This window comes from Paenibacillus sp. Soil787 (assembly GCF_001429545.1).
GTDB lineage: Bacteria > Bacillota > Bacilli > Paenibacillales > NBRC-103111 > Paenibacillus_E.
Genome location: NZ_LMSP01000026.1, coordinates 1 through 46,027, shown reverse-complemented (window position 1 = coordinate 46,027; position 46,027 = coordinate 1). Strand labels below are relative to the sequence as shown.

At 43.0% G+C, this 46,027-nt stretch carries 41 protein-coding genes, 1 pseudogene and 1 riboswitch; of the genes and pseudogenes, 19 read left to right on the top strand and 23 right to left on the bottom strand.

The annotated features are described in order from the left end of the window. Positions 1-421 precede the first annotated feature (421 nt). The 3 genes from ASG93_RS22445 (at position 422) to ASG93_RS36970 (ending at position 1,894) form a co-directional block, all read left to right on the top strand. On the top strand, positions 422-721 hold the full coding sequence (locus tag ASG93_RS22445) for a hypothetical protein (RefSeq protein WP_056835486.1): 300 nt from the start codon (positions 422-424) through the stop codon (positions 719-721). A gap of 760 nt (positions 722-1,481) precedes the next feature. Continuing rightward, on the top strand, positions 1,482-1,766 hold the full coding sequence (locus tag ASG93_RS22435) for a hypothetical protein (RefSeq protein ID WP_321166703.1): 285 nt from the start codon (positions 1,482-1,484) through the stop codon (positions 1,764-1,766). Continuing rightward, complete coding sequence (locus tag ASG93_RS36970) at positions 1,748-1,894, top strand: hypothetical protein (RefSeq protein ID WP_321166702.1); 147 nt, start codon at positions 1,748-1,750, stop codon at positions 1,892-1,894. Before ASG93_RS22435 ends, ASG93_RS36970 begins: the two co-directional genes overlap by 19 nt. Positions 1,895-1,971: 77 nt before the next feature. Here ASG93_RS36970 and ASG93_RS22430 read toward each other — a convergent pair whose 3' ends face one another. Together ASG93_RS22430 and ASG93_RS22425 are read right to left on the bottom strand one after the other, a co-directional pair. Next, a complete protein-coding gene (locus ASG93_RS22430) occupies positions 1,972-2,844 on the bottom strand; it encodes a carbohydrate ABC transporter permease (RefSeq protein WP_056835482.1) in 873 nt (290 codons plus the stop codon). A 163-nt stretch (positions 2,845-3,007) separates the two neighbouring features. Beyond that, a complete protein-coding gene (locus ASG93_RS22425) occupies positions 3,008-3,958 on the bottom strand; it encodes an ABC transporter permease (RefSeq protein WP_056835480.1) in 951 nt (316 codons plus the stop codon). Positions 3,959-4,104: 146 nt separating this feature from the next. Between ASG93_RS22425 and ASG93_RS22420 the strand changes: the two genes are divergently transcribed. The 3 genes from ASG93_RS22420 (at position 4,105) to ASG93_RS22410 (ending at position 9,318) form a co-directional block, all read left to right on the top strand. Next, positions 4,105-5,919, top strand: coding sequence for a sensor histidine kinase (locus ASG93_RS22420; protein ID WP_056835478.1), 1,815 nt, complete (start codon positions 4,105-4,107; stop codon positions 5,917-5,919). Between the two features lies 1 nt (position 5,920). After that, entirely contained in the window at positions 5,921-7,528 is a 1,608-nt protein-coding gene (locus tag ASG93_RS22415; RefSeq protein ID WP_056835476.1) for a response regulator transcription factor, read from the top strand. Between the two features lie 107 nt (positions 7,529-7,635). Continuing rightward, the gene (locus tag ASG93_RS22410) at positions 7,636-9,318 is read left to right on the top strand and encodes an extracellular solute-binding protein (protein WP_056835474.1); all 1,683 of its coding nucleotides are present in this window, start codon (positions 7,636-7,638) and stop codon (positions 9,316-9,318) included. A gap of 771 nt (positions 9,319-10,089) precedes the next feature. Here the strand turns inward: ASG93_RS22410 and ASG93_RS22400 are convergent. Beyond that, the gene (locus ASG93_RS22400) at positions 10,090-10,605 is read right to left on the bottom strand and encodes a hypothetical protein (protein WP_056835470.1); all 516 of its coding nucleotides are present in this window, start codon (positions 10,603-10,605) and stop codon (positions 10,090-10,092) included. A gap of 36 nt (positions 10,606-10,641) precedes the next feature. Continuing rightward, entirely contained in the window at positions 10,642-11,019 is a 378-nt protein-coding gene (locus ASG93_RS22395) for a response regulator (RefSeq protein WP_056835468.1), read from the bottom strand. A 433-nt stretch (positions 11,020-11,452) separates the two neighbouring features. Here ASG93_RS22395 and ASG93_RS36525 point away from each other — a divergent pair. Both ASG93_RS36525 and ASG93_RS36520 read left to right on the top strand, forming a co-directional pair. Beyond that, a pseudogene (locus ASG93_RS36525) lies at positions 11,453-11,968 on the top strand (TerD family protein); the annotation flags it as partial. A 69-nt stretch (positions 11,969-12,037) separates the two neighbouring features. Beyond that, on the top strand, positions 12,038-12,712 hold the full coding sequence (locus ASG93_RS36520; RefSeq protein ID WP_056835491.1) for a vWA domain-containing protein: 675 nt from the start codon (positions 12,038-12,040) through the stop codon (positions 12,710-12,712). Positions 12,713-12,763: 51 nt separating this feature from the next. Here ASG93_RS36520 and ASG93_RS35330 read toward each other — a convergent pair whose 3' ends face one another. Together ASG93_RS35330 and ASG93_RS22385 are read right to left on the bottom strand one after the other, a co-directional pair. Then, on the bottom strand, positions 12,764-12,931 hold the full coding sequence (locus ASG93_RS35330) for a hypothetical protein (RefSeq protein ID WP_156411006.1): 168 nt from the start codon (positions 12,929-12,931) through the stop codon (positions 12,764-12,766). Positions 12,932-13,002: 71 nt separating this feature from the next. Then, complete coding sequence (locus ASG93_RS22385) at positions 13,003-14,172, bottom strand: MFS transporter (protein ID WP_056835466.1); 1,170 nt, start codon at positions 14,170-14,172, stop codon at positions 13,003-13,005. A 139-nt stretch (positions 14,173-14,311) separates the two neighbouring features. Here ASG93_RS22385 and ASG93_RS22380 point away from each other — a divergent pair, with 139 nt between their 5' ends. Together ASG93_RS22380 and ASG93_RS22375 are read left to right on the top strand one after the other, a co-directional pair. Further along, entirely contained in the window at positions 14,312-14,644 is a 333-nt protein-coding gene (locus tag ASG93_RS22380; protein WP_056835465.1) for a winged helix-turn-helix transcriptional regulator, read from the top strand. 38 nt (positions 14,645-14,682) lie between these two features. Then, positions 14,683-15,342, top strand: a complete 660-nt coding sequence (locus ASG93_RS22375; RefSeq protein ID WP_056835463.1) for an NAD-dependent epimerase/dehydratase family protein — start codon at positions 14,683-14,685, stop codon at positions 15,340-15,342. Between the two features lie 417 nt (positions 15,343-15,759). On the opposite strand, the gene ASG93_RS37230 is transcribed toward ASG93_RS22375, so the two are convergent. From ASG93_RS37230 to ASG93_RS22360, 3 genes are all read right to left on the bottom strand, one after another. Further along, positions 15,760-16,218 carry a DNA cytosine methyltransferase gene (locus ASG93_RS37230; protein WP_414858882.1) on the bottom strand — a complete coding sequence of 153 codons (459 nt, stop codon included), beginning with the start codon at positions 16,216-16,218 and terminating at the stop codon, positions 15,760-15,762. Continuing rightward, positions 16,190-16,987, bottom strand: coding sequence for a DNA cytosine methyltransferase (locus ASG93_RS36835; protein ID WP_056835459.1), 798 nt, complete (start codon positions 16,985-16,987; stop codon positions 16,190-16,192). The genes ASG93_RS37230 and ASG93_RS36835 overlap by 29 nt, the downstream gene beginning before the upstream one ends. Before the next feature lie 1,027 nt (positions 16,988-18,014). Continuing rightward, on the bottom strand, positions 18,015-18,404 hold the full coding sequence (locus ASG93_RS22360; RefSeq protein WP_056835457.1) for a hypothetical protein: 390 nt from the start codon (positions 18,402-18,404) through the stop codon (positions 18,015-18,017). A 241-nt stretch (positions 18,405-18,645) separates the two neighbouring features. Between ASG93_RS22360 and ASG93_RS22355 the strand changes: the two genes are divergently transcribed. Further along, complete coding sequence (locus tag ASG93_RS22355) at positions 18,646-19,482, top strand: hypothetical protein (RefSeq protein WP_056835454.1); 837 nt, start codon at positions 18,646-18,648, stop codon at positions 19,480-19,482. A 1,038-nt stretch (positions 19,483-20,520) separates the two neighbouring features. Here ASG93_RS22355 and ASG93_RS22350 read toward each other — a convergent pair. Then, positions 20,521-20,886 carry a hypothetical protein gene (locus ASG93_RS22350; protein WP_056835452.1) on the bottom strand — a complete coding sequence of 122 codons (366 nt, stop codon included), beginning with the start codon at positions 20,884-20,886 and terminating at the stop codon, positions 20,521-20,523. Positions 20,887-21,142: 256 nt separating this feature from the next. Between ASG93_RS22350 and ASG93_RS22345 the strand changes: the two genes are divergently transcribed. The 4 genes from ASG93_RS22345 (at position 21,143) to ASG93_RS22330 (ending at position 25,535) form a co-directional block, all read left to right on the top strand. Next, a complete protein-coding gene (locus ASG93_RS22345; RefSeq protein WP_056835451.1) occupies positions 21,143-22,219 on the top strand; it encodes an alpha/beta fold hydrolase in 1,077 nt (358 codons plus the stop codon). A gap of 45 nt (positions 22,220-22,264) precedes the next feature. Continuing rightward, on the top strand, positions 22,265-22,855 hold the full coding sequence (locus tag ASG93_RS22340; RefSeq protein WP_056835449.1) for a TetR/AcrR family transcriptional regulator: 591 nt from the start codon (positions 22,265-22,267) through the stop codon (positions 22,853-22,855). Between the two features lie 161 nt (positions 22,856-23,016). Beyond that, complete coding sequence (gene htpG, locus ASG93_RS22335; protein ID WP_056835447.1) at positions 23,017-24,897, top strand: molecular chaperone HtpG; 1,881 nt, start codon at positions 23,017-23,019, stop codon at positions 24,895-24,897. A 309-nt stretch (positions 24,898-25,206) separates the two neighbouring features. Then, positions 25,207-25,303: riboswitch (cyclic di-GMP riboswitch) on the top strand. Between the two features lie 43 nt (positions 25,304-25,346). Next, positions 25,347-25,535, top strand: a complete 189-nt coding sequence (locus tag ASG93_RS22330; protein ID WP_056835443.1) for a hypothetical protein — start codon at positions 25,347-25,349, stop codon at positions 25,533-25,535. A gap of 184 nt (positions 25,536-25,719) precedes the next feature. On the opposite strand, the gene nrdR is transcribed toward ASG93_RS22330, so the two are convergent. Then, positions 25,720-26,199, bottom strand: a complete 480-nt coding sequence (gene nrdR, locus ASG93_RS22325; protein WP_056835442.1) for a transcriptional regulator NrdR — start codon at positions 26,197-26,199, stop codon at positions 25,720-25,722. A 108-nt stretch (positions 26,200-26,307) separates the two neighbouring features. On the opposite strand from nrdR, the gene ASG93_RS22320 reads away from it, so the two are divergent. Then, positions 26,308-26,532: an alpha/beta-type small acid-soluble spore protein gene (locus tag ASG93_RS22320; protein WP_056835439.1), complete on the top strand. Its 225-nt coding sequence runs from the start codon at positions 26,308-26,310 to the stop codon at positions 26,530-26,532. 102 nt (positions 26,533-26,634) lie between these two features. On the opposite strand, the gene ASG93_RS22315 is transcribed toward ASG93_RS22320, so the two are convergent. From ASG93_RS22315 to polA, 5 genes are all read right to left on the bottom strand, one after another. Further along, complete coding sequence (locus ASG93_RS22315) at positions 26,635-27,213, bottom strand: lytic transglycosylase domain-containing protein (protein ID WP_056835438.1); 579 nt, start codon at positions 27,211-27,213, stop codon at positions 26,635-26,637. Next, a complete protein-coding gene (coaE, locus tag ASG93_RS22310) occupies positions 27,210-27,806 on the bottom strand; it encodes a dephospho-CoA kinase (protein WP_056835437.1) in 597 nt (198 codons plus the stop codon). Before coaE ends, ASG93_RS22315 begins: the two co-directional genes overlap by 4 nt. 91 nt (positions 27,807-27,897) lie before the next feature. Then, positions 27,898-28,641: an MntP/YtaF family protein gene (locus tag ASG93_RS22305; RefSeq protein WP_056835436.1), complete on the bottom strand. Its 744-nt coding sequence runs from the start codon at positions 28,639-28,641 to the stop codon at positions 27,898-27,900. A 97-nt stretch (positions 28,642-28,738) separates the two neighbouring features. After that, positions 28,739-29,599 carry a DNA-formamidopyrimidine glycosylase gene (gene mutM / locus ASG93_RS22300; protein ID WP_056835435.1) on the bottom strand — a complete coding sequence of 287 codons (861 nt, stop codon included), beginning with the start codon at positions 29,597-29,599 and terminating at the stop codon, positions 28,739-28,741. A gap of 265 nt (positions 29,600-29,864) precedes the next feature. Next, positions 29,865-32,525 carry a DNA polymerase I gene (polA, locus tag ASG93_RS22295; protein WP_056835490.1) on the bottom strand — a complete coding sequence of 887 codons (2,661 nt, stop codon included), beginning with the start codon at positions 32,523-32,525 and terminating at the stop codon, positions 29,865-29,867. Positions 32,526-32,658: 133 nt separating this feature from the next. On the opposite strand from polA, the gene ASG93_RS22290 reads away from it, so the two are divergent. After that, positions 32,659-33,408 (top strand): HAD family hydrolase, encoded by a 750-nt coding sequence (locus tag ASG93_RS22290; RefSeq protein WP_056835431.1) that lies wholly within the window; start codon positions 32,659-32,661, stop codon positions 33,406-33,408. On the opposite strand, the gene ASG93_RS22285 is transcribed toward ASG93_RS22290, so the two are convergent. Continuing rightward, positions 33,394-35,163, bottom strand: a complete 1,770-nt coding sequence (locus tag ASG93_RS22285; RefSeq protein WP_056835430.1) for a GGDEF domain-containing protein — start codon at positions 35,161-35,163, stop codon at positions 33,394-33,396. The genes ASG93_RS22290 and ASG93_RS22285 overlap by 15 nt on opposite strands. Positions 35,164-35,354: 191 nt before the next feature. Between ASG93_RS22285 and ASG93_RS22280 the strand changes: the two genes are divergently transcribed. After that, complete coding sequence (locus ASG93_RS22280; RefSeq protein ID WP_056835488.1) at positions 35,355-36,932, top strand: ATP-binding protein; 1,578 nt, start codon at positions 35,355-35,357, stop codon at positions 36,930-36,932. Between the two features lie 1,190 nt (positions 36,933-38,122). On the opposite strand, the gene phoU is transcribed toward ASG93_RS22280, so the two are convergent. The 5 genes from phoU to ASG93_RS22255 form a co-directional block, all read right to left on the bottom strand. Continuing rightward, positions 38,123-38,782, bottom strand: a complete 660-nt coding sequence (gene phoU / locus ASG93_RS22275; protein ID WP_056835428.1) for a phosphate signaling complex protein PhoU — start codon at positions 38,780-38,782, stop codon at positions 38,123-38,125. A gap of 26 nt (positions 38,783-38,808) precedes the next feature. Continuing rightward, positions 38,809-39,570 carry a phosphate ABC transporter ATP-binding protein PstB gene (gene pstB, locus ASG93_RS22270; RefSeq protein ID WP_056835426.1) on the bottom strand — a complete coding sequence of 254 codons (762 nt, stop codon included), beginning with the start codon at positions 39,568-39,570 and terminating at the stop codon, positions 38,809-38,811. A gap of 3 nt (positions 39,571-39,573) precedes the next feature. Beyond that, positions 39,574-40,431, bottom strand: a complete 858-nt coding sequence (gene pstA, locus ASG93_RS22265; protein WP_056835423.1) for a phosphate ABC transporter permease PstA — start codon at positions 40,429-40,431, stop codon at positions 39,574-39,576. Then, entirely contained in the window at positions 40,428-41,363 is a 936-nt protein-coding gene (pstC, locus tag ASG93_RS22260; protein ID WP_056835421.1) for a phosphate ABC transporter permease subunit PstC, read from the bottom strand. Before pstC ends, pstA begins: the two co-directional genes overlap by 4 nt. A 160-nt stretch (positions 41,364-41,523) precedes the next feature. Beyond that, a complete protein-coding gene (locus ASG93_RS22255) occupies positions 41,524-42,429 on the bottom strand; it encodes a phosphate ABC transporter substrate-binding protein (RefSeq protein WP_056835419.1) in 906 nt (301 codons plus the stop codon). Between the two features lie 297 nt (positions 42,430-42,726). Here ASG93_RS22255 and ASG93_RS22250 point away from each other — a divergent pair, with 297 nt between their 5' ends. Continuing rightward, the gene (locus tag ASG93_RS22250) at positions 42,727-44,748 is read left to right on the top strand and encodes a methyl-accepting chemotaxis protein (RefSeq protein ID WP_056835417.1); all 2,022 of its coding nucleotides are present in this window, start codon (positions 42,727-42,729) and stop codon (positions 44,746-44,748) included. Positions 44,749-44,805: 57 nt separating this feature from the next. Here ASG93_RS22250 and ASG93_RS22245 read toward each other — a convergent pair whose 3' ends face one another. Next, complete coding sequence (locus ASG93_RS22245) at positions 44,806-45,654, bottom strand: MBL fold metallo-hydrolase (RefSeq protein ID WP_056835416.1); 849 nt, start codon at positions 45,652-45,654, stop codon at positions 44,806-44,808. Positions 45,655-46,027: the final 373 nt, after the last annotated feature.

Below are 46,027 nucleotides of genomic sequence, written 5' to 3'. Positions count from 1 at the left end.
GGGCTATTAAGGGCATTGACCCGTTGCAACCCCATCGTACAGGAGACGCTCCTTTTATTTCAAAGGCCAAATATTAGCGTCTACAGGAATGTTCTTATCTATCACCATTAGCTACTTTCCCTCAAAATAGAAGCTGAAAATATTGAACAATCGAAAAATTAATGGGCTTACCGCTGCTACGATTTCGATAACGGTACTAATCCAGATTTACATCCCCCTTGTTTCAATACTAGTAAAACGGAATCCTTCCTTTTGCCTCAACTCACTATCAAAGAACATGGTATCTCCCATGCTAGAATACTCTTGCAACGTTGTTGTTTAACCTGAGCAGCCATAAGCAAGCCCAAATCGATATAGTCAAGCATCCAGTTATTACCTTTCCACATAGGTTGGTGTATTATAATTTGGAGGAGATTAAACAATGAGTTACAACCAAAGTCATTATGTTAATCCACATCATCCACATCATCCACATCATCCACATCACCCATATCACCCTCATCACTTCTATCATCCACATATGCATCATCATCCAGTGATCATTTATCCAATTCCATATCCGCATCATCATCCACATCATCATCCACAATACTATCCAATGCCTTATCATGGCATGCATCGTGAACAGTGGACCGGCCAACAGGTTGGGTGGCAAGGGCAGCATCAAGAGCATCAAGGTAATTGGCAAGGTGGGCACAGAGAAGAACAAACTAATAAATAAATTTGTAACAGAGCCGGTCGAATTTCTCGTGCGGCTCTGTTCTACTTCCTTCTATTTATTGGAGCTTTTGACTCTACTGATATTCATTAAACGGAAAAGTTCGATCAAAGCACAAGTAAGTTTTTTATTCATGCAAATTCCCAGTTGGTTATTTGGTGCTTCACTCTATTAATTTCATACGGTTACTATCTGTGGTTTTTCAAAAAAATGAAGAAATGGTAATCCAAAAATATAAAAAAACTCCTATTCACCTTTAACCAATTGTGATAGATTGATTTTATAACCAGTTGGAGGTATATCATTTTGAATCCTGTCACCGAGAATTTCGTTAAGAAACATCAAACATATCTGTCCGATAACTCCAACGAACTAGAGAATTTCGGCTCCATTTATGATCATATGCTATTTTACTTAACCAGTATTCTGGGTATTGATGAGAAACAAGCTTTGCAATGTATCCTTGATCTGAAAGCGGATATATCTTGCGATCTTCTTCCTTACATAGTTAAAAGTGAAATAATTTGAAAGCGGTTTAATCGAACCCATACATTAGCAAGCAGAAAGAATGGGAATTTGAAACGAAACTTTAGTGTATGACAACTGTTCCAATCAAAAGAGAGGCGCGAAGTGCGTCTCTTTTTTGTTCATTTTGACTAGTCGTCACTACTTTGTTTGCAGTAGGATGCACGATCATTTTTTATGCTAAAATTAACCATAAGGGCTCAGTACTAGACACTTCAAATATAAAGGAGAATTGATTATGACAAAAGAATTTTGGCTCAATCTGCCGGTAAAAGACCTCAAAAAATCAAAAGAGTTTTTCACCACGCTTGGATTTTCTTTTCATCCGCGACATCATAATAGTGACGATGCAGCTGGCTTACTAATCGGAAATAGCAATGTTATCGTGATGCTTTTTCCAGAGTCCACTTTCAAAAATTTCACAAAAAATGATATTGCAGACACCAAGCTAGGCACCGAAGTATTGCTTTCCTTTGATGCCGAGAGTAAGGAAGAAGTAATGAAGTGTTGGAGAAAGCGGTAAAGGCAGGAGGCACAATTTACGGTGAGCCCCATGATCAGGGCTGGATGTATGGCGCCGGATTCACAGATCTAGATGGTCATCGGTGGAATGTATTGTACATGGAAATGAGTAAGATGCCGAAGGAGTAAGAATGTAAGCATAAAAGAAGAACACTGCAGCCATGTAGGTTACAGTGTTCTTCTTTTATACATCCTAAACCGACAAGTCATTCCTTAACGGCACCGATAGAGATCCCTTTTACAAAGAAACGTTGCAGGAAAACGTAGACCATTAATACAGGCAGTGCACCGATAAATATCTGAGATGCTCGAATCGTTCGTTGAGATTGATTGGCAACTGCTGACAGATCAATCTTCGACATATCCGCTTGAACAATGATGGTTTGCATGAAACTTGCAAGCGGGAGATGTTCAGCATCTTTCATATAGATCAGGCCGTCAAAATAAGCGTTCCAATGTCCAACCATCGTAAACAATGCAATTGTCGCTATGGCTGGTAATGAGATCGGCAAGTAAATCATGAAGAAGGTTCGGAAATGACCGGCTCCGTCAATAAAGGCAGCTTCCTCAAGATCTTTAGGAACGTTACGGAAGAAATTAAGAAGTAGAATGAGGTTATAGACCGTTACCATTCCTGGCAGGATAAGCGCCATCATCGTGTTCATCAAACCGAGCTTATAGATAAGGATATAGTTTGGAATCAGGCCCCCGTTGAACAACATGGTTATGACTAAATACCAGAGATAACCCGTGCGAGCGCGAAAGACGCGAGCATCTTTGGAGAGAGCGTAAGCAGCAATTGCATTAACGAACATCCCAAGCGCCGTTCCAAGGATAGTCCGTTTGATGGATACCCCAAGTGATGTAAGAAACTGGTCATTGTTAAACGTTTTTTCGTAGGCTTCAAGTGTAAAGCCGATCGGCCAAAATGTAACCAACCCGGCGTTGGCAGGGGCATTTGAGCTAAAAGACACCATCAGTAAGTGGAACAACGGCAGAAGGCAAAGAATAGAGATTATGATCAATAACACATTGTTAAACACGGAAAATATGCGATATGATAACGTTTTGTGGTACATATGTTGCCCTCCTTAGAGTTTTCGTCAGAAAACTGGCTTCGTAAGCGTTACTGAGTTTTCGTCAGAAAACTGGCTTCGTAAGCGTTACTGAGTTTTCGTCAGAAAACCGGCTTCGTAAGCGTTACTGAGTTTTCGTCAGAAAACCGGCTTCTTAAGCAGTTACTCAGAAAATTCGATATCCAGCGAATCTATAAGCAAGACGATAGGATATGATGATTAAAATTAAGCTAATAAATGATTTAAATAGACCAACTGCCGTTGCGAAGCTGAATTGCCCACTAAGAAGACCTTCCCGGTACACAAACGTGTCGATAATATCCCCCTGCTGGTAGATCAAAGGACTATACAAGTTAAACACTTGGTCGAAGTTCGCGTTCAGTACATTGCCTAGAGCCAAAGTTGCAACTACGATTGCGATCGGTATAAGTGATGGTATGGTAATATGCATCGCTTGCTTGAAGCGGCTCGCTCCGTCAACTTCTGCTGCTTCGTACAGCGCTGGATTAATGGCCGTAAGCGCTGCTAGGAAGAAAATCGTATTGAACCCAAATTCTTTCCAGACATCACTGAAAATAATGGTAAATCGGAACCAACTACCGTCGCCTAGAAAGAAAATTGGCTTAATGCCGAACACACTGGAAAGGAACTGGTTGACAAGTCCCGTCTGGGCGAGCATATCAATCAGAATTCCCGCGAGTGTGACCCATGAAAGAAAGTGGGGAAAGTAGACCAGTGTTTGGATGGACCTTTTGAGTCCCATGTTCCTTACTTCATTCAATAACAAGGCGAAAATAAATGGAATGATTAAGTTCATCACGATCTTGGTACACGCAAAAAACAGGGTATTCCACGTAATTTTCAAAAAATAATCATTCTCAAACATATAACGAAAATGCTTCAAGCCGACCCAGGGGGAGCCGGTTATTCCCAATCCTGATTTATAATCCTGAAACGCCATAACGATCCCCGACATTGGAAGATAAGAAAAAATGAAAACCAATATGATAGCAGGCAGCACCATGAGATGAAGCATCCATGGTTGTTTGTAGCTGCTTTTCTTTTTCATGCCTTCAGTGCCCTTGTGGGTCACTTGATGTCCTGTATTTGCGTCCATAGCTCTCTACCCCGTTCCCTAAAAACTCATTTGTGTATTTTGAGAAACCCTGATATATATAGTATCAACAAACGCTACCCATAAACTATAAGACAATGTTAGGATGGATAGGGTTTTGTTAGGGATATCTTCTGGGGGGATCGGTTATGGAGCTGCAAAGAGGTATTGCGTTTGTCAAAAAAAGGGTCGGTACCAGGTTTAGTCTGTTTGCCAAAATGAACGGTCTTATTATCATTTTGTTCATCCCAATCATTATCGTATTTACATATTCCAATAGAATCGCATTCAATGTTATAGGCAAAGAGCTGCAGGTATCTAATATCAAACAGCTCTCTTTTCTATCCAGCCAAATTGACTCGAGAATCAATCAGATGATGGACTTTGTCATGACCTTTTCGAAAGATCCGAATGTTCAGAAATTCAATGGATTAAACATCTGGGAAGATCGCTATGATCGGATGCAAACTAGATATGTGGTTCAGGAGAAGATGGTGCTGCAGTCCGGCATTATGAACATATGGCCAGTTAAATACACGGTGTATTCCCAACAGAACAAAGAAGCCATTACTAATGCCATCAAAACGTCGGAGTATGATGAGAATTATTTGAAAAGGAATATGACCGGAAAATGGACTTATGGAGATGGCGAAAGCGTGCCGCAAGGTGAACCTAAGGCCTTTTATTGGTTCTATACGGATTCTTTCGGCCAACAGGATACGCTGAGTGGAAGTAATTTGGTGGTTGAAGCCAGCTTTGGTCATGAAAATATTCAAAATATGCTGGACACTTATAAGGCAGGCGGTCAAGGAGATCCTTTCTTTTACCATAAGGGAGAGACTCCGATCCTGAATCGCAGTGCATCCACACAGCTATCCAGTGATCTCATTCATTATTTGGATGGACAATCACTGGAAGCTACCATGCAGCAGGTCGTGAGATTAGAAAATAAAAATTATTTGGTAAGTAGCGTGAAATCCCCCCTATTGGACTGGCATCTAGTTGACATTGTTCCACTGGATCAAATCTTAGGACCCATATCGTTCAGCCGCAATCTATTCTATTTATCAATGGTCCTGCTTTTTGTGGTCGGTATTTCTTCCTCCGTGCTGCTTTACCGGAACGTTCAGCGTCCGATTAGAAAGCTGATTCGCGGATTGCAGAGCGTACAGCGGGGAGATTTTTCGGTAAGGATTAACGCCAATGCGCACAATGAATTTTCTTTTCTGTTTCATCGATTTAATGATATGTCTCAGCAAATTCAAGGTTTAATTGAAAACGTGCTCAATGAGAAACTCAGGGCCAGGGATGCGACTTTGAAGCAATTGCAGGCCCAAATTAATCCGCATTTTCTTTACAATTGCCTAGGCTACATTGCTAACATGGCCCAGATGAAGAACGAAGAGGCTGTCGTTTCCATGGCGTATAATCTGAGCGCATACTACCGTTACACGACCCGAATGGAGCGGGAAACGGCTAGTCTGGACGAAGAAATTCGACTGATCGGGAGCTATCTCGACATTCAGAAGCTGCGTAACGGCAGAATTGATTATCATATCGATATACCCGAAGAACTGCTGAACCAACAAGTTCCGCGCTTGCTGCTGCAGCCGATTGTAGAAAATGCCGTCATCCATGGGGTTGGGAAATCGTATTCGTCGGGTGAAATTCGAATCAGCGGTGAGATGTCAAACGGCTTCTGCCGGATTTATATCGATGACGACGGTCCCGGGTTGACGGAGGATCAGCAAAAAGCGTTAAATCATAAAATGCGGGAGCCCTTACAAGAGAAGATGGGCTGCGGCCTTTGGAATACCAACCAGCGGATCATTCACCAATTTGGTGATAATTCTTATCTCTATTTCACGAAATCGCATCTAGGAGGATTTAGAACAGAGATTATTTGGGAAATAACCTCTGGAGAAGAACATCGCCATCATCCCTTCATACAAGGAGACACATAACATGCAAATGATCATAGTAGACGATGAAGCTCACTGGGTAGACAACCTATCCATGCACAAACCTTGGCATACGCTCGGCATCGAACAGGTTCATAAAGCTTATTCTGCCCATGAGGCGCTTCAAATCCTCGAGACGCATCCTATCGATATTGTCATATCCGATGTTCTCATGCCCGAAATGACCGGTATAGAGCTGATAGAGCGAATTCGCATGTTTGATAAAAAAATAAAATGCATTATTTTATCCGGTCATTCCGACTTTGAGTTTACGAAAGAGGCCGTCCGGCACCAGGCGGTGGACTACCTGCTTAAACCGCCGACCGACAACGAATTGTTTGACGCAGTCAAGGCCGCGATCGATCAATTGAATACGGAATGGGAAAGTATTAGCTCCTATGAACGCACCCAATACACCCTTCGGGAAAACTTACCGCTTCTTCGTGGCCAATTGCTTCTTGACGCCTTTCGAGGTCATCGCATGTCCTCCGACGAATGGAGTCGGAAGCTGGAGAATTACGGATTACCTTTCCGTTATGGGGACTGTGCCCTCCTGCTCGTCCGAATGGAGGAAGAATTCGGGCAATATAAAAACAATGGGCAGCAGTTGTTGGAATATGCAATCATCAATATGGCCGAAGAGATTATCGGAGAATTTACAGAGGTCTGGGGTGTTAAGGAAGAGCATGGGTATCTTGCCTTTCTGCTTCAGCTCAAGGAAGATCATTCTGACGTTGGGAAAGAAACGGTTTTGGAAAAACTTGCCATGCAGCTTCAGTATAAAGTGAAACAGTTCTTGAAAGGATCTCTGTCCATCGTGATTACGGAGTGGTTCCAATTCCCGAGCCAGTTATCAGACCATTATAGGCAGGCCTCGGGCTATTTCCGGCAAATTGTTGGGGATGAACGGGAGTTCGTCATGAGCGTTGGTGATCACGAGCAAAACGTTTCGAAGGGAACCTTGGACGCTATCCATATGCCTCCGACATTGATTAACCTGCTCGAGGTCGGGCGTTGGGATGCGGCGGAAGATAAACTATTGACCGTGTTCGCGGAACTTGATGATAGATGGTCCGAATCCTGGGAGCACTGTATGGAAGCTGGATTCTCAATCGCTTCTTCCTTCACGCATATAGCGCATCGGAACGGCAACTCATTAGCTAACTTAATAGGACCAGAGATTGAATCCTTGCAGAGCGGAGAGGCCTTCTCCTCCATTAGCAAGCTTAGAAAGTGGTCTCTGGGTGTACTTGGCAAGCTAAAAGAGAATGCATCGAATGAAATCAAAGATATACGATCCACGTATGTGAAAAAAGTTCAGGATTTTGCGGAGAAAAACCTTCATCTCGATGTTTCACTGCGTGCGCTTGCAGACCACGTGAATTTGCACCCGACACATTTGTCCAAAATTTATAAGATTGAAACCGGTGAAGGAATAAGCGATTACATGTCCTCTCTCCGAATGGAGCGGGCTTGTCATTTGCTAAAGACAACCGACAAAAAGGTGTATCAAATCAGCATGGAAGTCGGTTATTTGGATCCAGCTTACTTTATCAAAGTGTTTAAACGCCAGTTCGGTGTAACGCCACAAGAATTTAGAGACGGCATTTAATTGCCTAACAAAGTCTTACGGAAACTAAAATAATCATATAGATACCTTCCCCAATAAGTTGGTAGAGTTAGCATGTAGTAATCTTACAACGTAGGGGGAAAACAAAAATGAGTACATTCAAAAAGTCATGGCTGCTGATCGCGGCCACTTCACTCATCGTGGTCTCAGCTTGCAGCTCAAAGACCGGTGAGACAGGAAAATCAGACAATACCGGTTCGAAAGACATTGCTGCATCCGATGCCGGATTCACCAAAGGCAAATACGATCCGCCAATTGAGATTAGCACCGTTGTCATGTTTGCCCCGCCAAAGAAGTACGTCAAAGGCGACACCAAAGAAAACAATGTCCACGATCGTTGGATGCTGGAGACCTTAGGAATCAAGCACAAAGATACCTGGTACCCTGCCGGCGGGGATCAATATAAGCAAAAACTGCAGCTTGCTATTGCTTCCGGCGAGAAGCTGCCAGATTTCGTATTCGTACCAACTGACCCCGTACTAACCAACCAATTGATCGATTCCGGCCAGTTTGTTGCCATTGACACGTTGTTTGATAAGTACGCTAACCAAACTTGGAAAGACCATGCCGCTCAACATCCAGAACTATGGTACCCTTTCACAAGGAATGGCAAGAAGTACAACCTGCCAATTCTGGAATATACCGACAATGACGATACGATGTTATGGCTCCGGGAAGATTGGATGGAAAAGCTGAATCTTACGGCTCCTAAGACGATCGCAGATTTAGAGAATGTGATGGACAAATTCAAGAATCAGAACCCGGACGGGCTTGCACCTAAAGACGTCTATCCTCTCGCGATTTCCTTGAAAAACAATACGAACACATGGATGGGCGGGCTTGATTGGCTGTTCGGGGCGTATGGCTCTGTAGAGGAGCAATGGAATAAAGATGCAAATGGCAAGCTTGAATATGGTTCTATCAACCCGGGTGCTAAGAAAGCGCTAGCGAAGCTTCAAGAATGGATGAACAAAGGCTATATCCATCCTGATGCAGCTTTGTGGGACGAAGGTAAATCTGCCGAGATCTGGACAAAAGGAAATGCAGGTGTATTGCCTGGAGCAAACTGGGTTCCTGATTGGCCGGCTCCGGATTTAATCAAGAACGTAAAAAATTCGAAATATAAAGCCTATCCGGTTCCTGCGGGTCCAGATGGACTGGCCGGCACGAAATGGCAAAACTCCGGCGTGAACAGCAGCTTTATGATTAATAAAGATGCTAAGCATCCAGAAGCCATCTTCCTGTATTACAACTACATGCTTGACAACTTGGCCAATCCACCTATTGGCAGTAAATTCGAAAACGGCTTTGCTCAAGGCTATGATTGGGACATCGTAGATGGAAAACCAACCAGTGATAAAGACAAGATCAAGGACTTCAGCAATGACTTCACATTCATAACCGGACCAGCGCGGATTCCGGACCTATATATGAAGACGCTGGTTAAGCTTGCAGACGGCAAAAAGCCGGAAACTCCTTATGAAAAACAGATTGCGGATTTCCGCAAACCTGAAAACTGGTATGCTGCGAAAGTCGTCATGTCACAAATGGACATTCGTAAGCAAAACTATTTTACCGGTGCGGCGACGCCGACCATGATTTCGAAATGGAACCTTCTGCGCCAGTCTGAAATGGAAACATTCAACAAAATCATTTATGGGAAATTGCCGGTGAATGCGTTTGACGAATTCGTCGCCAGTTGGAAGGCGAATGGCGGTGACCAGACAACGAAGGAAGTCAACGAGTGGTACACGTCAGTAACCAAAAAATAAATACTGTTGTAAGGATAAACGACTCCGTCGTCCTTCAGGTAGATGCGAAGCAAAAGTATAAAACTTATACTTTCTTATCTACTAAGAAAATTACTACTTCAAAACGGGCGAAAGCCCGTTTTTTTACGTGAATGGATCCGACTTAGCAAGAAGCCGGAAGCGAGCTGCTGACAGATATTAAGTACAATCCTCACATATGCTGATGATAGCGACAAGTGGGTGGATGATGTTTTGAACATGATCAAGATCCCCTCAACGAAGCTGCCTGACAAGGGAAAAGTGAAGAGAAAAAGCCAAGAGTTCGGAAGAATGCGAGCAATCATTACTTAATGTGGTAAAAATTACTAATAAGGAAAAGCGCCCTAGACGCGATCCCAATTCTCTTTTTTAATATACAAGTCAATTTTAAATTCTACAACATCATTCAAATAGAGAATATGGATTCATTCATCCAATCCTCAAGAGAGCGTATGAGGATGAACGGTCTCCTAACTATTGGTTTTTTTAAATTCCGTCGGCGTAAACCCGGTATAGGCTTTGAGTAGCACGCAAGATCGGAAATTTGGATGTTCTCTGCATGTTTTTTCTTGAATAAAGCGGCACATGCTTTGAACTTCCATGCGGTAGGACATCCTCACATGCTCCCCGAATGCCCGCTCCAGCTCGTTAACCGTTTGATCCCACCAGCAGCCAAATTCCTCCCAGGTCTCGACCGATGCAAGATCGGTCATTCGCTCCGTAACGGAAGCTGGAGTTTCCGACAAAGCCGGATCAGGCAGCTTGTGCGAGACATGAATCAGCTCCGCAGGACGTAAGGGCGGAACTCCCTCTTGCAGCAGTGGTGTGAATCGCCTCGCGGAACGAGATGGCCGAACGCTGCTGCAGTGCATTTTGAACCGTAGCCGCCCATTCCCGATACTGCGAAGGGGGAATCATCGTGAACCACTCAGACGTCACGTCGGAGATCATCGGTGTCGGATGATAAAAGAAAGCGTCCAGAGCATCCGACACCGTACGGACCAACTCTGCCCAAGCCACTTCGCCTGTCTGTCTAAGTAGGACATGCGTATGCCCCCGAACGCCAGTTACGGCACGCACTTCATCCAGAACAGCCCCTGCTTCCTCGCGAAGAAAGCTGAGCCTAGCGGCATCGCTATGGATATTCGGCATCCTCATAAACACAAACAGCCTGTCGTTTCTCCGAGGCACAGCGACAGCGACGACCTTGCCATCACCTACGGTCTCTCCGTACCGACGCTCGGTAACTTGTCCGGCTTCCGCCTGCAAAAGTACTGCCTGCTCGCCCTGCTGACTCGCTATTCCTTATAACTCACGCCCGCTCCAACCTACGGACAGTAAAGCGACGAAGCCCGACTGCCTTTCGATTGTATCAAGTCCCGGCGGCAGTGGGTGTGTACCCAAGGAAGCCGGAGCAGATAACATCCGCTCCAGCCATTGTCGTCTTTCTTGCCAGTCGTTTTGCCGCTGCTGAAGTCCTTGAAGCTGCAGCTGGTGAGCCACGTCCATGTCACGGTAGATCACTTCGGCGACCTTGCGGCAAGCCGTCAGAAGCTGATCAGCCACCTGCACCTGCTTGATCATATAGCCTGACACGCCAATCGATATGGCACGCTTGGCGAAATCGAATTCCCCATACGTGGTCAAAATCATGATATGAACCTGCGGATATCTTTCCCGCACATAGCCTGCTAACCCCTTCACCCTTTACCCGGAAAACTTCAGGGCCATCCGGCTCAGGCAGTCTAACGCAAATTAGCAAACCCTCCTCTGATTCCTCGGGAAAGCTTAGACCGTACGACTCGCCGAAGTGATGCCGGATTCGCTCGTGAATGTTGCGCAACTATTCTCGACGAGCGTAATCAGCGTGAGCTTTGGTATCGGAGTGACGAGCGACTCGTCGCGTACAACGAGATCGAGCCTTTCATCAGATTGTAGTCCTTGAAAGCGATAACCAAGCCGACCATCGGCTGCAAGTTTGCATCGACTGGTATTTGTCGCCAACGCTGAGTTAGAGCAAGGGATCAAGAGGTATACGGCAGTAAATTGTCGAAAATATGATATTACGCTTTGAATGATAGCTTATCTAAAGGTCATGATTTGAGGAGATGAACACATGTTACTGTTAAAAGGACAAAAATTGGATATCACAAAAGGAACTAATCTGTCTAACCTTAGCCTACAATTCGGGTGGTCATCTTCCGTTGTCGCAATGAACATTGACGCTGCCTGTTTTATGTTATCGGATAATAACCGATGCGAGCGGGATGAGGATTTCATCTTTTACGGCAATTCCTCTGCGCAGAGCGGAGCAGTGAATCATAAACAATTAGATGGCATAGACAAGGAAGCAATCAGCATTTCTTTATCCAAGCTACCGAATAGCGTTGCCAAAATAGCTTTTACCCTAACAATTCACGAGGGCGAGAAGCATGGACATAGGATGAAGGATATATCGAATTCATACTTACGACTCGTTAATGCCGATAATGGTGAAGAAATATTCCGCTTTGAATATGGTTCGGATCTATCCAAGGAAACTGCCATTGTAGTTGGCGAGTTATACAGGCACAATGGGGATTGGAAATTCAACGCAATTGGCAGCGGATTTTATGGAGGATTAGAGGCATTATGCACGAATTTCGGACTTGAGATCGCAGAGGAAGCCGAACAAGAAATAGCTGCAACAGCGGGGAAAACGATCTTAACATCTATCGATTTACGTAAGAAAATCGTTCAGATCACATTGGAAAAGAAAAAGTTGACCAACTTTACCGCCAGAGTAGGTTTAGTTCTCGATATTTCAGGATCCATGCAGACGTTGTACAAGAACGGAACGGTACAGGAAGTGGTTGAGCGCATTCTGGCTGTCGCTTGTAGGTTTGATGATAATGCGACACTGGACGTCTGGATCTACGATAATGAATTCAGCAGGTTGCCTTCCGCTACGGAGGCAGATTTCGAACACTATGTGCAGAAGCATATTATGAATAACAAAATGATACACAAGTTTGGCCGAAATAATGAGCCGCCCGTCATGCAGGACGTGATTCGTAAATATACCGTTGAAGAAGACTCCTCTATACCCGTATTTATGGTATTCATCAATGACGGCGGAGTCGTAAAACCCATCAAGAAAGTCATCACCGAATCAGCTGTACAACCGATTTTCTGGCAATTCATAGGCATTGGCGATTCCGATTTTGATGTGCTGAAGCAATTAGACACGATGGAAGGACGAATCGTAGACAACGCTAATTTTATTCACATTGAGGATATTGCTTCGATTTCTGATGAAACGCTGTATAACCTTCTTTTGAATGAATTTCCATTATGGCTTAAAGAGGCAGCGGCCAAAAGAATTATTCGAATTTAAACGAAATAATAAGGACAACCCTTCAAGGTTGTCCTTATGTCATAAATCGTATTAAGTTTTAAATTTTTCATTTATCTCTTGTAGCTCAATAGCCATCCTAGATAATGACTCTGAGGAAGCCGCGATTTCTTCCATTAATGCCAACTGCTCCTGTGCTGCTGCGGAAACATTCTGAGTAGCCGATGCGCTTTTCTCCATAACATTGAAAATGGTATCCATAGCTATAATCGTTTTGCTGCGACTCGGTTTGAATAATCTGAATCATATCGATGATTTGATGAGGGTACGGATCATTTTAGACTATAACTGGGAACCTTCTTCCCCATAGAAAAACTGACTAAGGCAGCCGCTAACCCGAGCGTTATAACGATGCTTGCCATCCATGGATGATAGAAAACAGTCGAAGTAGCGTTCGCCATCACTCCCCCCGCTCCAGCTCCTACCGCTAATCCCAAATGAATGATGGATGTATTCAAACTGAGAACGAGATTGGATGACTGCGGCGCTTGTTGAATAAAATACGTTTGGATAGCTGGGCCGGTCACGAACATAGAGAATACCATAAGGGCGATTAACACTAAACTCGTGATTAATGATTCGGATAAAAAAGGCAGTAGAGCGAGAGCTGCTACATGAACGATAATACTCAGCATAATGACGCGAGCCGCTCCCCATTTATCAATGCCATAACCGCCAACACGAGAACCGATGGCTCCGAAAATACCGAAAACAAGCATAATGATGCTTACGTTGGAAGCTTTCAAATGAAGGACGTCTTGTATAAATGGCGTCAGATACGTAAATAAAATCGAATTACCCGATTCCCTAAAAAAGGTGAGGAACAAACCGCTTACGATGACCAGACTTCCCAACACTTTAAATTGCTGCCTGAATGGAACCGGAGTGTCCCCCTCAATCTCTGGAAGAAGGCGGAAGATTACGAATGTAATTAACAGGCTGAATATCCCTAAAATAATGAAAATGGCTTGCCAACTCCACAAGTTCGTAATGGCAATTCCAATCGGAACCCCTAAGATCATAGCGCTGCTAAACCCAAGTACGATCGTGCCGATCGCACTTCCTAGTTTCTCAGCAGGCACTAATTTGGCAACCGCACCAAACACTACGACAAGATAAACGCCTGAGCTTACCCCAAGAATAATACGAGAAACCATTAAGACCGAAATCTCTGAACTCCCAAAAGAAGCCAAGCAGCCCAAGATAAATACAAACATGGAACCAAGCAAAACTTTCCTGCGCCCCATCCGGGAAGTAAGTGACACCACAATGGGGGTTCCAATCGCAAACGCAAGCGAATAGGCTGTGATTAGCTGCCCTGCAGCAGCGATAGAAATGTTTAAGTCTTCAGCGATGACTTTAAGAATTCCGGCAACAACCAACTCGAAGGTCGCCGTTAGAAATACCCCTAGGGCAAGGATGTAGATAGATAGTCGATTCATTCGATACATTCCTTTCTGCTATTCCGTTATCGTTTTATTGAAGTATAATAAGGTTACGATAATAATGTAAGAAGGCAAAGTATTTGGACATTATCCAAGTATTTTGACTAACTAACTATAAGTAAGAAGGTGAAGCCATATGGAACCTCTACAAGAAGAAGTACATGACTTCTCTAACATCTGTTCCGTTTTGACAATACTTGGTGCAAAATGGGCATTCCTAGTGATCGCGGAGCTATCTAAAGGCCCGAAACGATTTAAACAGCTTCATCGAGATTTAGTGATCGTCAAGACACAATCCTTAACGGATGTGCTGCGGCATTTAGAGCAGAACGGGATTGTTCTACGTGAAGTAACTCCAACTGTACCCATCATGGTCGAATACTCATTGACAGAAAAAGGAATTGATTTTCAGACCGCTCTCAAAGAAATGGATAAATGGGCCAAGAGATGGGAAAGCATTAACCATTAACGCAAATTCGATACCTTAGAAGTGAAAGGTGTGATAGATTGAACGTCCTTCTTTTCGGAGCTACGGGCATGGTCGGACAGAGCGTGCTGCGCGAATGCCTCCTCGACCCTCAAGTTCAAAGCGTGCTAACTGTAGGTAGAAACACCACCGGTCAGAATCATCCCAAATTACACGAACAGGTTCAAACTAATCTTCTGGATCTATCTGACATTGAGCATAAACTGTCGGGCTTCGACGCATGTTTTTTCTGCCTTGGTGTCTCTTCCGCGGGTATGACCGAAGAGCGCTATCGGGCAATAACCTATGATATTACCATGCATGTTGCTGAGACATTAGTGAGATTGAACCCTAACATGTCGTTCTTCTATGTAACAGGAATGGGAACAGATAGTTCGGAAAAGGGTCGCAGTATGTGGGCACGAGTGAAGGGAAAAACGGAGAATGATTTGCTTAAGCTTCCTTTTAAGGCGGCTTACATGTTCCGTCCAGGAGGTATTCTTCCATTGCACGGCGTCAAGTCCAAGACTAGACTGTACCAGAGCATTTACACCATAACGAAGCCTCTCTACCCTTTGTTAGAAAAATGGTTTCCGAATTCGATTACGACTTCAGAAAAGATCGGACGCGCAATGATCAAAATTGCCAAACAAGGGTATCCAAAATCAATCATTGAGGGCCGGGATATCAATCTCATTTGAGAATTCACTAAATTTACTCAAGGCAGCCGATAATCAATCATTATCTATGAAAAAATAGTCTTCGAACACGTCTGTGTTGTCCCGAAAAGGAACGTCAGTGCACTATTTGGAAAAAATATACCCGAAATCACCCTGAAGAGGAACGACGATGCGTTATTTCGCTGTTTTTTACCTCATGAGTGATCCTATGATCAAATAACGCCCTCACGTTCCTCTCATTCTATTTCTATCGTAGATTTCCTAAAATAAAGAATCGACGTTCCGCTAATTAGTAGTCGGTTGACTTTCGAGCACGAGAGGAGAAGCTCATGGTTACTGCTGATGAAATTAGAAGCATCGCGCTGTCATTACCGGAAACGGAAGAACATGACCATTGGGAAAAGCCTTCCTTTCGTGTACGCAGTAAAATTTATGCGGTTATCCAACCAGATGGTGTTGTACATATTTCATTTTTTCAAGCGTTTCTTCTTTTGATTTTGAAACATCAAGCTGATTTGGAACGTCATTATGAAGACCCTCAAAAGACTGACGAACCGTGCGATATTCATGTGGCTGCAGGACTGATTTAGGTAAATCGATCTTACCCAGCTTGCTGCCAATGATAATCGCCCGATCACGCATTTGAGCACTCCCAAAATCAGCAGCACATAATACACCTGAGGTTATTTCAAAATCGGAAAGAGCCTCATAGATCTCATCTTTGAATTGTCCATTCCCAGCTGTGAGGATGCGAGGAACATTTTCGAGACAAAATATTTTGCAATTTTCATTGGCTTTAATTGACTCAATGTAATGCTTCACAAGGAAATTGTTCGGATTGTCCAAAAAATTGGTATATCGATTTGAATTAGAGAAACCTTGGCAATGGACTTCCACCAATCATCATCGGAGCCTTTCTAATAGTGTTTTTATCGAATTTTGTGATATCTCCATTGAAGATATGTGACCCAATATTGTGCCGATAGGTTTTAACTGCTTCTTCATCAAGCTCGAGAGCAAATACTACATCAAAACCAGATTCAAGGAATCCAAGGTCCATAATGCCTGCTCCGCTAAATAAACTTGCTACTTGAAGCGGCATCTCCAGATTAGCCAGTGCAGGTTGTATATACGATTTTGACGAATCGGATATGCCTGAATTTTCGCTAAAGAAGAGATCCAGTTCGATTTGCTCATAGCCAAGTAATCCAGCTGCTTTTTGGAGCCCTTTTCGTGAAAGGACAATCTCTGCCCTTTTCTTTACAGATAGAATATCGCTAATATCAACGATTTTGCACTTTTGGCCAAATAATTTACTTGCGGTTCGGGCTACCTTTTGGAACGTAGTTGCCTTTTCAGTAACATATCCCTGGACAACTACCTGATCACCGAATATCTCTACCTGGAGATAATCACAGCCTTCAAAGGCAGCTAGTGCAGCCTTGTCGCGAATGTCAATTACTGGCTTAACGCTTTCCTTTAATCGTCGATGAGATACTGTGTTATTTGTTTCCATGTCCGAAGATAATATAATCATCTTCTTCGATCGTTGATCAATAACGTATTTATAATGAGAACCTGGTTGAAATACTATTTCTTGGAGAATTCTGTCTTGAAGATATACTCCTCTTTGTGATACCTTAGCTTGGCGTTTTTTTAGTAGCATAATTTCATCAACCCTTCTCAATTAGTTTTAATGGTTTTTAGTTTTTGAAAACAAAAAAAGCCGAACAGTGTCGATAAATCGACATCATTCAGCTTTCGTTTTTAACATGAATATGAAGACGCAAAAATTACACGTCTTTTTTACGGCTAGACCGTTTGCTCTTGCCAGTTTCATCACCATAAATAAGTGAAGTAGGGCTTTGGCAAATTACCGGAACGCGCGTTAGTCGTTTCCGTTTATGTGCAATCCATTTTCCTGCTCGCGTAATGCGGGAAAATCCTTGTACGGGCTTCAGTCTGAATCATTAATTATTTACAAAAAAATAATGAAGCAGCCTACACGAAAAATACAATTTCATTCTACTTCAATCATGTCTATCTGACAAGGAGCTCAAAGCTTTCTTTCTCCCCTATTAATTTTCTCTATATTGTTCAGCCCGCAATCTTCCTTCTGCCGTGAAATCGACTTTATAATGGCATGTACCTGTATTCGCTGATGGACTGCTGTTCAATGAAAATAAAGTATTAGCTCATTGTAAATAAAGTATTAGACTACGTGGCGTTTTGGCATTTACTCACTAAAGCAAATACAGACATCAAGAAGCTCAAACCCTGTAATTAATTATGCAACACATTTACAGGGTATTTTTTATATTTTGGAGCTGATATAACTTAAGAGTTTGCGGATCAAATCAGTGTGTCACAAGGAACTCTAAGTGATATTGAGTGTGGAATTTGTTCTCCTTCATGAGAACGATTATGCCACTAAGGTTGGACTTTTCAAATAATGGGACACTAGTACTTGAAATTTGAGTTTTTTCGACAAGGATAGGCTAAATATTTTCAATGGGTTTTCATGTTAAGATACCATTTTTTCATAAATATAGTATTTAAGAACCATTTATTTTGAAGTATATTCCTTTTATATATTAAAAATGGTATATTTAGTATATGGAAAAATTACCCATTTAACTCGGACCATTATGACTTGATAGTTCTTCGCCTGCCTATTGTGTAATAGATCTTTATTACTTCTTTATTGGTGCTTTAGTTGAAAGAGTTGAATTTTCATTTGGTTCCTTTACCTCCGCTGGTTGCTTGATTACAAGTAAAACTGATTTCTTTGTTTTTAGGTTTGTCTCATATGTTGCAAGATACGTGTTCCCAACATCTAAAAGATTTTTCGTATTATAACTATCGAGACTTAGTTTAAATGGAACTGCTTTGGAATCATATGGATTTTTGACAATTGTCCAAGGATCTCTATCGTCGCTTCCTATTTCAAGTATTTCAATGTATGAGGTAGTGTTTGAAGTAGGCGGTCGGTAATTTTTTTGATTATAGATAACAATAGCGATGATCAGGATGGCAATAGCAATTGCAATAAGTTGGAAGGGGTGCTTTTTAAAATACTTCATAGCGTTCTCTCCTTTTAACTTTTTGTAAATAACCAAAATTCGGGGGGTGTTGCGAAAAAGTATTTATCGATTTTTCACATAATATTTTACAAAAATTGTATCACAAGTAAGAAATTTATGGTACCCCACACCTAAGAAACAACGCTGTTGATTCATAAAAGTCCCTTGACTTAAAGCTAGAGTCTTCAAGGGAAAGTTAATTCCGAATGGCTTAAATAAATTTAAGAAAGGGTTGAAATTAATGAAAAAAACTATTATTGCTCTTTTAGTTCTTGTTCTCGCCTTGTCTGTTGTTAGTTCTAGTGTGTTTGCAAAAGAGACTCGAAAAGTTTACACCGAAGATCAGGTAAACACCTTATTAACCCAAGCAGGAGTTCCACAGGATGTGCTTAATGGAATGGATGTCGATACAAAGAAATTTATCATCGAAAATTCTGGTGATAATAAATTGAAATTCGTTAACTCAAGTACTGAGAATTTTGTTAGAGATCCTCAAACAGGCAGGTTAGTGAAACAATCTGATTCAAGTTCCATTAAGAATTTCAGTCCGTTGGATTACATTCCTAGTAGTGATTTAAAACTTAATTTGTACCACTTTGTAACAAACTATAGTGGAACAAATATGGATGACATCTATAGTTCATTTGAATGGCTTACAACACCTAGTGCTTCCCCTGAAGGGATTGTTAAAGATAATTTCGGTATAGCAGTTCCAGATGGATGGCAGATTCAATCCGGTAAGTATGCGTGTGCGGTACAAGCTTGGGTGACAAATTCGTGGGGTAATCCAAATAGTTCTCTTTGTAATAATGGTCAACCTGTAGATTATAGTCTATATGGTGCTTCGTGGCAGTTTGGCGGCGGAGCGATCTATACAACATATTATAAGGGGACTAGCAAACTTACTATGGTGAAGACAAATCCTAATGCAGTAAATCGTGTAGTTACAAAATATAGCGAGTCAATAGAAAATAGTTCTGGTAACTATAATGTAACAGTCGCATTTGGTCCAGTCGAAATTCAATATACTCCTTCTACCGGGTCTAATAACGTCGCGTCGTTGGATCTTTCTTGGTAAAACATGGTTCTATTAACGGTGTTAGGTAAACTGATAAAAGATGATTCCTGTGCTAAGTGCAAAACAGGTCTCATCTTTTTTAATCTCTTTTTATATTTGAGTTTGTTGGATTAGTTGGATATAGTGATCTATTTCACATTCCAGTTGCCTATTTAAGATGAGTGTAAGAACGTGATACGAATATATACTAAGGAAAGGATCAGCTTGAAAAGGCGAAAAAAGGCGAATTAAGTCTGTAAGAAGACAATCCCCAAGTGTTGGCAGTCTAATACTTTATTTTTCTGAATCCCAGAATTTTTATATTCTACAGATAATCAGTCTAACACTTATTTATCATAAGCTGACGATTTTCCAACTTAGAAACCGCGTCAAATCAACAACTCCAGTCTAATACTTTATTTTCATCTAACAACTGCATAACATCACAATTTCCGTTTCCGTCGTTTCGTCACACTTCCACTTTCTAATTAGATGGGCAGCTTGGAGCCCCCATTTGCGACCCTCAGAGTCAAAGCTTCCATTCACCCAACCACACCATTCACTAGCTCACTGCGCTCTCTGAGCGGCTTTTTTTCAAGCAGCGTCAGGGATAATCCCTCTTTTCTTTGTTGTAGGCTTACTTCGACCAAAGGATGGTTTTGGACAAGCGTTCAATTTGAAGGTTATCTTTTTTATCATACCGCTGATGAAAAGGGCATCTCAAGTTGTAAATAGGGTTCGCACAGATCTTCTAAGCTTTTTAAATACGTGGCAGTGAATGCTAAGCAGTATTCAGGGTGCCAATCTACTGGAGCTAGTTCTTGCCGCGGTGTCAGAATAAACTTAAACTTTCTACTCAGAAAGCACGTTATTGCATCAGAAGAGAAAAATGGAAACTCAAGAATAATAGTTGAGGCTGAGCCTAATAAGTGAAACAATTGTGATGGAAATCTTTGAAACAATTCTTAATGAATTTATTTTTTTCTTTTCGGACAAACGAGCGGTCGCGCCTATAGCAACACATTCCACATCTTCTTGTACAATATCGTTAAGGTCCTCCTAGGAACTATCTTTGCTAAACACCGGGATAGGGCTCAAACCTTGTTCTTTCATATATTGAAAATTGAGTTTTGTTTCCTGCGGATCGTTCATATTATCTAAAACGATATACCCGTATAGGAGATCCTTATATTCTCTTATAAAGTCGCAGTACTCTTCGACTCTTAATGGTTCAATTTGCTTACCTTCTTTAATAGCCTGGCTAGCAGAAAACGCCCCACTGTCTAAAAGCACATAAATACCACCATGCTTTTCGCTTAATTCTCTAAAAATCTTGTCCCAGTTTTTTTTGCCTCTCACATAAAAATATGAAACTAGAAAGAATTTTTGTCCATTACTTGTGTCATTCGTGATTAAAACGACCAAAGAGGATCAAGCAGCTTACACCATGATGGATCCCGATGTTTATCAGATGCCAGACAGCTTCCAAAACATGGGTAGAAGCTAAAACAAGACTAACTTACATACACAGCCTGTTGATAGCCAAGCGTTTTTTGTTGTTTCCACATGTAAGGGCTAAACAAAAACCTATTGACTGTTGATTGAAAAAGATTTAAGCTACAGATAAAATATTTCAATGAATGAATTATTCATTCATGATATAACAAGGTGAGGTGCACGAATGAATAAAAAACATTTAATTTGGGATCTGCTCCTACGAAAGCTAAATCAGCGTAAAAATGCTAAGAAACTTAACTTCCATACACCAAACGGCATCGCCCTGGAACGATTCATTCAGATAGGAGGCATTGATCAATGGATTACCATTCGCGGTGAAGATCGGAATAAGCCCGTTCTGTTCTTCATACACGGAGGTCCAGCATCAACTTATACCGTCTTCTCTCCATTGCTGCGTTCATGGGAGAAGTACTTTACCATCGTCCAATGGGACCAGCGCGGTGCAGGGAAGACGTTCCGAAGGAATGGTGTGAATGGGAGCGGAGAAATTACTTTTGACAGTCTCGCAAATGATGGGCTCGAGGTTGCCGAATTCCTATGTAAGCATCTCAATCAAGAAAAAATTATTCTTGTTGGCAGCTCTATGGGAAGCTTTATTGGTGTCATGATGGTTAAGCGCCGACCAGACCTCTTCCATGCTTATGTCGGAACTGATCAGAACGTTGGCCCAGATCCGGATCATCTATCTTATCAGATGACTCTAGAAGGACTTCGCGCTGCTGGGAACAAAAAGGGCGTGCAGGCTATCGAGAGAATTGGATCCGACCCCTTGAAGTGGAGCCGCAAAGACTTCGATGAAAGGAATCGATGGATCATTAAATCTACCACAACGGTTCCTAATATGATTATGGACATCATGCTGCCTGCTATTCTATCGTCGCCAGGCCACACCATACGTGACATTATAGACATTTTCAAAGGTATGAACTACTCCTTGGACCTTCTTTTTGATGAACTCATGACCTTTGACATCCGCAATCTCGGGTTGGAATTTGACATCCCATTCTTCATCTTCCAAGGTGATACGGATTCCATGACACCAACCGCATTAGCCCAAGCCTATTTCGATGATATTAGAGCTCCTTTCAAAGAAATAGTTCTTATCCATAATGCCGGCCATCTCGCTGCTTTTGCCCGGACAGAGCAATTTCTAGATGAACTAAGGATGAGGCTAAGTCCGCTTGTAGACTCGGCAAGCAAGAAAGATGATATTTCACTTCATCTTGTGAAGCCTATATAATAAGTTTATTGAAATGTCATTATGCAGATCGGAGATTGACGACCATTGTCCCCATTAAATGAACAACAATTGACTCAGATTCGTGATGATCGCAGAGAACAAATTAAGAAAGCCGCTCTTACGGTATTTGCCCGCCATGGAATCGCAGGAACCAAAATGAGCATGATCGCGGCAGAAGCTGGCATCAGTCAAGGCCTCTTCTACCGTTACTATAGCTCCAAGGACTCGCTATTCACTGCTCTCGTTCAAGAACTCATGGAAGAAGCAGGCAAAGAAATTGTTTATATTACACAAATACCTGGCACTCCGATGGAACAAATTAAAGCGTTGACTAAAGGAATGCTGGATGAAGACAATAAGCATGCCTTCATGCTTATTCAACAGGCACGAAAAACGGATGATGTACCCAAAGAGGTCAAACAAGCCCTTGAAAAGCACTCGCCGAATGTTCTAATTGATCTTCTAGTCCCAATATTTATCAAAGGGCAGCAAACTGGAGAGTTCTCTGAAGGTGATCCTAGGGAACTGTTATCGTGGTATTTTAACATCATCAATAGTCTGATTATGCAGGAACAGGAGAATGAAGAATATGGGTTCCCTAGCGTTGATATCCTCATACGGATTATAACGAAATAACTCATTGTAATAGAAATAAAGATTTGCCCAAAGTTCATATCGAATGAAATATTGACAATAAAATTTAGGAGTGTTATAAAAGTAAGGAATGGCACTCAGCAACTGAGAGTGCTAATAATCATCTCTGACTAATTTCTACATATTTGAAAGGAGATCTCCCATTGGAAAAGAAACAGTTTCAAGCCGAATCCAAACGCTTATTGGAAATGATGATTAACTCGATTTATACGCAAAGAGAGATATTTCTAAGAGAGCTTATCTCCAATGCCAGTGATGCTATCGACAAAATTTACTACAAAGCTTTGACCGATGACACGTTGGTTTTTGACAAAGATAGTTATTTCATTAAAGTGATTGCCGACAAAACGAATCGCACACTTACACTGCGTGATACGGGTATTGGTATGACGAAGGAAGATTTGGAGAATAACCTGGGGATCATTGCGAAGAGCGGATCTTTGGCCTTCAAAAAAGAAAATGAAGCAAAAGACGGTCACAATATCATTGGCCAGTTCGGTGTTGGCTTCTATTCAGCGTTTATGGTTGCAGATGTCGTTACGGTTATTAGTAGAGCTTTAGGCAGCGATGTTGCTTACAAGTGGGAGTCCACTGGTGCTGAAGGCTACACGATCGAAACGGCGGAGAAAGACACAGTGGGCACGGAGATTATCCTGAAAATTAAGGATAATACGGAAGATGAGAGCTTCGATGAGTACTTAGACGAGTATCGTTTAAAAGCGATCATCAAAAAGTACTCCGATTTCATCCGTTACCCTATTAAAATGGACATTACCGGAAAAAGGCTGAAAGAAGGCAGCGAAAGCGACTTCGAGGATTACCAAGAAGAGCAGCATGTCAATAGCATGGTTCCAATTTGGAGAAAAAACAAAAGTGAACTGACTCCGGAAGATTACGAGAAGTTCTATCACGAAAAACACTACGGCTTCGACAAGCCGCTCAAACATATTCACGTTAGCGCAGATGGCGCCGTGGTCTATCAAGCTATCCTCTTTATCCCGGAAAATATTCCTTTTGACTATTATTCCAAAGAGTATGAAAAGGGCTTGGAGCTCTACGCTAATGGCGTATTGATCATGAACAAATGTGCGGACCTGCTTCCTGACTATTTCAGCTTCGTTAAAGGAATGGTTGATTCCGAAAGCCTATCTCTCAACATTTCCAGAGAAATGCTGCAGCATGACCGTCAATTGAAGCTGATTGCCAAAAACATTTCGAGCAAGATCAAAGGCCAGCTGCAAAGCCTGCTGAAGGACGAAAGAGAGAAATATGAGCAATTCTACAAATCCTTCGGCAGACAGCTCAAATTCGGTGTCTACAGCGATTACGGAAGCCATAAGGACATCTTACAGGATCTGCTGATGTTCCACTCCTCCAAGGAGAAAAAGCTGGTTACGTTGGATGAATACGTAGCAAGAATGCCGGAAGATCAGAAGTACATTTACTACGCTTCTGGTGAATCGATGGAAAGAATCGATAAGCTTCCACAAACAGAGCTTGTCACTGATAAAGGCTATGAGATTTTGTATTTCACCGATGATATCGATGAATTCGCGATCAAAATGATCATGACCTACAAAGAAAAAGAGTTTAAATCCGTTTCAAGCGGCGATCTTGGTATTGAAGTGGATGACAACCAAACGGAATCCGATGCTGACAAAAATGACAACAAAGAGCTTTTCGATTATATGAAAAATCTGTTGTCAGGCAAAGTTTCAAACGTAAAAGCTTCCAAGCGTCTCAAAAAACACCCTGTGTGCTTATCGACGGACGGCGATGTGACGATCGAAATGGAAAAAATCTTAAATGCGATGCCGAATAATCCTAACGTGAAGGCTGAGAAGGTACTGGAAATCAACGTCAATCACGAAGTGTTCGCATCCTTAAAAGACGCTCTAAACAAAGACAAAGAGAAGCTGAATCTTTATACAGCCCTGCTGTACAATCAAGCGCTCTTAATCGAAGGTTTGCCTCTTCAAGATCCAGTTGAATTCACGAACGATATCTGCAAAATCATGGTTTAATTTGGTTAAAGCACTACAACGATGACACTGTTGTAGTGCTTTTTTTATACGATCAACCACTCTTATAGTCTGGAAAGGTTTCCTTTACCTCATATTGTTTCTTCGAATCCGAGTTTGCATACACATATGCCAATAAGCGATCTTGATCAATTCCGAGAGAGCTAGCAACTTTTACGATATCTAATTCATAAGATATGCTTGGAATTTGTTTGGGCTTGACGGACATATGCTTCAACCATCCTTCGAATAATGTAATTAATGGAAACTCAATCCGTAAATATGATATAGTTTTCTTATAAACATAAATCGGTACGATAAAGGCAAAACCACTGAAAAGTGGTGACGCAAAGCTACAGGGACTAACATGGCATTCTATGAATGTCCAAAATGTCAGCCAGCTACCGCCTCCGTCCGATTGTATGTAGAAAGACTAGGAGGGAACAAAGAAGATGGGAAAAATTACGGTGGATGGTAAAATGAGTTTGGATGTACAGCAATTAATTGATAACTTGCATCTTCCAGAAAGTGATCTTTTAAACATGTTCTCCTTTAAGTTTGATAACAACGTTTTAACTCAAGATGAAGCTATTCGGTTTATTCATTTTCTCAGAAGTGAACTCGACAAACGCACTCAATAAAGGAATTATGCACGAAAGCATACAAAAATACAGTCGGTTGATGTCTAAAGATTTATTTTTTTCAAATAAATTTTAATCGCATGGTTGTTGATTTGACGGGAAAAACTAAGAAAAGACAACGGGAATCCCGCTGTCTTTTTCTTAGTTTTTGTCATATTTAGAGATTAAATGATTAATTTTAGCTTTATTTATCCCGGAGCAGTCCGGTGTCATGCTTTCCCAATATTTGTGTAAGCTCCTTCAGGAACATATTTATGTCCTTAAACTGTCGGTATACGGAGGCAAAGCGAATGTACGCCACTTCATCGACGGGGTACAGCTGTTCCATGACGATTTCTCCAATGCTTAAACTATCCACTTCAGCATGAGCCGTGGTGCGAAGCTGCATTTCAACTTCCGATACCATCATCTCAAGCCTCTCCATCGATACCGGCCGCTTCTCACAAGCTCGAATCAAGCCTCTTAATACTTTCTCTCGACTAAATTCTTCCCTACTTCCATCTTTCTTAATCACGATTAACGGCGTTTCTTCCACCATCTCAAATGTAGTGAATCTTCTCGCGCATTTCTCACATTCTCGACGACGACGAATCGATTTGTTTTCATTGGCTGAACGTGAATCAAGAACTTTCGTACCGGAATAGTCACAGAACGGACACTTCATTCGCTATCTCTCCTTTCTCTTTTTTGATCTATTACCATATGTTACATGTCATGAACTTAGGAGATATGCACACAATACTATTACCAAACGACAAGGAGGTGAACAGACATGGGCGCAGGACAAAACCGTAGCAGCAATACTTTAGTTGTTCCTCAAGCTAACGCAGCCTTGGATCAGCTAAAATATGAAGTAGCACAAGAGCTTGGTATCGCCATCCCACAAGATGGTTATATGGGTAATATGGCTACTCGTGATGCTGGTGCCATTGGTGGTAACATCACTCGTCGCTTAGTACAAATTGCAGAGCAATCCTTGGCTGGTCAATTCAAGTAATCTTGGATCCTAGCTACTGAAGCTCAAAAACAGGGAGTATTGGACTCTAAGCCCCCACAAGGAGCTAGTCCAATGCTTCTTTGTTCATGAAGAGGAGGAATCCTAGTTCTTTATCCCCCATTGCTCCGAATATAGCTTTGTGTATTTCTCGTAATAATAGAGCACCCGCTGCACATAATGACGTGTTTCTCCGAATGGTATTTGATTAATATGTGCTTCCGAACCATCCCAAATGTCATTTTGTTTCCATTTATTCACATTCCCTTGACCTGCATTATAAGCTGCAATCGCATAAATTAAATTACCATTATAATGCTTCTTTAGCCAGCTCAAATACCAAGAACCAAGATTAATATTTACGTCCACTTTTAATAAATCTTCCTGCACATGAGGCCCTAAATTCGTAGATTCTACAATCCACTCTGCTGTGTCAGGCATAAGCTGCATAAGGCCTAACGCACCTTTTCTTGACTGCAAATGATATTTGTAATTCGTCTCAACCTTAATAATCGCAGCAATTAAAAATGGATCTATATTGTGTTTCGCCGCGCTCTGCCTAATTTCCTGCTCAAAGTAGATCGGGTACAGCTTTCTTCCGATAAAATCACTATTCATAAAGAGAACAAGAACAAAAAAGACAAGAAGCAGGGCAAAAACTCTTTTTTTACGTAAAAAGGTCATGAAAGCCCCTTCTCTAGCCAAAACCGCTCCACTTCAGCGTTCGTTTCTTCCCATGTACCGCTGTTATCAATGACAACATCCGCGTATTTACGTTTCTCCTCAATGGACATCTGAGCTTCAATGCGATTATTCGCCGCACTTTCCGTCAGTCCATCTCTTTGCATAAGCCGCTCCAACTGGATAGGACGCGGCACATAAACAACCATAACCTCATGAAACATGTAGGATAAATTAGATTCGATTAATAAAGGGACATCGACCACAATAAGTTTGTCCGGGAACTGACGTTCATAGGCTCCCATCTGTTCTCGTATTTGTGCACGAATTGGCGGATGCAGAATACTCTCCAGCTGCTTACGCGTTTCGGTATTCCCAAAGATGATCTCGCCAAGCTTCTTGCGATGAAGTGAGCCGTCTGGCTGAAGAACGGCTTGTCCAAAATGTGCAGCAACCTGTTCAAGAACAGGGCTGCCGGGCTCAACAACATCGCGGGCTATCTTATCCGCATCTACTAATAGGGCGCCGCGGCTGACCAGCATGGCACTAACCGTGCTCTTGCCGCAAGCGATTCCACCTGTTAACCCGATATTCATGGGCAGATCTCTCCTAATCGTTTTCCACTCGGAAAACTTTCTCATATCCCAATGATTTACGAAATGAATGACTTCCTAGTAAAAAGACATGCTACAACATCTTCAAAAGACCCATGATAATGAGTACACATCCCGGAAGTACAGACAGTTTCTTCATCCAATTCATCTCCGAATATCGTAAACCAAACCGCAAACCAATTGCAATAAATGAACCACTTGATATCGAAATGACGGAAGCCGTTAACAGTGGAACGAAACCAATTAATGCGGCGCCAATGCCTGCACCGAACGCATCCAAAGATAGCGCCAAACCAAGCAATGTAGCCTCTGAAGCTGAAATATTACCCGATTTGTCAACGTCTGCAATGGATGGGGTGCGCAAAATCTGAATAACCAGTCCAAAGCGTTTCAGCTCGATATTGAGTATTTCCTTCGTTCGCTGCAAAGTATCAAACGTTAGAATCTCTCCAGAACCAGGATGCTCCCCCTCTGATGAAGGAAGAATACCGCTTATTGTCGCTTGATCTACAGATGAGATTCCCTCCCGTTCCTGATTCTCTTGCGACTTTTGTTGTCTCGTTTGTACCAATGCCCAGATGCCAATCCCGATCAATACAAGAGCACCGATACGCTTAGCTACCAAGGGAGACATGAAGGAAGACATCAGTACACCGATCTGCATCGAGCTGTAGATAATGATACCTGACCAAAGCGATATAATCGCAATGGATAGGAACGGAATTCGTATTTTACGTAATCCATACATCACTCCGACGCCGAAGCCGTCCAAAGAAACTGCGAAAGCAAGAATAAGTAGTGAAACTACAGGAAGCATAATACCCCTCCTAAGAGTTTTACCTAGAAACTAGCTTGTAAGCCGTTTATCTAGGCTAAGTACTCCTTATCATATGGGAAGGGCAGGCTTCACGTGCCTATTTCTCTAACTTCTTTCGGGTTCTCGTCTTCTTTAACGGTTGACAGGTTGGGCAAATATGCGTACCTCTGCCACCAACAACGGTCTTATAAATCTCGCTCCCGCATGTTTTACAGGCCAGAGACTGTCGGCCATAAATGTTCAGTTGATGCTGGAACAAGCCAATTTCGCCTTGTCCATTCACGTACGATTTAATGGAGGATCCTCCCACTTCAACCGATTCTCGAAGTGTACGAATGATGGCGAAGTGAAGGAGTTCGAGCTCCTTCTTGCTCAGTGAAGAGGCTTCGCGTTCGGGATGGATGCCAGCCAAGAAAAGGGACTCGTCTACATAAATATTCCCGATTCCCACAATATATTCTTGATTGAGCAGCAGCGGTTTAATCTTCGTCGAGCGATGAGCGATCCGGTCTCGAAAAGCCTCGAAGGTGAAGCCTTCATCCAGCGGCTCAAGTCCGAGCTTATGCAGCGGAGGCTGCGTGAGATCTTCCCCCTTGGGGAACAGATGCATCGTTCCAAATTGCCTAACGTCCTTATAACGGAGCTCGCTGCCATCAGTGAAGCGGAACAACACATGGGTGTGCAGCTCTAACGGATCTTCACCGTTATACAGACCGTACCGTCCTTCCATCCGCAGATGCGAAACCATGACGTAATCGGTAAGTATGAAACGCAGAAATTTCCCTCTGCGTTCTATGGTCTCAACCGTCTGACCTTGCAGCAGAAACTCAAACATATGAATATCGTCCGGCTTTTGGATGATGCGAGGCAGTCTGACCTGAACATGCTCAATCGTTTTACCGGTGATTAAATTGTTCAGAGTACGTCTGACCGTTTCGACTTCGGGTAGTTCAGGCACGGATGTTCACCTCTTTTTGTGTGATGTGACTAGATGTAAAAAGTGCAGCAAATTTCACTTGAACTGCTTCCAGTTGGTATGCTAACTGTATTTTGTACATCAAATAGCGGCATTTAAACTGGAATTGGGCATTATTTGCTTTATTTGCTGCACTTTTTACATCATCTCTCTTGAAAAACGCCGATTCAAGTTAAATTAGATGTACTTTTTACATCAAGCTTCCTACTTCAAACTTCAAACATATTCCTTACGAAACGATCATTACTTACTTTGCATCGTACCAAGTAAGGCCGAAGTCAACATCTGCGCTCAACGGGACATCCAGCTTAAGGGCTCCAGCCATGACTTCCGGCACTACGCGGCGCATGGTCTCCAGCTCCTCTTCTGGGACTTCAAAGACGAGCTCATCGTGTACCTGAAGCAGCATGCGGCTTTTGAGTCCATCTTGTTTCAAACGGTCAGCCATCTGGACCATGGCTAGTTTAATGATATCTGCAGCCGTACCTTGAATCGGCGTATTCATGGCTGTTCGTTCCGCAAAGGAACGCAGATTAAAGTTCGAAGCAGTGATCTCGGGCAGATAGCGGCGGCGCTGCAGCAAGGTCGTGACATAACCGTCCCTGCGAGCATCCTTCACGATCTCATCCATATATTTGCGAACCCCTTGGAATACAGCAAAGTACTGTTCAATGAACTGAGCTGCATCCCTGCGAGTAATGTCTAAGTTCTGGGACAAGCCGTAGTCGCTGATGCCGTAAACGATCCCGAAGTTGACGGCTTTGGCCTGGCGGCGCATGTTCGCGTCAACGGCGCTCTCTTCCACCCCGAAGACGTCCATGGCCGTCTTCGTGTGGATGTCCATATTCTGAAGGAATGCTTCCTTCAGATTGTCATCCTGCGAGATGTGCGCCAGCACGCGCAGCTCGATCTGCGAGTAATCCGCAGCAAGCATGTACCATCCTGGCTCGGATGGAACGAATACCTTGCGGATCTTACGACCTTCCTCCAGACGAATAGGAATATTCTGGAGGTTCGGGAACTGGCTGCTGAGCCGGCCCGTGGCGGCAATCGTCTGCCGGTAATAGGTATGCACCTTACCGGTCTCCGGCCGCACCTCTTTGAGCAGCCCCTCGACGTACGTCGATTGCAGCTTCGCGAGCGAACGGTAGTTCAAAATCTCCCCTACGACTTCGTGGTAGGGCGCAAGGCGCTCAAGCACCTCGGCATCCGTCGAGTAGCCGGTTTTGGTCTTCTTCCAAGCTGGCAGCCCCAGCTTCTCGAACAAGATCTCGCCAAGCTGCTTCGGCGAGTTGATGTTGAACTCTACGCCGGCGAGCGTGTAGATGCGGATCATGATCGCATCCAGCTTGCTTGCAAGCTCCACGCCGAACGCTTTGAGGCCCTCGGCATCGAGTGCGATGCCGCGCAGCTCCATCTCCGCGAGCACGCCCGCGAGAGGCAGCTCTAGCTCGTAGAAGAGGCTATGCATCTCGCTCTTCTCCAGCTCTTCGCGCAGCACCGGCACGATGCGCGCGGTGGCCATCGCTTTGCGGCCCAAGTGATCGCTAAGCGCAGCAAGCTCAGGCAAGCGGAACTTCGCTCCCTTGCCGAATACTTCCTCGTCCGTCTTGACGCCCGGAAGCCCGTACTTGCCCGTCAGGCCGCTCAAGCTAAGATTCGAGTCTGTCGGATCGAGTAAGTAAGCGGCCAGATGAGCATCGAAGTCCACACCTCTGAGGTGGACGCCTTGCCAGGCCAGTACCAGCTGGGCACGGTGCTGGTCGAAGAGCTGCTTCTTCTTGGAATCATCGCTTAGCCAAGTACGCAGCGGCTCGCCCGCTTCACTCTTCAGCAGCTCTATGGGCACGAAGTAAGATGTATTCGTTTCCCCATCAAACGTAAACCAGACTACGCCAACCACCACAGCTTGGTGCGGATTTTCCCCTACAGCCTCAACATGGATCGCTGCGTTATCGCCTATTTTGCCAATCAGCTCATCCATGTTGTCTTTCGTTACAACAACCGCATTCATACTCTCGACAACTTGTTCCTCCGCTATGCTGTTTGGCCCGAAATCCATCTTCTCCAAGAGGGATTTGAATTCCAGCTTGCGGAACATACTGGATAAAGCTTGTCCATCAAAACCGTCATAACGGAAGACATCCCACTCCGTTTCCATCGGCACCTCACGGAAAATGGTCGCGAGTTCTTTACTCATAATGGCACTTTGTGCATGCTCCTCGACTTTTTCCTTCATTTTGCCTTTGAGGCTTGATGCATTAGCAAGCACTTCTTCTACGGTTCCAAACTCATGCAGCATCTTGAGTGCCGTTTTTTCCCCAACACCCGGAATGCCTGGGATATTATCCGACGTATCGCCCATCAACCCTTTGAGGTCGATAATTTGCGCAGGCGTGAGGCCATATTTCTCTTTTATTTCTGCAGGATTATACAGATCAACTTCGCTAATTCCTTTCCGTGTGATCGCAACGGTCACATGATCGGAAGCCAGCTGCAGCATATCCTTATCTCCCGAAACGAGAAGCACCTTCTCGCCTCTTTCATCGGCAGCCTTAGTTAAGGTTCCAATAATATCGTCAGCCTCATAGCCTGTCAGCTCAAACTGAGGAATCTTGAAAGCTTTAAGCAGCTCTTTGATCAGCGGAAACTGCTCGGAGAGCTCAGACGGCGTTTTGGCACGTCCTCCCTTATATTCCGTATATTCTTTGTGTCTGAACGTAATTTTCCCGGCGTCGAATGCAACGAGAAAATGCGTAGGCTTTTCTTCTTCTATTAATTTCAGCAGCATCGTTGTAAATCCATAGACCGCATTCGTGTGTAAACCACTGGAATTACTGAGTAAAGGTAAAGCATAAAAAGCTCGATTCGCGATAGAGTTACCATCAATAATAATTAGCTTATCCATAAGTTCGCACCCCGATTTTTGACATACTTCCTTCATCATAGCATACGAAATTAAAATAAAAAAACGGTTCCGCACATAAACATGTATGGAAACCATTATTCAATGGGCCGGTCTTCAGAAGGAGGTTCTCCATATGAGCCCTTTTTTCTCACCAATTCGCAAAAAGGTTATTTTTTTCGATATGAATAATACGATTCTGGATCGCAGACAATGCTTTGATTCAGCCTTCCTTGAAGTCATGAACGACTTTACGGCGAGATGGGATCCGGGCGAAATGCTTTTTACCACCCAAGAAGCCCTACAAAGCTATAAGATGGAGTGGAGTCGTCACCGAAAGGCTCCGATAAGGAGTCCCATATCTCCTGATGAGCTGCGCCACATTTGTTTACGTAAAGCTCTCCAGCCTATGCCAGTAAACGTCAGTCCTGCTTTTACGCGATCATTTTTCGAACAGGTGGAAGAACTGGAAGATAACTTCGTTGCTCTCTTTCCCGGCGTTGAAGACACACTTGAGGCATTATCACATAACTATAAACTGGCTATCATCAGTAACGGAAATCGGAAAAGGCTGCTGAACAATTTGGAGAAAATGAAACTCACCAGGTGGATCGATCAAGATCGTTTATTTAGTTCGGAGAAGGATGGCCCGCGAAAGCCGCACCCCGCTATCTTTGAGAAAGCCCTAAAGACGATGAGCACGGCTTCAAACCAAAGTGTTATGGTTGGAAATTCGTGGCGTAATGATGTAGTGGGGGCCGCGTCAAGCGGCATGGATGCGATCTGGATACATCCAGGGAATATCAAGAAAATATCCGAGCGCCGAATCGGCAAACAGAAGGTCGTGATTATCCGTTCTTTTAAACAATTGTTATACACTTTCTAACTCAAGTCCACTTGAGCCAATTTTCTCGAAATAATAAATACTTCCTTGATGCGCTTTTGCTTTCTTTTTGAGAAAGGCGGCTGTCTGGGAAATGTGTTCGAGTGAAATCGGAGATTCGCATTCACAGACGACCAAAGAGAGCGAAAGCGTAACTCCCTCGCTCTTTACCTTGTTGCCGCTCCGATCCCGAATATACTCCCACTCCTCATCCTCATAGAACATCTGCACACCCTGTTCGAAGCGGCGAATGATTTCCTGACAAAGTTGTTTTGGCACTAATGCAGCAGATATCGCGATAAAATCATCGCCTCCCACATGCCCGACAAAATCATGCGGTGTCCCACAAACCGCAATGGATTGCTGCATAACATCCGCTGTATATTGAATCAGTTGGTCCCCTTTTTGAAATCCAAACCGATCATTGAACCATTTGAAGTAATCCAGATCCGCATAAACCACATGAAACGGTTTGTTCTCACTTATCCTCTTGTTCAACTCGCGGTTGATTTGCAAATTCCCTGGCAGTCCTGTTAGTGGATTGGCCACACGCGCAGACTCCATTCGTACATTCGTTATACTCTCAAGTATCGCTCTGATGGATGCTACGCCTCCCATCTTCTCATTGCTTGTAACGATAACTAGGTCATATAAGTGGTTTATTGCGCGTGAGGTAGCCATCTGTGATACTTCCTCAACAGGCATGAACTCGTCCACAATTAGCGGCGATTCATCCATTATGCTGTCAATGGTTCGATTCCAGAACAAGGAGAAGGCGTATTGCCCGGCTAACTGTTGAAATAAGCGGTCTCTCATCATGAGGCCAACCGGCACTTCATCATCTACGATGACTGCGCCCACTGCCTCTTGATTTTTTTTGAAGTAATCCGCTACTTCCGAAATCAGTTTTTTCTTGTCAAACACTTTCACAGGTGTTTTCAGGTCGCCAATGCTCCAAGTCATACTACTTCCTTGTACTTTGCGATGCTGCCAAATCAACATTTTATGGATGTCCTGCACCTTCGCGGGAGATTCATTTGGCTTTCCAAGCAAATAGCCTTGGGCATAATGCACGCCGAGCCGTGTTAATTTGGTTAGCTCATCCGCATGTTCAATGCCTTCAGCAATGAGGGAAATGTTCATTTTATGGGCAAAAGTAACGAACGTTTCAAGGATATACTCCTTGACTTTGTTTTTATGTATATTTTCAATGAGGGAACGATCTATTTTAATAAAATCCGGTTGAAGTTCCGCAATCGCTTGAAGAGAGGAATATCCCGCACCCGCATCATCTATGGCAATTCGATAGCCTTGCTTACGGTAATGCTCCAGAATCTTTTGGGCTAAGGAGAAATCCTCAATCGAACTTCTTTCCGTAATTTCAAAAACGACATTGTTTGGACGTAGTCCGTATCTCTGTAAAATCTCAAGCGTTTTACCAGGAATAAACCCTGGATCGTAAAGCACTTGGGATGAAATATTGATAAAAAGCAATTGCTGCGGATGCTCCAAAATGGATCCTTTAATCGCTTTTTCACGAGCAAGCTGCTCCAGCAAATAGAGCTCACCTTGCTGCTCTGCGAATTGAAACATGGTCAAAGGTGAATGAAAGGGACTATCTGTGGGACCTCGCGTTAACGCTTCATACCCCATTACCTGACCATCCTGCAGCGAGATAATAGGTTGATATACGGAATAAATGTACTCTTTATCTATCATCTTATAGAATTGTTCCTTCATTTCTGACTGAGCATTCATGTCCATCATCCCTTACCTGAATATACTTATTACATTAGTCTATCAAACCAAATGATTGGCTTTATTATCCAAATGTAAAATGTATGTAAAGACTTCGAAAAAAAAAGAGGGAATTCAATATTTTTCCCGAAAAAGAGAGGGATGGATTGTTAGGTGCGTACAAGCTTGTACATGCACGGAAAGGATTTGAAATGGAACAACAAGTAAAAATCTTGGCGGTAGATGACCGCTACGAGAACTTGCTGGCTCTGAATAGCATTCTGGCCTCTTCGAACTATGACGTTATTTCTTTGCAATCAGGCGAGGAAGTTCTGAGATATTTATTAAAAGAACCCGCTGATCACATCGCTGTAATCTTAATGGATGTGCAAATGCCTGGACTTAGCGGCTTCGAGACGGCCGAATTGATCAAGCAGCGGAAAGCTTGTCAGGATATTCCCATCATCTTCCTAACGGCTCTCAGCACCTCTATCGAGCATGTGCTCAAGGGCTATCATGTGGGCTCTATTGATTATTTATTCAAACCTATTCATCCTAAAATGCTGCGTATGAAAGTCGATGGCTTCGTTAACATGCACCTCAATCATCAAAAAATCAAAATTCAAAGTGAACTGCTGCATAAGCGAACGCTAGATCTCGAAGAGACGAATCGCAAATTAGCTGAAGCGGAAGAGAAATTAAAGCAGCAAAATTTCCTTTTGGAACAATGGGTAGAAGAGCGAACCTCTGAATTAGTAGATGCTCATGAAAAGCTGATAAGATCACAAGAACATTTCAAGAAAATGTTCATGCTCTCTCCTTCTCTGATGGCCATCCGCCGATTACCAGACCTCACCTATCTCGAAATTAATGAAAGCTGGAAACAATATACAGGTTACGGCGATGAAATCATTGGAACAACACTAGATCTCTTGCGAGCTGAAGTGGGTGATTCAAGGAATAATAATGATGTCATCCATAATTGCAAGGTTAAGTATGAAACCAAGTCCAAGGAAATTCGAACGGCCCTGCTTTCAACGGAAATCATTGATATCGAAAATGAAAGCTGCTTGCTCGAAGTTGCCGTTGATATCACGGAAAGCTTGCGATTTGAATCGGAAATGGCTCGTCTAGCTCAACTCAATCTAGTTGGGGAAATGGCCGCCGGTATTGCCCATGAGATTCGCAACCCGATGACGACCATTCGCGGCTTCCTCCAATTATTTCGCGAGAACGATCGTCATATGCAAAAAGAATACATCCCCATCATGCTCGAAGAGTTGGACCGAGCGAACGAAATTATTACCGAATATTTATCCTTAGCCAAAAATAAGCAGTCCTACCAAAAGCCTGAAAATATCAACCGTATTATCGAAATGCTCATCCCCCTTATCCAAGCAGAAGCCGTTATGTCCGGCAAGCATGTTCATTTCCAATTTAAGGACTGTCCTGTCATTCAACTCGACGATAAAGAAATGCGTCAACTCATATTGAATATGTGTATGAATGGTCTGGAAGCCATGAGCCTCGGCGGTAAGCTCAGAATTGAAACCTGCACGGAGGCAGAACACGTCGTCCTACTTATTGCTGATGAAGGGATAGGAATTAATGAAGAACACCTAGAGAAGTTAGGAAGACCTTTCTTCACGACCAAAGATGAAGGGACAGGGCTCGGTTTAGCTATTTGCTACAGCATCGCTGCCAGGCATCAGGCTTCGATTGAGGTTCAGTCTAGTGAGAAAGGAACAACCTTCCTCATTCGTTTTCCTATTCCAGCCTTATGCACATAAGAAAAACCGCCAGGGATCTCCCTGACGGTCCTTTTGCATGTAAACCCATCATTTGAGCAAGAGGAGGGATGGATGCGGGGCCCACTGCAAAGCGCCTTTCCACCCTCACACCCACCCCTCTTCTTTTCTACAAGATAGCTCCATTATTCGGTATTCGCCGGGGGGCATCTTTTTTAATGTCCATTAATAACGATTGCTACTTCGATAAAATGAGTTCAAAGTGCCCAAAGTAAGCTTTAACCACAGTTAACTAGGCAACTTCGATTTCGATGAGCTATCGTGATTACCAATGTTGTCAGATTCTGCAACAATTCACATGCCAAAAGGCTATTTTGTTAGTAAAAGTTGTAGTTCGTACAACAATTCGAACCCATTTGTCGCAAAATCTCCTTTTGGGGACTAAATTGTTGTACATCATGCAACATCGAAGGGATATGAGGTCGATTCTAGGCAGAATTGTTGCACTTTATACAACATCATTCGACCAAGAATGTGGATTCTACAAAAATTCAGCAATTCTAACCAAATGTAACTCTACCTCCTCTAAAAAGGCTAAATTACTCCAAGATAAGGTATCTATGTTCGCGAGCATAGTGGATATAAGCTGCTAATCTAGGTTGACGGGGAACGAGGATCCTCTATTTCTGTGATTATGCCGTTACAGGGCCGGTAAGCGGAACGTGAGTGCGCTATTTTGACGTTTTACCAGTTTTTACTTCAGAATGCGGGAAATAGAGGATCCTCGTTCCGCCAAAACGTGAAATACGAGTGAGTGCGCTATTTTGACGTTTTACCAGTTTTTACTTCAGAATGCGGGAAATAGAGGATCCTCGTTCCGCCAAAACGTGAAATACGAGTTTTTGAGCAATATAACGCATCTACGTTCCGCGAGCATAGTGTAACGTAGTGCCGGGCTGAACAGATAACTACAATTGATACACCGAAATAAAGCTAGCAGCTACGTTTCCCCAAAAATTTAGAAAGGGTGAACCCCTAGCTTTACCTAGAAACTTATACTTTCTGGTAAGGATAGACGACTCCGTCGTCCTTCAGGACGAGCGCGTTTTTCAAGACTGATGACGCGAAGTATAATAAAACTTATATTTTCTCGGCATGGAAGTCTTATCTACTGAAAAAGGGACGCTCACAAGTCATAATGACTTAGGAGCGTCCCTTCTATGTTGATTTACTTAGACATTCAAATCTTTGCGTTTTCCTGTGACCATATAAATAACACCTTCACCGATATTCGTTGTATGATCAGCTACACGCTCTAAGAAATGGGCAACAAACAATAGATGGGTCAATTGACGGTTACGATTGAAATCCGAACCCATCATTCCCATTAATTCCTGCATCACCGAGCTGTATAGCTTATCCACACGGTCATCTTTCTCGGCAAGCGCTGCCGCCCTGTGAACATCGCGCTCCGTATAAGAAATTAGGCTCTCATGCAGCATCTCAATGGCAATATCGGCCATTTCAGGAATGATTTCAAGCGGCTTAACAAGCTCTTCTCCAGCGAGACGGATCGTAATCTTCGCGATGTCTACAGCATGATCAGCAATTCGTTCCAAGTCTGTAGCAATCTTTAGTGCGGTACCGATGATTCGCAGATCACTTGCCATTGGTTGTTGTAAAGCAATTAATCGAAGACAAAGCTCATCGATATTCGTTAAATAATCATCAATGAGATCATCATTCTTAATGACTTGCCGCGCCGTATTCTCATCGAACTTGGCCAACGACTCCACGGACTTGAGTATTAAATCCTTAACCATTTCCCCCATATCTTGCAATTCTTTTTGCAAAATTGACAATGATTGATGAAACCCAGGTCTTGCATCCATTTCGTGTCTCTCCCCTCAGTTGTTGGTTAACCGAATCTTCCCGTAATGTAATCTTCTGTACGCTGATCATTAGGATTAGTGAAGATTTTATCTGTCTTATCCGTTTCCACTAAGTATCCATTTAGGAAGAAGGAAGTCATATCCGAAATCCTTGCCGCCTGCTGCATGTTGTGCGTAACGATGATGATGGTATATTTCTCTTTTAATGTTTGTGTCAGCTCTTCAACTTTGAGCGTTGAGATTGGGTCTAGCGCGGATGTAGGCTCATCCATAAGAAGTACGTCCGGCTCTACAGCTAGTAAACGGGCGATACATAAACGCTGCTGTTGTCCGCCCGACAGGCCTAATGCGGATTTATGCAAACGATCTTTTACTTCATCCCACAAAGCCGCTTGCACAAGACTGCGTTCTACGATTTCGTCTAGAACCGCTTTTTTCTTCGTTCCATGAATACGAGGACCGTAGGCAATGTTATCATAAATGCTCATCGGAAATGGATTCGGACGTTGAAATACCATCCCTACGCGCTTACGCAGTGAAACAACATCAGAATCGGAATTATAGATGTTGTGACCATCCACGGCTACATTTCCAGTAATTCGAACACTGTCAATGAGATCATTCATGCGGTTCAAGGTACGCAGAAAGGTGGATTTCCCACAGCCTGAAGGACCAATCAACGCGGCGATTGTACCCGTTTCAATGGCTAATTCAATATCGTGGAGAGCATGATTATCTCCGTAAAATAAATTTAGTTTGTCCGCTTTAATCTTATGCTTGGTCGCCACGATTTATTTCCCCCCGGAAAGTCTTTTTTGTAAAATTCGGCTTGGTATACTGATAAGCAGGTTAAAGATGAGTACGACGATTAGGAGCAGCGCGGCACTTCCTTTAGCAATTTCCTTGGCATCCGGTACTAACGCTTCAGCGCCAACATACCAGAGATGCACGGATAGTGTCTCCCCCATCTTCAGTGGGTTGAAATCTGGAAAGAAGCGAGAAACCGATAAGCCGGCTGTGTAAATGAGAATAGCAGATTCGCCTAACGCGCGTCCTGCAATCAAAGTAATCCCCGTAATTAAGCTTGGCAGCGACGCAGGGATGAGCACTTTGCGAATAGCTTGCCATCTGGTAGAGCCCAGTGCAAGGCTTGCCTCCCAATAAGATTCAGGAACCGTACGGATAGATACCTCTGTGACCCTTACCATAACAGGCAAATTAAGCAGAGCAACCGTCGCGGCCCCACCAATAATGGAAAATTTCAGACCTAGCAAATTGGCAAATAGTAAGAATCCGAACAATCCAAATACGATGGAAGGAACAGAAGCCAGAGCTTCAACCGAGATTCGCACGAGATCTGTAAACCAATTTTTTTGTGCGTATATCGCCAAGTAGATCCCCGAGAATAGACCGATTGGAATGGAGATCAGCAGGGATAAGAATAGGACGTAGAAGGAGTTAAACAATTGCGGACCTACACCGCCGCCAGCTTTGATCTCCTCCGACTTCCCGAAGATGAAATGCCATGATAAGTGAGGAACTCCATCACCTAATATTCGGAATAGAAACCAAGCCAGAATCAATATTATAACAATTCCCGATGCCCAGAAATATATCGTGGCCAAACGGTCAGTCGTTTTGCTTTTCATTTCAGTTCACTCCTTTTGGCTACGATGCGGATAATAAGAATTAAGGACAAGGAGATCACGAGTAAAAGAAGCGCCATCAAATAGAGCGCATTATTCCAAGTGCTTCCGTAATTCGTATTCCCCATATCCTTCACAATCGCGGTCGTTAATACCGTCGTTGAGTCAAGGAGCGATTTCGGCATTTGCGGAGAGTTACCAATGACCATGAATACAGCCATGGTTTCACCGATTGCACGTCCCATGCCAAGGATGATTGCGGTTAGAATACCAGGTCTTGCTGCAGGCAAAAGGACACGCCACATGGTTTGCCAACGTGTTGCACCTAATGCGAGTGATGCTTCCTCCAGACGACTAGGCAATGCGCGGATAGCATCTTCGGAGATAGAGAGTATTGTGGGTAAGATCATGATTGCTAGAATGATGGAAGCAGGTAAAATACCGTATCCAACTCCGCCTGTAAATTTACCAAGTGCAGGAACGATAACGGTCATACCGATTAGACCATAAACAACCGAAGGGATCCCTACGAACAGATCTGTCGCAGGCCGCATGATTTCACGCATCCATTTCGGGGCAATTTTAGCCATGAATAATGCTCCTGACAAAGCGAGCGGCACTGAAAACACAACCGAAACCAATGTCATGAGCAGCGTGCTGTATAAAAAAGGAAAGGCTCCGAATTTATTTTGACCTGGTGTCCAATCTGTAGAGAAGAAAAATTCAAAAGGATTGACTCCTTGAAAAGTCTTAATCCCTTGCATTCCTACGAAAACAATGATAGAAAAAATGATGGCAGACACTAGGGCGGCACTTCCAACAAACACCCACCTCATGATGTTATCTTGTCTATGTTGTCCTTGGGTCCATTTCGTGACGATTGGACGGCTTTCGTCTGATTTCGCGTTCGTTAGTTTGTCTGCTATAGAATTCAATGGGTAATTCCCCTTTCTCTTAAGTACACATTACTCTTATGATAGAGCATGATTGTAATTGGATCGTCAAAGAATTGTTAAGGGAATGTAAAAGTTTCGTTTATTTAGGTAAAAAAAGAGCGCGGCATAGGATGCCAGCGCTCTTAGTTTGTTCTATTTATTATTTTTTAAGCAAATCAGCAGGTAAGAATTTCAAGTCACGAACTTGTTTACCTTGGAATTCTTTGCTTGAGATGTAATCGATGAATGCTTTAGCAGGATCTTTCGCTTCACCTTTTGTGTACATATGCTCAACACCAAACAATTTGTAAGTGCCATTTTTAATGTTGTCCTCAGAGAACGCCACATTATCAATTTTCAATGCTTTTATTGTGTCATCAATGTAAGGTGTATCTACATATCCAACGGAGCTGGACTGACCAGCAACAGCTGTTTTCATTGCACCGCTGTTTTCTTGCGTAATACCGTCTTTCGTGAATTCTTTGCCATCAAGAATGATTTGTTGAACAAGTTTACGGGAACCTGAGCTGTCTGGACGGTGAACAAGAACGATTTTCGCGTCATTGCCGCCAACTTCTTTCCAGTTCGTTACTTTACCCATGTAAATGTCTGCTGCTTGTTGTTTCGTAATATTATCAACTTTTACATCTTTGTTTACGATCAATGCGAATGGAGCAATCGCTACTTGGTGGTCTTTAAGATCTTTATCCTTATATTCAGCTGCTGGCTCAACGTCGGAGTTACCGATGTCTGATGTGCCGTCTGCTACGTTTTTAATTCCTGTGCCTGATCCGCCTGCAGTAACGTTGATCGTTACTTTTGGATTTTTTTCCATGAACTCAGTAGCTGCTTGTTTAACTAGTGGAAGAAGCGCGCTTGAACCGGAAGCTGTAATCGTACCGCTAAGCTCTGTTTTTGGAGCAGCAGAAGCAGCTGCACCAGCAGCAGGAGTTGGAGAAGCAGCATTTTTAGTTTCTGTTTTAGCGCCGCAACCAACCAATGACCCCATCATTAATACCGCGGAAAGTGTAAGTGTAATTCCTTTTTTCGACATGAACTTCAACATAGTTAGCATGTCCTCCTTTGATTTGTATGTTGCTTGTTATGTTAGTATCGATTCCCACTTAATTGTCCGTCGAACTAACTTACTTACCTATAGTAACAACCGATTGTAAAATCCACACCCATGAAACGTAAACGTAATGTAAAACTTTTATTTCTTCTTTTATTCTCCAAAAGCATGGATAAATTTACATATCGTTAACATAGTTAGATGCTTTAGTTAATAGAAGTATCCTATATTAATAGGTATCAACACGAAAATAGTCGAATATTGTCTAGTAATGTATAGGAGGAATGACTTATGAAGAAGATCAAAATCAATATGACCATGAGATTAAAACTAATTGCCAGTTTCAGCGTAGTGCTTCTTATTTTCCTTTCCGTTGCTTTGTTTAATCTGAATCAAGTTAATCAAATCAAGAAGCATATGACGGATCAGAATGATAAAGTCGAACTAAAGGTGCTAGCGCTTGAGCTTAAAAATATGGTTCAGGAAATGAATATTATTGCTTCAGGCCTTGAGATTTCCAAGAAACCGGAATACATCGAAAAATACAATGTAAAACGAAAACCTTACAATGATTTCATTCAAAAAATTGGTGATACGGCTTCCACAACAGATCAAAAGAAATGGCGAAGCCAATTAATTCAATTATCCGTTGATTACATCAATAATTTCGACTCTGCAGCCAAAATGGTCCAAGACCCCAGCTTGAAACCGACGGACCTGCAGATTAACCTCCTTTATCTCTATAATGAGTCTCAGGATTTGAAGGATAAGATTTTTGAATTAGTTGATAAATTTTATGTTACATACGCTGTTTCTGCCGAACAAGCTATAGCCAATTCAACGAAAGCACTTAATGATAGCAGCAGGGTCATGTTGATCGCTTTTGCTATCGTCGTTATTGTAACCATTATTATTGCTTTTCTAATCATAAGTTCCTTCACACGTCCAATTAAAATTTTGCAAAATGCCGTATCTCTGATTGCCGCAGGAGACTTGTCCCATACGATTAATTCTAAATCCAATGATGAGTTAGGTAAGCTAAGCAACAGCTTCGACCATATGATTATTCAAGTTCGTCAGATGCTGAATGCTACGATGCATATTGCTTCTTCCTTATCCGAGCACTCACATGAGTTTCACCGCTTTTCTCAGCTTACAGCAACGGCCAATACAGACATCTTGAAGGCAATTACAGAGATATCGACGGGTGCTGACGAGCAAGCTATGAAAACGGAACAAAGCTCAATGATCATTGCAGAGCTGGAAGCGGAGATTCGTGACATTACCGCTTATACCTATGAAATGAAGCGTACCAGTGAAGAAGCGGCATCTGGAACATTACAAGGGACAGCATCCGTAAGGGCGCTAAAAACATCGTCAGATCAGTCCCAGGCTGTCCTGCAGAAGGTCGATGCTGCCATGATGACCTTGTCCGACAGTTCCAAGCAAATTGGCGCTATTATTCATTCGATCACGGAAATTTCTACACAGACGAACGTGCTTGCCTTGAACGCCGCGATTGAAGCAGCAAGAGCTGGCGCACACGGCCGCGGCTTTTCTGTCATTGCGGATGAAGTTCGTCAGCTTTCTCAGCAGACAAGTGATTCCTCCAAGATAATCGGCAGCATCATTCAAGTACTTCAGAAGCAAATCAAAGAGTTACAAAGCTCACTGACCGAAGCTCACGAATCTGCGGTTACACAAAACCATCGGGTATCAGACACGCTCGGTTCTTTCGAGGGCATCGAACAGTCAATGAAAGGGATTATCGGGCAAATTGAACAAATTCATTTGAAAATTGAACATGTGCAATCCAAGAATGACAGATTAGTAAATTCCGTTCAGTTCGTAGCAGCCATTGCGCAAGAAACAGCTGCCGGTGTCGAGGAGGTAAGTTCCACCTCGATTCAACAAGATGCATCCATTCGTCGAATTGCCGAAGAGTCGGATGATATCCTTGAACTTGCTCAGCAGTTATTTGCAGAGATAAGCAAATTTCAGATTAGCGAGTCTGATGCTAAGAATAATCAGGAGAAGTTTGATCTTCAATCGGAGCCAATCCATGTCAGGAATGAGGGGCAAATCGAGGTTAGTGAAGATAATCAAATTATCCATACGCCGATAGATAATGAACTTTTAACAGATACAACTGAAAATTTGACATCAGATAACAGCCATGTGCTTCCTTCTCAAACTGAAATGAATTTGTTTGAAAAGGAACAAGAAAGCTCATCAACAGAAACACCACAGGATGACCTGAACAAAGGTGAATCTATGAGTGATAAAAAAGAGCCTGCTCTCGTAGGAAAATAAAAGCTAACATTAAAAATCCCTCTACTTCTATTAGAAGCTTAGAGGGATTTTTAATTTCTAATGCACAAACCGACCTTCCTTAGGAATCGCTAACGCCTCAAAATCATCCGCCAAACGGCCTAGTTCGCAACTTAGCTCTTCACCGTTCATAGGTTTCCCATGTCCCGTTATCGCTAAAGACGGATGCAAATCTCGAAGCTTTCTAACCGAATCCCCGGCTGCTTGCCAGTCTGTCGTGAAATACTTCGGTGGTCCGCTTATTTCTTGTTCTTGTGTGAAAACCTTGTAAAGCGATTCTTGTTTAACGGTAACGAAGGCATCCCCCGCTATTAATGAACCATCTTTGGCTCGAAAGAGAGAAATGTGTCCTGGTGTGTGTCCAGGCGTATGAATCCATTGCCATCCCGTCAGTCCTGGAACGATACCATTAGCGGGTAGAGGATGTACATGATTACCTATGTCAATACCGTGGTTTGGAAACAAGGGCGAAAGCTCGCTTACAAGCCCGCCATCCACCGTAGAATCTCCTTTGGGATAATTGGCTTTTCCCGTCAAATAAGGGATTTCCAACTCATGCGCATACACCGGAACATCCCAGTATTCCAGAAGATTCTCTATAGCCCCGACATGGTCGAAATGTCCATGAGTCAAAATGATCGCCGTAGGCTTCCTATGTGCTCCAAACCGCTCCTCAGCGACACGAATGATCTCATCTGCCGATTGCGGCATACCAGCGTCAACTAAACACCATTCTTTCTCCCTGCTTGTAGGGTTGCCAATGAAACAAATATTCACGATCTGAATGCAGTAACCATATATATCTATGGCTATTTCCTTGCCTTCACCGCTGGATAATGTCGTTAGCGGGATATACGTATGCTCATATGTATGTTCAGTATGCTCCATGTAAACCTCTCCTCACCCCTGCAAATTCCACATTACTATTCCCATTTCGCTGTAAAATTACTCTGTATATCTCGATATGAAATGTGCTATTGGTAAGAAAAACGGCTTTCGCCGTCTTTGGATGAGAGTTTTTATAAATGTTGATGCAAAGTAGGCTACAACACGCGAGACGCATATGCTTTTGCTTTTGCTTATCCGTGTGTTGTTGCACTTTGGAGAACTGTCATGTCCTTGCGCACAATTTTTGTGCGCTAGCGTCCGGTCGCGACGGATCTGACGTCCTTGCGCACAATTTTTATACGAAAATGTGGTTTAATGATGGGTTTGCACGTTTTTGGCACAAAAAGACCCACCCCCCGAAAATTTCTTTCGA

Excerpts from the sequence above, each read along its gene's own strand:
- ASG93_RS22445 (WP_056835486.1), top strand. The coding sequence starts at position 422 with ATGAGTTACAACCAAAGTCATTATGTTAATCCACATCATCCACATCAT.
- ASG93_RS22435 (WP_321166703.1), top strand. The coding sequence starts at position 1,482 with ATGACAAAAGAATTTTGGCTCAATCTGCCGGTAAAAGACCTCAAAAAA.
- phoU (WP_056835428.1), bottom strand. The coding sequence starts at position 38,782 with ATGGATGCAAGACCTGGGTTTCATCAATCATTGTCAATTTTGCAAAAA.
- nrdR (WP_056835442.1), bottom strand. The coding sequence starts at position 26,199 with ATGAAGTGTCCGTTCTGTGACTATTCCGGTACGAAAGTTCTTGATTCA.
- coaE (WP_056835437.1), bottom strand. The coding sequence starts at position 27,806 with ATGAATATCGGGTTAACAGGTGGAATCGCTTGCGGCAAGAGCACGGTT.
- ASG93_RS22305 (WP_056835436.1), bottom strand. The coding sequence starts at position 28,641 with ATGCTTCCTGTAGTTTCACTACTTATTCTTGCTTTCGCAGTTTCTTTG.
- ASG93_RS22330 (WP_056835443.1), top strand. The coding sequence starts at position 25,347 with ATGGGAAAAATTACGGTGGATGGTAAAATGAGTTTGGATGTACAGCAA.
- polA (WP_056835490.1), bottom strand. The coding sequence starts at position 32,525 with ATGGATAAGCTAATTATTATTGATGGTAACTCTATCGCGAATCGAGCT.
- ASG93_RS22345 (WP_056835451.1), top strand. The coding sequence starts at position 21,143 with ATGAATAAAAAACATTTAATTTGGGATCTGCTCCTACGAAAGCTAAAT.
- ASG93_RS22385 (WP_056835466.1), bottom strand. The coding sequence starts at position 14,172 with ATGAATCGACTATCTATCTACATCCTTGCCCTAGGGGTATTTCTAACG.
- ASG93_RS22415 (WP_056835476.1), top strand. The coding sequence starts at position 5,921 with ATGCAAATGATCATAGTAGACGATGAAGCTCACTGGGTAGACAACCTA.
- ASG93_RS22290 (WP_056835431.1), top strand. The coding sequence starts at position 32,659 with ATGAGCCCTTTTTTCTCACCAATTCGCAAAAAGGTTATTTTTTTCGAT.
- ASG93_RS22355 (WP_056835454.1), top strand. The coding sequence starts at position 18,646 with ATGAAAAAAACTATTATTGCTCTTTTAGTTCTTGTTCTCGCCTTGTCT.
- ASG93_RS22285 (WP_056835430.1), bottom strand. The coding sequence starts at position 35,163 with ATGAATGCTCAGTCAGAAATGAAGGAACAATTCTATAAGATGATAGAT.
- ASG93_RS22360 (WP_056835457.1), bottom strand. The coding sequence starts at position 18,404 with ATGAAGTATTTTAAAAAGCACCCCTTCCAACTTATTGCAATTGCTATT.
- ASG93_RS22430 (WP_056835482.1), bottom strand. The coding sequence starts at position 2,844 with ATGTACCACAAAACGTTATCATATCGCATATTTTCCGTGTTTAACAAT.
- ASG93_RS22255 (WP_056835419.1), bottom strand. The coding sequence starts at position 42,429 with ATGTTGAAGTTCATGTCGAAAAAAGGAATTACACTTACACTTTCCGCG.
- ASG93_RS22250 (WP_056835417.1), top strand. The coding sequence starts at position 42,727 with ATGAAGAAGATCAAAATCAATATGACCATGAGATTAAAACTAATTGCC.
- ASG93_RS22245 (WP_056835416.1), bottom strand. The coding sequence starts at position 45,654 with ATGGAGCATACTGAACATACATATGAGCATACGTATATCCCGCTAACG.
- pstA (WP_056835423.1), bottom strand. The coding sequence starts at position 40,431 with ATGAAAAGCAAAACGACTGACCGTTTGGCCACGATATATTTCTGGGCA.
- ASG93_RS22280 (WP_056835488.1), top strand. The coding sequence starts at position 35,355 with ATGGAACAACAAGTAAAAATCTTGGCGGTAGATGACCGCTACGAGAAC.
- ASG93_RS22410 (WP_056835474.1), top strand. The coding sequence starts at position 7,636 with ATGAGTACATTCAAAAAGTCATGGCTGCTGATCGCGGCCACTTCACTC.
- ASG93_RS22315 (WP_056835438.1), bottom strand. The coding sequence starts at position 27,213 with ATGACCTTTTTACGTAAAAAAAGAGTTTTTGCCCTGCTTCTTGTCTTT.
- ASG93_RS22425 (WP_056835480.1), bottom strand. The coding sequence starts at position 3,958 with ATGGACGCAAATACAGGACATCAAGTGACCCACAAGGGCACTGAAGGC.
- ASG93_RS22380 (WP_056835465.1), top strand. The coding sequence starts at position 14,312 with ATGGAACCTCTACAAGAAGAAGTACATGACTTCTCTAACATCTGTTCC.
- ASG93_RS35330 (WP_156411006.1), bottom strand. The coding sequence starts at position 12,931 with ATGGATACCATTTTCAATGTTATGGAGAAAAGCGCATCGGCTACTCAG.
- ASG93_RS22420 (WP_056835478.1), top strand. The coding sequence starts at position 4,105 with ATGGAGCTGCAAAGAGGTATTGCGTTTGTCAAAAAAAGGGTCGGTACC.
- ASG93_RS22320 (WP_056835439.1), top strand. The coding sequence starts at position 26,308 with ATGGGCGCAGGACAAAACCGTAGCAGCAATACTTTAGTTGTTCCTCAA.
- ASG93_RS36835 (WP_056835459.1), bottom strand. The coding sequence starts at position 16,987 with ATGCTACTAAAAAAACGCCAAGCTAAGGTATCACAAAGAGGAGTATAT.